This is a genomic window from Vibrio sp. QJM3NY_15, from assembly GCF_057785995.1.
Map to the genome: position 1 here is coordinate 1,326,125 of NZ_CM173518.1, position 57,671 is coordinate 1,383,795.

Annotated in this window: 42 protein-coding genes (2 of these 42 running past the window's edge); 21 read left to right on the forward strand and 21 right to left on the reverse strand. The window is 44.2% G+C overall.

Annotated elements, in window-relative coordinates; all coding sequences use genetic code 11:
* The 6 genes from AC3CKG_RS22235 to AC3CKG_RS22260 form a co-directional block, all read left to right on the forward strand.
* A protein-coding gene (locus tag AC3CKG_RS22235; RefSeq protein WP_488529378.1) for a siderophore ABC transporter substrate-binding protein crosses the window boundary here: on the forward strand, positions 1-442 show its 3' portion. The gene continues 491 nt to the left of window position 1, outside the view; only the last 442 of its 933 coding nucleotides appear in the window; its start codon lies off the left edge, out of view; its stop codon occupies positions 440-442.
* Between the two features lie 99 nt (positions 443-541).
* On the forward strand, positions 542-1,495 hold the full coding sequence (locus AC3CKG_RS22240; protein ID WP_102343959.1) for an ABC transporter permease: 954 nt from the start codon (positions 542-544) through the stop codon (positions 1,493-1,495).
* A complete protein-coding gene (locus tag AC3CKG_RS22245; RefSeq protein WP_065111340.1) occupies positions 1,488-2,438 on the forward strand; it encodes an iron chelate uptake ABC transporter family permease subunit in 951 nt (316 codons plus the stop codon). Before AC3CKG_RS22240 ends, AC3CKG_RS22245 begins: the two co-directional genes overlap by 8 nt.
* A gap of 12 nt (positions 2,439-2,450) precedes the next feature.
* Positions 2,451-3,215, forward strand: a complete 765-nt coding sequence (locus AC3CKG_RS22250; protein WP_102513311.1) for an iron ABC transporter ATP-binding protein — start codon at positions 2,451-2,453, stop codon at positions 3,213-3,215.
* 320 nt (positions 3,216-3,535) lie between these two features.
* A complete protein-coding gene (locus AC3CKG_RS22255) occupies positions 3,536-4,561 on the forward strand; it encodes a response regulator (protein ID WP_065111338.1) in 1,026 nt (341 codons plus the stop codon).
* Positions 4,554-9,533: a transporter substrate-binding domain-containing protein gene (locus tag AC3CKG_RS22260; protein ID WP_488529379.1), complete on the forward strand. Its 4,980-nt coding sequence runs from the start codon at positions 4,554-4,556 to the stop codon at positions 9,531-9,533. Before AC3CKG_RS22255 ends, AC3CKG_RS22260 begins: the two co-directional genes overlap by 8 nt.
* A gap of 93 nt (positions 9,534-9,626) precedes the next feature.
* On the opposite strand, the gene AC3CKG_RS22265 is transcribed toward AC3CKG_RS22260, so the two are convergent.
* On the reverse strand, positions 9,627-10,517 hold the full coding sequence (locus AC3CKG_RS22265; RefSeq protein WP_488529380.1) for a LysR family transcriptional regulator: 891 nt from the start codon (positions 10,515-10,517) through the stop codon (positions 9,627-9,629).
* 280 nt (positions 10,518-10,797) lie between these two features.
* Here AC3CKG_RS22265 and AC3CKG_RS22270 point away from each other — a divergent pair, with 280 nt between their 5' ends.
* Positions 10,798-11,973, forward strand: a complete 1,176-nt coding sequence (locus AC3CKG_RS22270) for an MFS transporter (protein ID WP_065111335.1) — start codon at positions 10,798-10,800, stop codon at positions 11,971-11,973.
* Between the two features lie 240 nt (positions 11,974-12,213).
* On the opposite strand, the gene AC3CKG_RS22275 is transcribed toward AC3CKG_RS22270, so the two are convergent.
* Together AC3CKG_RS22275 and AC3CKG_RS22280 are read right to left on the reverse strand one after the other, a co-directional pair.
* Entirely contained in the window at positions 12,214-14,970 is a 2,757-nt protein-coding gene (locus AC3CKG_RS22275; protein ID WP_488529381.1) for an immune inhibitor A domain-containing protein, read from the reverse strand.
* 55 nt (positions 14,971-15,025) lie between these two features.
* On the reverse strand, positions 15,026-15,379 hold the full coding sequence (locus AC3CKG_RS22280) for a hypothetical protein (protein WP_488529382.1): 354 nt from the start codon (positions 15,377-15,379) through the stop codon (positions 15,026-15,028).
* An 821-nt stretch (positions 15,380-16,200) separates the two neighbouring features.
* On the opposite strand from AC3CKG_RS22280, the gene AC3CKG_RS22285 reads away from it, so the two are divergent.
* Positions 16,201-17,763, forward strand: coding sequence for a methyl-accepting chemotaxis protein (locus AC3CKG_RS22285; protein ID WP_488529383.1), 1,563 nt, complete (start codon positions 16,201-16,203; stop codon positions 17,761-17,763).
* Positions 17,764-17,949: 186 nt separating this feature from the next.
* On the opposite strand, the gene tkt is transcribed toward AC3CKG_RS22285, so the two are convergent.
* Positions 17,950-19,941 (reverse strand): transketolase, encoded by a 1,992-nt coding sequence (tkt, locus tag AC3CKG_RS22290; protein ID WP_065111331.1) that lies wholly within the window; start codon positions 19,939-19,941, stop codon positions 17,950-17,952.
* An 86-nt stretch (positions 19,942-20,027) separates the two neighbouring features.
* Positions 20,028-20,978: a transaldolase gene (gene tal / locus AC3CKG_RS22295; RefSeq protein WP_029223051.1), complete on the reverse strand. Its 951-nt coding sequence runs from the start codon at positions 20,976-20,978 to the stop codon at positions 20,028-20,030.
* A gap of 458 nt (positions 20,979-21,436) precedes the next feature.
* Here tal and AC3CKG_RS22300 point away from each other — a divergent pair, with 458 nt between their 5' ends.
* Together AC3CKG_RS22300 and AC3CKG_RS22305 are read left to right on the forward strand one after the other, a co-directional pair.
* Positions 21,437-22,441, forward strand: a complete 1,005-nt coding sequence (locus AC3CKG_RS22300) for a sugar-binding transcriptional regulator (protein ID WP_076666669.1) — start codon at positions 21,437-21,439, stop codon at positions 22,439-22,441.
* Positions 22,442-22,612: 171 nt separating this feature from the next.
* Positions 22,613-23,980 (forward strand): glycoside hydrolase family 18 protein, encoded by a 1,368-nt coding sequence (locus tag AC3CKG_RS22305; protein ID WP_488529384.1) that lies wholly within the window; start codon positions 22,613-22,615, stop codon positions 23,978-23,980.
* A 76-nt stretch (positions 23,981-24,056) separates the two neighbouring features.
* On the opposite strand, the gene AC3CKG_RS22310 is transcribed toward AC3CKG_RS22305, so the two are convergent.
* From AC3CKG_RS22310 to moeA, 7 genes are all read right to left on the reverse strand, one after another.
* The gene (locus AC3CKG_RS22310) at positions 24,057-26,351 is read right to left on the reverse strand and encodes a putative bifunctional diguanylate cyclase/phosphodiesterase (protein WP_488529385.1); all 2,295 of its coding nucleotides are present in this window, start codon (positions 26,349-26,351) and stop codon (positions 24,057-24,059) included.
* Positions 26,352-26,735: 384 nt separating this feature from the next.
* Positions 26,736-27,584: a sulfurtransferase gene (locus tag AC3CKG_RS22315; RefSeq protein WP_488529386.1), complete on the reverse strand. Its 849-nt coding sequence runs from the start codon at positions 27,582-27,584 to the stop codon at positions 26,736-26,738.
* Positions 27,585-27,619: 35 nt separating this feature from the next.
* Entirely contained in the window at positions 27,620-27,934 is a 315-nt protein-coding gene (locus tag AC3CKG_RS22320; protein WP_099165677.1) for a hypothetical protein, read from the reverse strand.
* 184 nt (positions 27,935-28,118) lie between these two features.
* Complete coding sequence (locus AC3CKG_RS22325; RefSeq protein ID WP_488529387.1) at positions 28,119-28,724, reverse strand: hypothetical protein; 606 nt, start codon at positions 28,722-28,724, stop codon at positions 28,119-28,121.
* An 11-nt stretch (positions 28,725-28,735) separates the two neighbouring features.
* Entirely contained in the window at positions 28,736-30,871 is a 2,136-nt protein-coding gene (locus AC3CKG_RS22330) for an LruC domain-containing protein (RefSeq protein ID WP_488529388.1), read from the reverse strand.
* A 256-nt stretch (positions 30,872-31,127) separates the two neighbouring features.
* The gene (gene moeB / locus AC3CKG_RS22335; protein WP_280619547.1) at positions 31,128-31,877 is read right to left on the reverse strand and encodes a molybdopterin-synthase adenylyltransferase MoeB; all 750 of its coding nucleotides are present in this window, start codon (positions 31,875-31,877) and stop codon (positions 31,128-31,130) included.
* A gap of 12 nt (positions 31,878-31,889) precedes the next feature.
* Positions 31,890-33,125, reverse strand: coding sequence for a molybdopterin molybdotransferase MoeA (gene moeA / locus AC3CKG_RS22340; RefSeq protein WP_280619548.1), 1,236 nt, complete (start codon positions 33,123-33,125; stop codon positions 31,890-31,892).
* A gap of 216 nt (positions 33,126-33,341) precedes the next feature.
* On the opposite strand from moeA, the gene folE reads away from it, so the two are divergent.
* Entirely contained in the window at positions 33,342-33,995 is a 654-nt protein-coding gene (gene folE / locus AC3CKG_RS22345) for a GTP cyclohydrolase I FolE (protein ID WP_004731548.1), read from the forward strand.
* A gap of 441 nt (positions 33,996-34,436) precedes the next feature.
* Here the strand turns inward: folE and AC3CKG_RS22350 are convergent, their stop codons facing one another.
* The 4 genes from AC3CKG_RS22350 to AC3CKG_RS22365 form a co-directional block, all read right to left on the reverse strand.
* Positions 34,437-35,018, reverse strand: a complete 582-nt coding sequence (locus AC3CKG_RS22350; RefSeq protein ID WP_488529389.1) for a hypothetical protein — start codon at positions 35,016-35,018, stop codon at positions 34,437-34,439.
* Positions 35,011-35,550 (reverse strand): YaeQ family protein, encoded by a 540-nt coding sequence (locus tag AC3CKG_RS22355; RefSeq protein ID WP_102344171.1) that lies wholly within the window; start codon positions 35,548-35,550, stop codon positions 35,011-35,013. Before AC3CKG_RS22355 ends, AC3CKG_RS22350 begins: the two co-directional genes overlap by 8 nt.
* A gap of 117 nt (positions 35,551-35,667) precedes the next feature.
* On the reverse strand, positions 35,668-35,877 hold the full coding sequence (locus AC3CKG_RS22360) for a cold-shock protein (RefSeq protein WP_010430417.1): 210 nt from the start codon (positions 35,875-35,877) through the stop codon (positions 35,668-35,670).
* A gap of 494 nt (positions 35,878-36,371) precedes the next feature.
* Positions 36,372-37,463 (reverse strand): PQQ-dependent sugar dehydrogenase, encoded by a 1,092-nt coding sequence (locus tag AC3CKG_RS22365; RefSeq protein ID WP_488529390.1) that lies wholly within the window; start codon positions 37,461-37,463, stop codon positions 36,372-36,374.
* 297 nt (positions 37,464-37,760) lie between these two features.
* On the opposite strand from AC3CKG_RS22365, the gene AC3CKG_RS22370 reads away from it, so the two are divergent.
* Positions 37,761-38,960 (forward strand): multidrug effflux MFS transporter, encoded by a 1,200-nt coding sequence (locus AC3CKG_RS22370; protein ID WP_488529391.1) that lies wholly within the window; start codon positions 37,761-37,763, stop codon positions 38,958-38,960.
* Between the two features lie 116 nt (positions 38,961-39,076).
* Here AC3CKG_RS22370 and AC3CKG_RS22375 read toward each other — a convergent pair whose 3' ends face one another.
* Positions 39,077-39,862 (reverse strand): ABC transporter ATP-binding protein, encoded by a 786-nt coding sequence (locus tag AC3CKG_RS22375; RefSeq protein ID WP_488529392.1) that lies wholly within the window; start codon positions 39,860-39,862, stop codon positions 39,077-39,079.
* A 76-nt stretch (positions 39,863-39,938) separates the two neighbouring features.
* Positions 39,939-40,700, reverse strand: a complete 762-nt coding sequence (locus tag AC3CKG_RS22380) for a siderophore ferric iron reductase (RefSeq protein ID WP_488529393.1) — start codon at positions 40,698-40,700, stop codon at positions 39,939-39,941.
* 219 nt (positions 40,701-40,919) lie between these two features.
* On the opposite strand from AC3CKG_RS22380, the gene AC3CKG_RS22385 reads away from it, so the two are divergent.
* The 7 genes from AC3CKG_RS22385 to AC3CKG_RS22415 all read left to right on the forward strand — a co-directional run bounded on the left by AC3CKG_RS22385 (position 40,920) and on the right by AC3CKG_RS22415 (position 50,212).
* Complete coding sequence (locus AC3CKG_RS22385; RefSeq protein ID WP_488529394.1) at positions 40,920-41,828, forward strand: AraC family transcriptional regulator; 909 nt, start codon at positions 40,920-40,922, stop codon at positions 41,826-41,828.
* 205 nt (positions 41,829-42,033) lie between these two features.
* Positions 42,034-44,181 carry a TonB-dependent siderophore receptor gene (locus AC3CKG_RS22390; protein WP_102311828.1) on the forward strand — a complete coding sequence of 716 codons (2,148 nt, stop codon included), beginning with the start codon at positions 42,034-42,036 and terminating at the stop codon, positions 44,179-44,181.
* 90 nt (positions 44,182-44,271) lie between these two features.
* Positions 44,272-45,222, forward strand: a complete 951-nt coding sequence (locus AC3CKG_RS22395; protein WP_488529395.1) for an iron-siderophore ABC transporter substrate-binding protein — start codon at positions 44,272-44,274, stop codon at positions 45,220-45,222.
* A gap of 2 nt (positions 45,223-45,224) precedes the next feature.
* Complete coding sequence (fhuB, locus tag AC3CKG_RS22400; protein WP_488529396.1) at positions 45,225-47,219, forward strand: Fe(3+)-hydroxamate ABC transporter permease FhuB; 1,995 nt, start codon at positions 45,225-45,227, stop codon at positions 47,217-47,219.
* 222 nt (positions 47,220-47,441) lie between these two features.
* On the forward strand, positions 47,442-48,254 hold the full coding sequence (locus AC3CKG_RS22405; protein WP_017109451.1) for a crotonase/enoyl-CoA hydratase family protein: 813 nt from the start codon (positions 47,442-47,444) through the stop codon (positions 48,252-48,254).
* Between the two features lie 93 nt (positions 48,255-48,347).
* Complete coding sequence (locus tag AC3CKG_RS22410; RefSeq protein WP_076666636.1) at positions 48,348-49,523, forward strand: OmpP1/FadL family transporter; 1,176 nt, start codon at positions 48,348-48,350, stop codon at positions 49,521-49,523.
* Positions 49,523-50,212 (forward strand): hypothetical protein, encoded by a 690-nt coding sequence (locus AC3CKG_RS22415; protein WP_017109453.1) that lies wholly within the window; start codon positions 49,523-49,525, stop codon positions 50,210-50,212. Before AC3CKG_RS22410 ends, AC3CKG_RS22415 begins: the two co-directional genes overlap by 1 nt.
* Positions 50,213-50,300: 88 nt before the next feature.
* Here the strand turns inward: AC3CKG_RS22415 and AC3CKG_RS22420 are convergent, their stop codons facing one another.
* From AC3CKG_RS22420 to AC3CKG_RS22430, 3 genes are all read right to left on the reverse strand, one after another.
* Positions 50,301-51,914 (reverse strand): bifunctional aspartate transaminase/aspartate 4-decarboxylase, encoded by a 1,614-nt coding sequence (locus tag AC3CKG_RS22420; protein WP_102291313.1) that lies wholly within the window; start codon positions 51,912-51,914, stop codon positions 50,301-50,303.
* Between the two features lie 172 nt (positions 51,915-52,086).
* Positions 52,087-53,805, reverse strand: a complete 1,719-nt coding sequence (gene aspT, locus AC3CKG_RS22425; protein ID WP_488529397.1) for an aspartate-alanine antiporter — start codon at positions 53,803-53,805, stop codon at positions 52,087-52,089.
* Between the two features lie 109 nt (positions 53,806-53,914).
* Positions 53,915-54,187: a hypothetical protein gene (locus tag AC3CKG_RS22430; RefSeq protein WP_017109456.1), complete on the reverse strand. Its 273-nt coding sequence runs from the start codon at positions 54,185-54,187 to the stop codon at positions 53,915-53,917.
* Between the two features lie 245 nt (positions 54,188-54,432).
* On the opposite strand from AC3CKG_RS22430, the gene AC3CKG_RS22435 reads away from it, so the two are divergent.
* Both AC3CKG_RS22435 and AC3CKG_RS22440 read left to right on the forward strand, forming a co-directional pair.
* Positions 54,433-55,572, forward strand: coding sequence for an efflux RND transporter periplasmic adaptor subunit (locus tag AC3CKG_RS22435; protein ID WP_488529398.1), 1,140 nt, complete (start codon positions 54,433-54,435; stop codon positions 55,570-55,572).
* Positions 55,573-55,581: 9 nt separating this feature from the next.
* Positions 55,582-57,671 carry the 5' portion of an efflux RND transporter permease subunit gene (locus AC3CKG_RS22440; protein ID WP_102544336.1) on the forward strand. Its footprint extends 952 nt past the window's final position, so only the first 2,090 of its 3,042 coding nucleotides appear in the window; its start codon is at positions 55,582-55,584; its stop codon lies off the right edge, out of view.

A 57,671-nucleotide genomic window follows, 5' to 3' on the forward strand; every position in this document is an offset into this window, starting at 1 on the left:
AGAGACTCAAGATTCTATTGCAGCGGTAAACGACAAAGTAACGTCTGGCGAAACCACTGCGATGATGCTGATGAACAACGGTAATAACATTGCGATGTTCAACAAAGGTAGCCGCTTCTCAATCATCTTTGATGACTTCGGATACGTTGAATCAAAGAGTGCGACAGTAGCGCCAATTAAAGGGACACACGGTAACCTAATCTCGTTCGAATACATCGCCGATGCAAAACCTGAAGTACTTTACGTTCTCGACCGTGAAAAAGCGATTGGTAAGTCAGAAGGTCGCGCACAACAGCTGTTTGATAACCCATTAGTTGCGGCGACACCTGCAGCGCAGCAAGGCAACATCGTTTACCTTGATTCAAGTGCTTGGTATTTGGCGGGTGGTGGCGTGACAGCGATTCACAGAATGTTGGGTGATATTGAACGCACGATTCAATAGTCACCAATCATCAGATTTTCGGGCTTATAAGAACGTTCTTATAAGCCCTTTTTCACTTTTCATATGGACTCAAAGAGACCTACCTTTAGTATTATTTCTATGTTGAAACCCATTGCCGCTGCTGTATTTCTTGTTGTGTTATGCGTTACGTCATTGATGATTGGGGTCGCTGAAATCAGTTTTAGTGACTTCTTCAATGGCAACCAACACGCCAATTCCATTTATGTTGTTAGTCGGATACCTCGACTGTTCGCGATCGTGCTAGCTGGGGCGGGTTTAAGTGTTTCTGGCCTTATCATGCAGCAGATTGTTCAGAACAAGTTCGCTGCTCCTTCTACGATGGGCACGATTGATTGCGCCATGTTGGGTTACATCGTCGGTATTCTGGTGCTGGGTAATGCCGCGCAATGGAGCTACTTAGGCTTTATCTTTGCGTTTGCGGTGTTAGGCACTATGTTGTTGGTTCGCTTCTTACAACACCTCAAGTTCAAGAATGCGGTGTTGGTGCCTTTAATTGGCATCATGTATGGCAACGTTGTCTCATCTCTAACAACCTTTATTGCTTACAAATACGATTTAGTACAAACCATGTCGGCATGGACAATGGCGAACTTTGCGAGTGTATTGCAAGGCAGCTATGAAATCCTTTACCTCGCGGTTCCTGCTTGTGTGTTGGCTTATTACTTTGCAAGCCAGTTCAGTGCGGCAAGTATTGGTGAAAGCTTTGCAAAAAACATCGGCCTCAATTATCAAAAGATCGTTTTCATTGGTGTTGCTCTTGTCGCGATCTGTGCCTCTTCGGTGGTGATGATTGTTGGTGTTATCCCATTCCTTGGCCTTATCGTGCCGAATATCGTGTCGCTGATGATGGGCGATAACATGAAGAAGATTCTGCCTTGGACAGCTTACTGGGGCGTGATCTTGGTATTGGCCTGCGACTTGTTAGCTCGAATCGTCATCTTCCCTTACGAGATTCCAATCTCGATGGTAATCAGCATCTTTGGCGGCTTGATTTTTATCTACCTAATCATGAGAGACAAGTCGAATGCGTGATTCAGTAAAAATTGCGATTCTGGCTATCGCGTCTTTGGGGATGGCGGCAGTATTTGTGGGGCAGGGACTTACGTGGGATAACTACGAGTTCTTCTTGTCTTTGCGACTACCAAAATTGCTGTCGATTGTGTTGGCGGCGGTGGCGATTTCTGCATCGTCATTGGTTTTTCAAACCATCACCAATAATCGAATTCTAACCCCTTCAATTTTGGGTTTTGACAGTTTGTACATGCTGGTGCAAACGGTGCTTCTGTTTGTGTTTGGTGGTACTAGCTTTTGGGTAATTGATGCAATCGCGAACTTTTCATTGTCTGTGACTGTGATGATCTTGTTCTCGTTTGCGCTGTTCCATTTTTACTTTAAGAGTAAGCGAAACAACGTATTTACACTGTTGTTGATTGGTATTGTGTGCGGCAGCGTATTCTCAAGCTTGGCTAACTTCCTTGCGATGTTGATTGATCCGAACGAGTTTGCCGTGCTGCAAAATGTGATGTTCGCGAGCTTCAATAACGTGAAAGGTGAACTGGTTTACCTCAGCCTTATTCCACTGGGTTCGAGCTTGCTTGGCCTGTGGTTGTTAGCGCCTAAGCTTGATGTGCTTTGGCTTGGTGTCGATAACGCGACAAGCTTGGGCGTGAATACCAAGCGATTGACTCAGATTACCTTGGTGATTGTGTCAGTGATGGTCGCGGTATCGACGGCTTTGGTTGGCCCTGTGCTGTTCTTTGGTTTAATCACCGTCAGCTTAGCTCGTCAGATATTCAAATCTTATCAACATCGTGTGCTTATCATCGCGAGCAGTTTGTTAGCGGTCGTTCTATTGGTTTCAGGCCAATGGTTTATCGAAAAAGTAATGGCGTTTGAAACCACTGTGAGCGTGATCATTAACTTGGTCGGCGGTTTGTATTTTATGTTCTTGTTGTTACGCACCAGAATTCAGTAAAGGTAGTAAGTAGTGATTAAATTAACAGGTTTGAGTAAGAAGTATGGCAAGACACTTGTGGTGGATGATGCCAGTGCCATGTTCCCGAAAGGGGAAGTGACTTCTATCATTGGCCCAAATGGTGCGGGTAAAAGTACGCTTCTTTCAATGGCAAGCCGCTTAACAGAAAGTGATGCGGGCGAGGTCGTTATTGGCGATAAGTTACTGGCTGAATGGGATACCAAAGAGCTGGCGAAGCACCTTGCCGTCTTAAGACAATCAAACAACATCAATATGCGATTTACAATTCGTGAGCTGGTTTGTTTTGGTCGTTTTCCGCATTCCCAAGGTCGCTTGAAAGACGAAGATCATAAAGTCGTTGATACGGCGTTAGAGCACCTTGGTATTACCGATATTCAAAACAAATACTTAGATGAGCTCAGTGGCGGTCAGCGTCAAATGGCGTTTATCGCGATGGTTGTGGCACAAGATACCGACTATGTGTTCTTAGACGAGCCACTAAACAACCTAGATATTAAACACTCTGTGGAGATCATGCAGACGCTGCGTCGTTTAGCGCATGAGTTTAATAAAGCGGTGGTGATCGTGATTCACGACATCAACTTCGCTTCGTGCTACTCAGATAACATTGTTGCGATGAAAAAAGGCCAGGTGGTTAAGTCGGGCAAGGTTTCGGAAGTGGTTGAAAAATCAGTGATGGAATCGATCTACGAGATCCCATTTGAGATTCGTGAGTTCGATGGCGTTCGAATCTGTATGTATTATTCAGGTCGTTAGGTTACTGGGTCCGCGAGGCGATTTGATTTTCTAATGACTTACGTGAAAAGAGCTCCCAAGTGAGGAGCTCTTTTTGTTTTTGCCAGTTTGTATTTTGTTAATAAAAGGTCTGGCTTCAAAAGTAATTTGTATAATTTCCTTTGTATTATAATGACTTAATCGACGTAATATTGACTGGTCATACTTCGATAAGCGTTGGTTTGATGTCACTCGAAGATCTACTCTTCACTTTCAAAAAACAATTGCTATTTTTTCTGATTAACCTCTAAAAATCGATCTACACTATGGTTATAACTGTTTGATTTTTATACGAGGTATCAATGAGTCGTAAACCCATAGTGTTAGTCGTGGATGACACCCCAAGCAATTTGGATGTGTTGACTGCAATACTTAAAGATACCTATCAAGTCAAAGTAGCAATTAACGGTACCATTGGCATCAAGATAGCCAAGATGGTGCCTCAGCCAGACCTCATTCTCCTCGATATCATGATGCCAGATATTGATGGTTATGAAGTTTGCAGACAGCTCAAAGAACAGCCCAATACCGCGCATATTCCCATTATCTTCGTGACTGCCAAAATTGGACCTGAAGCTGAAGTAAAAGGGCTCTCCTTGGGGGCTGTCGATTACCTAACCAAGCCGATAACCCCTGCAATCGCACTGCAGCGTGTGAAAACGCATATCGCACTTTATGATCAACAACGCGCGTTGTTTAGTCAGGTAAAAGAGAAAACCCAAGAGATCAATCTAGGCAAGCTAGAGACGCTGAACATATTGGGTAGGGCGGCTGAATTCAAAGATAATGAAACGGGTATGCACGTGATGCGTATGAGCCATTATTGTGAAATATTAGCCAAGGCGTTAGGTATGACAGACGAAGACGCTGAAACTCTGCGTGACGCGGCTCCAATGCATGATATTGGCAAGATTGGTATTCCCGATAGCGTGTTACTCAAGCCGGGTAAATTGGACGCCGACGAGTGGACCATTATGCAAAAGCATGTCGAGTATGGTGTTGAAATCCTCGGTAGGCAGAGTGACTCCAAACTGATGCGTATGGCGATTCAGGTGGCGCAATATCATCACGAAAAATGGGATGGCAGCGGTTACCCAAACCAGATCGCGGGTGAAGACATTCCTTTGGTAGGGCGTATTGCCGCGGTTGCTGATGTGTTTGATGCTCTCACAGCAGAGAGACCGTATAAAAAAGCATGGAGTGTTGATGAGGCACTGAGCTTGTTTGAAGAACAAAAAGGCAAACACTTTGACCCAAAAATTGTAGAGTTACTGTTTGAAAACCTATCTCAAATCTTAAGTATTAAAGAGCAATTTAAAGATGAGTGATCGCTTTATGTCGTCGCTAAATCGTTTGGTTGTTTTTTGGGTCATTACACTTTTGGTGTGGCCTCTGCTAATGCGACCTACGAATGCTGCTGAGGTAACAGATACTGAGTTAAATCAGTGGTTGGGAAATCAACCAACGGTAACTTTTGTTGTCTTGGCCAACCATTATCCTTACTCATTCATCGATGATGATGGGCAGGTTTCTGGGATCATCAAAGATTGGACATTGGATCTTGAACAGCGTTTTGGTGTTCATGTTCGGTTTGTCACAGTTAACTCGCGTGTCGAAGCTAAAGCCGCGTTAGTCGACGGGCGAGGCGATGTATTCCCATTCCAACAGTTTGACCCAAGTGAAGGTGGTCGCTTTCTTGCGAGTGATCCCTATATTCCTTATCAGGTCGCAGTGATTGTTCCCATCGACAACAAAATAGATACTAACATCGACCAAACTCAAAAGCGCCGCATCGCGATGGTTAATGAAAATATCGACTTGGAGCGAGCCGGTGTCCAATTGAGCGCTATTGAGCGAGTGGATTTTGATAACGTTATTGATGCAGTACGTGCGTTAGGGGCTGGCGATGTCGAAGGCATAGTCGGTGAGCCTATCACTACCATGGATCTTGCGAAAAAAATTGGCGTGCATGATCTCGCGGTCAATTATGTTTTGGAGCATTGGAAAAGGTTAGAAGCATCAATGGTGATTCGTACCGACGAACCAGAGCTTCTGACGCTAATCAACAAACAGGTTGAAACCTTCGACGTTAATAACAAGAACCAAATTCTATCAAAGTGGCTAGATAGTTCTCCTTATCGAGTGCCACTAAAAGGCGTGTTCGGTTTTGGTAACCCTCCGTATATGTACCCAGACAGCACTGCGGTCGGGCTAGAACACGACATTCTTCAGCGTGCTCTTAATGATATGGGATATAAGTTGGGTGACGTTGTCACTCTTCCCCCTAGCGCAGCTCGCAAAGCCATAGATAATAATAACTCTATTGCCTTTGTTTCTGGCGTTCAGTTTGATGACCCCAATACGCACTTTTTAAGTGATAACGTTCTTAATGTTGAGTTTGTTCCTGTCTCACTGACTCGCCGCAAGCTTAACCTCAAGTCCCAGAAAAACTTGTCACTAGGGGCATTACTCTTTGACGAGACCTCTCCAATCAAAAATTCTGTTGAAATACTGAAGGGTAAGTTGGACATCGAGCGTGTCGAAGATTATGAAGGTCTCGAATCGGCATTCTCACAATTGAGGGCTCAAAACATTGACCTGTTAATGGTTGAACGCAGAGTGCTGGAGTGGTTTATCACCAATACTCGTTTTATTGAAATGGCAGAGCTAACGTTACATGACGAGTATAAGGCTGAGTATCCGATCTATGTTGACTTTAAGAATGAAGAAATCAGAGACAGCTTCAATGCCGCGATTAAAAAGCTAAAACAGGCCGATGATGGTTTAAATCAAATTATCGAGATTCAGGTTCAGAGTGATTTAAGCCAAGTCCTTAAAAAAGCGAATATAATCGCGCAAATATCCGCATATTTTATCGTCAGTGATCGCCTTGAAGATTTGACGGAAGTTTTTGAAATTTTCGACACGGACAGGTCGTTTCAGGTGATCACGGCACAAGCAGATAACAATAATCGCCCGATCAAATCTTGGTATATCGGTAACCTAGTTGATGAATATGGAGAGAAGAAGAACACCTCTCACTTTTCGTCGGTGACCAAGGTAGCGAACTACCGGACCAAAGGTGGAAGCACGAACTCTGGTTCTATGACTTTCTACTTTGATATTAAGTCGTTAGACCGAAATCATGTTTACTTTCCATCCATCGAACAATTTAGTTCATTCGGTGATGCGGCGAAACGCTATATCTCTGATGTTTACCAAATGAATAATCTGACTGGAGAGATCTTAAACCTAAGCCAAAAAGAGAGGCTGTGGATTAAAGACAACCCGGATGTGCGGATAGGTATCGACCCTAACTCGCTGCCTTATGAAGCGGTATCAAATACCGGTGAATACATCGGGATGATTGACGATTACCTAACGCTCATTGAGCAGAAAACAGGGCTAAGTATTAATCATGTGGATGTCGCAAGTTGGTCTGAAACCCGAAGCTTAGTTGATCATCAAGAGGTTGACCTGGTTTCTGCGGCTCAAGAAAACCACTCATTCGGAGAAAGCGTTAGAGCAGCACAAAGCTTGTTTTCGAGCCGCTTGGCGATCGCATCAAGGCGAGATGTCACTAGCTTAGTATTAGAAGAAGCGGTTGGATGGAAAATTGGTATTTTGAAAAATGCCGCAAACACTGATGCGATAGTGGAGAAATACCCAAACGTTGAGTGGGTGCTGGTTGATTCAACAGCTGATGGGCTGAACAGATTAGATGATGGGGTCTTAGACGGCATGATCGACACTGTTGATGTCCTCAATTACCTCATTGATTCATTTGGTCATCGAGAGATTGGAATTGTCGGACGACTTGATTTTTTCCTTTCACCCACTTTACATGTCATCAAATCTGAGCCTTTGCTTTATTCGATTGTGAATAAGGCGATTGAGAGTATTTCTGCTGAAGAACACCAAAAGATATCGGCGAAATGGGCAGCGCCAAAAGCGATAGAAAGAGTCGATTACGAATTGGTTTATACCATTTCAGGCTTTGCTTTGGTGATCGTTCTACTTATCGTTTTCTGGAATCGAAAACTCGCCAAGCAGATAAGTATTGCCAATGATGCGACAGAAGCACTTAAGAAGGCTCAGGATCAGCTCTACAACATGCTCAATAGCTCCCCGATTGCCGCAGCAGTGGTGTTTGAGGAGCAGGTTCGTTATGCCAATGACACTGCAAAACGCCTGTTTGGGGTGGAAGACAAGGAACTTTCTTCAATTGACGTGGCTGCCATTCATGATTCTTTATCTGCTCGTGATGAATTACATAGAGAGCTTAAACTTAATGGAAAGGTCGTCAACAAAGAGCTGGTGTTGAGAAGGTCTGATGGAACACGGTTTGTCGCTCTAGTCAGTTACTATTTGTTTGAGCTAGATGGCGAGATAGCCACGCTGTTCTGGGCGTTCGATATTTCTGAAATGAAGCGTCTTAACGAGCAACTTGAAGAAGAGAAACAGAGAGCCGATCTCGCAAGCCAAGCGAAGTCTGAATTCTTGGCTAACATGAGCCACGAAATTAGAACGCCAATGAATGCGATTATTGGCCTGTCTTATCTCGCTATCGGAGAAATAGCGAATCCGGTTGCGAAAAACTATGTCGAAAAAGTGCATCGCTCTGGGCATTCACTATTAAGCATCATCAACGACATCCTCGATTTTTCTAAGATTGAAGCAGGGCAGTTGTTTATCGATAGTATTCCATTTAATTCGTTAGCGACTTTCCAAGATGTGATTGATCTTATGGAGTCCAAAGCGGCTGAAAAACAACTCAACTTGTCGATGTCGGTTGACCCTGCGTTAGACACTCCTCTGCGCGGCGATCCATTAAGGCTATTCCAAGTAATACTTAACCTTGTTGGTAATGCGATTAAGTTTACGGAAACTGGCACTGTCTCGCTAACTGTAGCCCTTGTTGAATCAGACGATAACAGCCTGACTATGAGGGTGATGGTGGCCGATACTGGCATAGGAATTTCTGATGAGAATCTACACAAGCTCTTTGAAGCATTTAGCCAAGCTGATAGTACAACCACGCGTCGATTCGGTGGTACAGGGTTAGGACTCAATATTAGCCAGAAATTGGTTCGCGCAATGGGTAGCCAAATTAGTGTTGAGAGTGTTTTCGGGCAAGGCAGCGAGTTTTCGTTTGTTCTAACATTGCCAAGATCAAGCATTGAAGAATTGGCAGAGTTTAAAGCCCAAGAGCTGCAACTGGATTACCAGATAGAGTTCAAAGGTCAAAGGGTATTGCTCGTCGAAGATAATGAGCTAAATCAAGATTTAGCTTTGGCATTCTTCACCCGCTCTAATCTGAATGCCGACTTGGCAGAGAATGGAAAAGAGGCACTGGAGTTAGCTCAAAGCAATGAATACGAGATGATCTTTATGGATCTGCAAATGCCGATCATGGATGGTTTCGAAGCTACACGTTTGATTCGTGAGTTTGATAAAGATGTACCAATTATTGCGATGTCGGCCAATGTGTTTGCTGATGCGAAACAGCGAGCGCGAGAGGCTGGAGTCACGGACTTCTTGGATAAGCCAATTATCATCGATAAAGCCACCTCTTTGATTACGAAATACATCGTGCCAGAGGTTTTGGTTGAGGGTAAAGCGTCGTTAGAGTCTCCTTCAGGTAGGATGCAAGATAGCAGCCCTAATAGTTCGACATTAAGCTCTGATGCTCTGATGGTTCTCCCTGTTTTCTCATTACCAAGGTTCGGTCAGCTGACTCATCATGATGTGAAACTGCAAGAGAAGATGCTTGGTAGATTCTGCCAAGGGGCGCCTGACATTATGTCGGAAACTTTCGACAACCTAATGCAAGATGAATGGGTGATGTTAGAGCGGAATCTACATACGTTAAAAAGCATGGCGGCTTCTATTGGCGGGTTGCAACTAGCTGAACAACTCGGTGGTCTAGAAAACAAAGCCCATAACAAGGCGTGTAATGAGCAGGATCTTAAACAAGCTGATCTTGGGTTAATCGAATTGATTAAAGCGGTTGAGAGCAGCTTTGATACGTTGGGTGCTGAAGGTGCTGAAGGTGTTGAAACGGCATGTACTCAAGAAACTGATGTGAGAAGCGCTGATGCATCGAATTCGCCTAATATCACTCAAGAGCAGCGTGCTCAGTTGTATTCGCTGTTGGGTGCTTATGACAACGATGCGACCCAATGCGTGACTGAATTACTGGCACAGTATCCACATTCAGCAGTTCTTAAAGATGTCCAAAGTGCGTTAGATAATTACGACTTTGAACGAGCCAAAGAGGTTCTGAGCGCTTCTGAGTAGCTGTCTTTTGAACATCACTCCAACATTCAAGCCTTTATTCTTACAGTGAAATAACGAACTAGCTAAAGGCTTTAATTCTTTCTGTGTCTCGGATTAATTACTGACGTGTTGTTTGATGAGATCGATAAGGGTGTTGTATCTGTGCGGCAGTTTTCGATTTCTTTTCTGAACCAAATACAGTGTTTCTTCAACCTTCACTTTAGGTGGCACAACGTGCAACTGATCTCTGTCGGGAAAGTTTTCGACAGCTCCTGCGGGTAACACGGTGAACCCAAGCCCTTTTGATACGGGTAATAGAATTTGGTGAAGTTGATTAATGTAGCCAGACTTCGGTATTTCATTGATGTTGATGTTCGCTAAGTCTTTATCTCCGCATAGGTCAAAATACAAAGACAGGTAGTGAGCAGAGTCTGGATGGGCTATGAGACCGATATTGTGCAGTGCTTCAGGGGTAATCTCTAAGTCAGCAAGACTATGATGGACGATTAAGCACAGCGCCTCATTACCAATAACTTGGCTCTGATAGTAGCTGTCATTGGGTGAATGTCTGACGATTCCAATATCGGTGGTGCCTTGGATTAGATCGTTCAATATCTTTTTGTTCGGTGCCGCTTCTAGGTTGATGCTCAGGTCTTGATGTTGCTGCTGCAGTTCAAGAAGCTTGGGATACAGACGCAAAGAGAGTGAACCCGAACAGGATAGATGACATTGCCCAGAATAAGGGTTGTCGAAACTCAGAGATTCGAATAAATCTTCTTGGTCTTTTTCCAGTTTAAGAGCGTAGCGATACATAATCCGACCTTGTTCGGTCAGTTCGAAACTCTTATTTTCTCTCGATAACAAGTCACAGTTACAGGCTTGCTCAAGCTTTTTGATGTGTTGGCTGACGCCAGGCTGTGTCATATACAGCTTTTCTGCAGTTTGGGTGAAATGACCAACTTCAACCAGAGTCTTAAATGTATTGAGCCAAAGTGGATTAATCATACTCACCTTTAAATGTTAACGCCTATGGATAAAAGGCTTATAAGTAACAGAGCCTCTAAATAACAAAGCTTCTGAATAACAAAAAATTATTATTATCTCATGTAATGATAATTTCAACTCTAGAGCGTAAAGCGACGAAGATCAAAGCATCATTGGTGGAATATTGTTCGAGGTATTAAGCGAATGGTCATTTACTTGAGTTCATCACACGTAACAAAGTGTTGCGACTTTGTTGGATTTTTGGTCTAGTGACCAACTGTGCTCATATTTAGGAACGAAGATGAATAGAAATGTTTGGCTGCTCTCACTGTGTCAGGCCTTGTTGATGACGGGCAACATATTACTGATTTCGGTGATTGGCTTGATAGGCAAACAGATTGCACCCAGTGTCAGCATGATTACTTTGCCTGTTGCGCTGCAGTTTTTAGGCTTAATGGCAGCCACTATTCCTGCGTCTTTAATTTCAGGAAAATTAGGACGAAAACGAGGGTTTAGTATCGGTAATGTGGTTGGCATTACCGGAGCAAGCCTTGCAACTTACGCTTTATCTCAGCAACATTTCTATCTGTTTTGCTTCGCCACATTTTTGCTCGGGATAGGTATTGGTTTTGGTACGCTTTATCGCTTCGCGGCAATTGAAGTGTGTGACGAAAATGCCCGCCACCGTGCGATTTCAATATCAATGGCTGGTGGAGTCTTGGCGGCGGTACTCGGGCCTAACTTAGCGATCATGTCTCAACAATGGTCAGCAGATGGCTTGTACATCGGTGCTTTTGCTTCGCTGATCGGCCTAAACATCTTAGCTTTAGCCTTGTTACAAACCATTCAGTTTCCTAAGGTCTCTTTTAATAGTCAGGCTCCCAAAGCCGATCCTTTAAGTGTGATCGTGAAAGCGCCGAACTTTATTGGTGCTGTGTTTGCGGCCATGGTTGCTTACGCCGTAATGAACATTTTGATGACGGCAACACCATTGGCGATGATTGGTTGCGGATTCGATTTTACGAAAGCTGCTGGTGTGATTGAGTGGCACGTATTGGGTATGTTTGTGCCTGCATTCTTTACGGGCTCCCTCATCGAGAAGTTCGGCTCAAGGATGATGATCCTTGCGGGTGGTGTGTTATTTGTGGTGAGTATTGCCATCAATATCCATGGCGTATCAATTTGGCACTTCAGGGCGGCTTTGGTCGTGCTTGGTGTGGGTTGGAACTTTATGTTCATCGCTGCAACAGGTTTATTCAGCCAGTCGTATCAAGCTCAAAACAAAGCCAAGGCACAAGCGTTCAATGAATTTGTTGTGTTTGGTTGTGTGACTGTCACGGCGCTACTGTCTGGTTGGTTGGAGTCAACGGTGGGTTGGCAAAACCTTAATGTTTACGTTTTACCGTTCGTTTTGGCCGTAATTTTGTTGTTTGCATTCAGTGCGCGTAAGTCACGAATTCAAAAGCAGCCTGTGTAATGGTTCATCGAATGGTGGTTCAGCAAATCCGTTACCGGAATTAAAGCGCTATTACCTCGAACTGCTAAAAATAAAAAGCCCTACCAAATTGGTAGGGCTTTTGCTTATGGCTTAAATAATAACGTTTTCTTAAAACTGCTGTCTTGGCTTATATCCTGTGACAACAGTACTTAAGCTGGGTTTATCAGTACGCACATTATTGGCTACGTACTTATTTCAATGACTTGAGGTTGGATCGACTTACAGGTCGACAGTAATAGTCTTAGTCGTAATCCCGCCTTGGTCATCGATTATTTTCAGTGTCACCTCGTGTTTTCCGTATGAAGGGAAGATAGAAGTGAATGTGCGACCTCGTTTCACCTTTCCATTAGGAAGTGTCCACTCGGTATCAACAATACGCCCATCACTGTCTGAACTTGTTGACCACATGGTCACCCAACGGCCCAAGTGAATGTACTTCGCACTTGCTTCTGGTAGAGCGTTTGGAGATTCAACACTCACTACGGAGCTGAATGAATCGGTAGCACCTTTGTCGTCAACAACAGTCAAGCTTACCGTGTATTCACCGGCTTGCTCGTAAGACCAAGTTGGTGCCACTTCGTTGCTTGTTGTGCCGTTGCCAAAGTCCCATAGATAACTGGTGATCTCGCCATCTTGGTCAGAACTGAAGTTACGTGTAGACACGTTCAGGCCAGTGACATTGAGTTCGAAGTTCGCAGTAGGGGCGACGTTGTGTTGGCTTACTTTAGATAAGCGCACCACACCGTATTCGTTGTCATTACTCTGATTCAAAATATCAACGGCTAAGCCAAATTCCGTCAGGATACGTCCTGAATCAGGCGCTTGTGGAGACGTGTAATCTTGGTCGTCAGAGAAGCTAGCATTGCCAACCAAACTGGTATCTTCAAGTACATCATCGTCGCTGTTCACAAGACGCATTGGAGTATGATCTTTGAGTGAAAACGCCGCATCACGAACTTGGTAACGAGTTTGAGCGACTTCGCCGGATTTTTCCCAGGTCATGGCATTCTGGTCGGCATCGACCACACCTAACCAACCTTCACCTGGGTGTTTGCCTACCCAGTTATCAGTCAACGACTCGTCTACGTACCAAATGATTAAACCCGGATCGAATGAGATCAGTTGACCCATGCGTTTGATGTTGGCTAGACCTTCATCAACGTCCATGTGGCTGCGCCATTGTAGTAGGTAGTAGTGTTGCGCTTGGTGGAATCCATTACTCAGCTTGTAGCCATTTAGGGCGAAGGTGGAGTTGTTTTCACCATCGTCTATTGAGGTGATCTCACCATCAACGACCATGCTTAGATTATCCAAATAGAAGCCTTCCATCGCCAAGCCACCATCGGTGATGTACTCAAATGACAGTTCTACTTCTTGGCCTGCCCATTGTGAAACGTCGAACTCAGCGTCAATCCAACCGCCAGATTCGCCGCCAATAGCAGGAACGAGGCCAGTATTGTACGGGTCATCCATTGAGGTGATGTTGCCTGCGATGGCTTGTCCATTCACGAGTACGCGCGCAAAGTCGTAGTCTTTCTCAATTTCATACCAAGTTTTGAACGAAAGCAGTGCAGAATCGCCGGCTGGAATCACCAACTTGCGTGTCATGCTGTTTTTCAGGTCATCGCCTTTTTGAGAGTGGAACGAATACTCACCAGCATACGGTTTTAAACCTTCGATCTGTTTTTTTGGAAGATCCACTTTAATCATGTTCGGACGGCTGTTATCCGTTGTTTGGAACAGCGTATAAACCTGTGGGTTGTCTTCTAGGTCATCAATTGAGATTTGGTCATCGTTAATCCATCGACCGCCAATCGAGTTTTGTAGAAAATGTTTTGCCCAAGAGCTGAATGCTGTGGGTTGTGTACCACCAATCTTACCTGCCCAGCTGCCTGAAGACATGATTGACCAGTAAGATACTGGTTCACCCTTGCCTGTGTATTGCGTGTCGTACTCGTCTGGCAGACCTAAATCATGGCCATACTCGTGAGCACATACACCAGCTGCGGCGTCAATAGGCTGAATGGTGTAATCAAATGCAGCGTATTGGCCACCAAAGCGGTCAGGAAGAGAGCTAGAGGTACCTTCAAGCACATGTGTGCGACCAAGGTTGAATCGGTGAGACCAAATCGCATCAGGGCCTAATACGCCCCCACCGGCTTCTTCGCCAACAGATGCGTGGAACACCATTAGATGATCAATCACGCCATCGGGTTCACGGAAGTTTCCGTCACCGTCGTAATCGTAACGATCTTCAATATCGTAATCGGCTAGGTTGATACTCGGATCTTGAGCCAATTGATTCAGAGCTTCACGAACCAGTTCTTGCGCGTTGAGATCGTTGTCGGTCGTCGGGGAGTTGCCACCGTAGAATGACGCAGGTTTAGAGGCGCGATACCAACCCGCAGCTTGACCTGCAACGCTGTAACTGTCACCTGATTCACTTTGGTAATACTGGCGCATCGAGATTAGATTTTCGCCATTTGGCCCTGTGTAGCCAGAATTTGAAAACAGTAATTCTTGATAATGTTCTGGGTTGTAGCTCTCGTAGAGCATTTGGGTGTGCTCTTTGGTCAGCTTGTTGTCATTCCAGTTCAAATCAGGAAAATCGACCAGTAGAGCGAGTACTTTGTCGGTACGCTTGGTGCCGACTTCTAAAGCAAAGACACTCGCTTTTTTAACACCGGATCCTTTTTCGATGGCTTTGAGTATTTTCGCTCGTTGCTCAAGTGCTTTTTTACCGAATTGAGCGTCGCCTTTAAAACCGGAATTGATCTTATTTTTTAAGTAACGGTCAAGTGCGTCGTGTTTTGCCACATCGGTTGCATCTTGGTCGACTAAGCCTTGTCTAACTAGCATTTCAATAAGTTTGTCTTCATTAACAACGCCTAAATCAATAGGTGTTTTTGCATAACTACTGGCGCTAAATAGAGTAAGCATTGCTGAAGCCAACAATGTTTTTCTCATCATTTTCATTATATTTCCTTTTTATATTTCCATGTCGATATCAGTATCAACTGCCTTCTTCGAATCAGTTGTCCGAGTCTGGCCTAATACACTCTTGTGGTGTCTTATTTAACTGACGTGTGTTTGCTGTATGTTTTGTACTTTCTATCTCTTTTATACTTTCTATTTCTTTTATACTTTCTATTTCTTTTGTATTGGTTGTCTCTTTTCTATTTTTTGAATCAAACTGAGTGCTCTTTACTTTTTTAGCGTTGAGATAGATACGCAAAGCTTTTTGATTGCCTTCATAGGTTAAGCCAGGACAGATAACGCCTCGCTCAATCAATGACTTCAGCAATAGTTCGTCGTTCTCAATAGTGGAAGCCTGTGACAGTGAGGAAAAAATTAGAACCATTAAAGCCATTGTTTTGTGTGACATTCTTATATCAAGCCATCAGTTTTGATTATGTAACAAAATATATTTATAAAATTAACCAATCAAACGAATAATTATTACAAATCATTATTCGTTCCGGTTTCAACATTAACAGTTAATATCAAATAAGGATGGTTATTTATTTTATTGTCAGTTATTTAGTAAGGTTGGGCGCATTAATAGCTGATAGTTTTAATATTTGATATCATTATTGGGTAAATGGTTATTCTGTTTCAGAGCGCTTTATGTAAGGTGTGGGGTTATAATTAATCAAACAAATGTTTTATTGTCGGTGTTAAAAAAATGCATGTAATAATTGAGTGTTTAATAAATAACCATGCTGAAATTATTTTCACTCGAAATATCAATAATTAGGCTATTAAGCGCGATTTAAAGTGCTTCAAGAGAACAGATTTCACAATAGCTCGATCAAATGGAGTTATCAGATAAGAAAAAGAGCCCGTGTTTAGGCTCTTTTAGTTCGTGTACTCGTTAGCTATTTGTTTATGGTTGAGTAGATAATTGCCACGGTTAAGACGTTCAAGCTTACTAAAGACTTTGTTGAGTGAGTGCTGTGCAAAGAATTAAACATTCGTACATTCCATACCTCTGTTTCAATGAGAACCGTGAGATTTGAACTGTAGGTAACTTAGATGACTTATAAATGTTGATTTGAGAAGAAGCGTTGAGCTTTGTGAGGTGTCGAGCGTATTTTTGTATAAACAGCAGGCATTTACACAAAATGTGACGTTCACATTTTGTCATAACTTTAATAATTGTATATATTCCTCGCCTAAAACAATAATTAACAAAAGTTAATATAAATGACTGTCAGCTCATCTTCTCAATCTCGTGAAACGCTTCTAAGCGAAAACGAACAACTCGTGTCCACTACCGACCTTAAAGGCATGATTACTTACAGTAATGATGCTTTTTGTCGCATCGCAGAATACAGCCAACAAGAGTTGCTAGGGCAACACCACAATATCGTCAGGCATAACGATATGCCGAAAGCGGCTTTTGCTGATATGTGGGTTAATCTAAAGCAAGGTAAAGCGTGGCGCGGTATCGTAAAAAATAAAACCCAATCCGGTGGTTACTACTGGGTTGATGCTTACGTTACCCCTATTTACGATGGCGGAAAGGTGAGTGGCTATCAGTCTGTTCGTGTTAAGCCGAAAAGCGAATGGGTACAAGTCGCGGATAAGGCTTACCAAAGTTTATTGAAAGCAGAGAAGTCGGGTCGTCAATGGTCATTACAGATCAGTGACAGTGTTCGTTATGCGGTGTTGTTAGGCTCTTTGGCTGCGCCTCTGATTTCAAACCTCGTTGAAGTAGGGCAAATGTCGCAATGGTTACTAAGCTTATTGCCTGTTTCTGCGTTGGCACTCTTATTCAGACAAGAGCTTGTTGATACTCCTTTACAGCTTAAAAAGTTGCAGTCGAAATTCGATAGTGTGAGTCGTCTCGTCTACTCCGGTAATAGTAAGTTCTCTATCGCCGATTTCCATTTGAAGTTGCTGTCTGCTCGAATCAGAACAGTGTTAGGCCGTATGACGGATTCAGCTAAGCCGTTACAAGATTTAGCCGACAACCTTAACGCGACTTCTTACCAAGTTTCAGATGCTTTAGATCAACAGACGAAGGACATACTTCAAGTTCGTGAAGCAACGGAAGAAGTGGAGGTGACGGCGAATGAAGTGTCATCTCGTACCGAAGAAGCGCATCAAATTGTCGACGTTACTCTGCAAACCTGTGCGGGTGCGAAAGAGAGTATTAATCAAACACACCGTAACCTCGAAAGCTTGGCCTCACAGGCCGAGAAAGCAACGCACACGACTTATCAACTGAGTGACCAAGCGCAAAGTGTCAGCAAGATAATGGAAGAGATCGGTGGCATTGCCGAGCAAACCAATCTATTGGCATTGAACGCAGCGATTGAAGCGGCGAGAGCAGGTGAGCAAGGACGTGGCTTTGCCGTAGTTGCGGATGAAGTGCGTGCGTTATCAGGTCGCACATCTAAAGCGACGATTCAAATCAAAGAAAGCATTGATACCATGTTGGCAACGATTGAAGGTTGGCAGAAAGATATTTTGGCTAACAGAGAACAAACGGATGCGTGTGGTGATGTGGCGAAGGTGAGCTCAGAGCGCTTGTCTGAAGTCGAAACTTTAATGCAATCGATGATCGAGTTAATGCAGTCGGTTGAAAGTTCTGCACATAAACAGCGTCAGCTATCGAGTGATGTAAACCTTCATATGCAGTCTATCGCGTCAACCGCTGAGCAAAATCTAGTGGCGACTCATTCAGTCAAAGATCATTCGAAGGATCTCAAAGAGCAAGTGAATGAATTCTATCAATTGGCGAAGCGTTTCGAAGAAAAATAGCGGTTACATTTTAGCTAAATGAGCAATAAGAGAAAGCCTTGCGAAATTAGCAGGGCTTTTTTGTGAGCTAAAGGAACCGTTAACAATCAATAGATTAACAGTCAACAGATACAAAAAAGCCCCGCATTTTCATGCGGGGCTTTCAGTATGCATCACCCATTTAAGGGCGAGACAATTTAATCAAGATTAAGCTAGAAGCTCTTTTGCTGTGTTTACTACGTTTTCAGTAGTGAAACCGAACATCTTGAATAGCTCGCCTGCTGGTGCAGATTCGCCGAACGTTGTCATGCCGATGATCTTGCCACCGAAACCAACGTACTTGTACCAGAAGTCAGCGATGCCAGCTTCTACTGCGATACGTGCTGTAACGTCAGATGGAAGTACAGACTCGCGGTATTCTGCGTCTTGCTTGTCGAATGCGTCAGTAGCAGGCATAGATACTACGCGTACTTTCTTGCCTTCAGCTGTTAGTTCAGCAGCAGCGCTAACCGCTAGCTCTACTTCAGAACCAGTTGCGATAAGGATAAGCTCTGGTTTGCCTTCGCAATCTTTCAGGATGTAACCACCCTTAGCGATGTTAGCTACTTGCTCAGCGTCACGGTCTTGCTGTGCAAGGTTTTGACGAGAGAAGATAAGCGCAGAAGGACCATCTTTACGTTCGATTGCCAGTTTCCAAGCAACTGCAGATTCAACTTGGTCACATGGACGCCATGTGCTCATGTTTGGAGTTAGACGTAGAGAAGCGATCTGCTCAACCGGTTGGTGAGTAGGACCATCTTCGCCTAGGCCGATAGAATCGTGCGTGTAAACTTGGATGTTCTGAGTTTTCATCAGAGCTGCCATACGCATTGCGTTACGAGCGTATTCCATGAACATTAGGAACGTTGCGCCGTATGGTACGAAACCACCGTGCAGAGCGATACCGTTCATGATAGCCGTCATACCGAATTCACGTACACCGTAGTGGATGTAGTTACCAGAGAAGTCGTTTGCTTCAAGCGACTTAGAACCAGACCACATAGTCAGGTTAGAAGGCGCAAGGTCAGCAGAGCCGCCCATGAATTCAGGTAGCATAGCACCGAACGCTTCTAGTGCGTTTTGAGATGCTTTACGTGATGCGATGTTTGCTGGGTTAGCTTGAAGATCAGCGATGATTGCCGATGCTTTCTCTTCCCATTCAGCAGGAAGATCACCGTTTACGCGGCGTTTGAATTCAGCTGCCAGCTCAGGGTATGCTGCTTCATAAGCTGCAAGTTTCTCGTTCCACGCTGCTTCCTTAGCTGCGCCTGCTTCTTTCGCATCCCACTCTGAGTAAACTTCCGACGGAATTTCAAAAGGACCGTGCTCCCAACCTAGTTGCTTACGAGTTGCTGCGATTTCGTCAGCGCCTAATGGTGCACCGTGACAGTCGTGCGTACCTGCTTTGTTTGGAGAACCAAAGCCGATTACTGTTTTAGTACAGATTAGAGTCGGACGAGGATCTGCTTTAGCTGCTTCGATAGCCGCGTTGATAGCGTCAGCATCGTGACCATCAACTGCTGGGATTACGTGCCAGCCGTAAGCTTCAAAACGCTTAGGTGTATCGTCAGAGAACCAACCTTCAACTTCGCCATCGATAGAGATGCCGTTGTCATCCCAGAAAGCAACCAGCTTACCAAGACCTAGCGTACCCGCTAGAGAACATGCTTCGTGAGAGATACCTTCCATCAGACAGCCATCACCCATGAATGCATAAGTGTAGTGGTCGACGATGTCGTGGCCTTCTTTGTTGAACTGTGCCGCAAGTGCTTTCTCAGCCATCGCCATACCAACAGCGTTGGTGATGCCTTGACCTAGAGGACCTGTAGTCGTCTCGATACCTGGTGCGTAGCCGTACTCTGGGTGACCTGGAGTCTTAGAGTGCAGTTGACGGAAGTTCTTAAGATCTTCAATTGAAAGCTCGTAACCTGCTAGGTGAAGCAGAGAGTAGATCAGCATTGAGCCGTGGCCGTTAGACAGGATAAAACGGTCGCGGTCAGCCCACTCTGGGTTTGATGGGTTATGGTTCAGGTGAGAACGCCAAAGTACTTCAGCGATGTCAGCCATACCCATAGGTGCGCCTGGGTGACCAGAGTTTGCTTGTTGTACGCCGTCCATGCTTAGAGCACGAATTGCGTTAGCTAGATGTTTGCGGTTCATAGAAACTTCCGAATAAAAATTAAGATAAACAAATTGATAAAAGTAGGGGAACTGAACGTTCCCCTATTTGAAATTGGTAAGAGTGATTACAGCTTAGCTGCGATCATGTCTTCTAGTTTGCCTTGGTCAACTGCGAAGTTGCGGATGCCTTCAGCTAGCTTCTCTACAGCCATTGGGTCTTGGTTGTGATCCCATAGGAACTCAGCGTGAGTCATTGCTGCAGGACGCTCTTTAGTGCCGTTAGAGTCGATTAGCTTCTCTACTACTTCGCCTTCAGCCGCTTCTAGGTCAGCTAGAAGTTGAGGAGCGATAGTTAGACGGTCACAGCCAGCAAGTTCAAGGATCTCGCCGATGTTACGGAAGCTTGCGCCCATAACAACAGTCTTGTAGCCGTGCTCTTTGTAGTAGTTGTAGATGTCTGAAACAGAGATTACGCCTGGATCTTCTGAAGCTTCGAAATCGCGACCTTCTTTCGCTTTGTACCAGTCCATGATGCGACCAACGAAAGGAGAGATTAGGAATACGCCAGCTTCAGCACAAGCACGAGCTTGAGCGAAAGAGAATAGAAGCGTTAGGTTACAGTTGATGCCTTCTTTCTCTAGGATTTCAGCAGCACGGATGCCTTCCCAAGTAGAAGCCAGTTTGATAAGGATGCGGTCGTTAGTGATGCCAGCGTCGTTGTACATTTTGATAAGTTGACGAGCTTTAGCAACGCTGCCTTCCATGTCGTAAGAAAGACGAGCATCTACTTCAGTAGAGATGCGGCCAGGTACAACGTTAAGGATTTCTTTACCGATGTTCACGTTAAGCATGTCACAAGTGTCTTGAACTTGTTGTGCTTTGTCGCCACTTTGCGCTTTAGCGTATTCGATAGAAGCATCGATTAGAGGTGCGTACTCAGCAATTTGAGCGGCTTTAAGAATTAGAGATGGGTTAGTTGTTGCATCTTCAGGAGTGTACTTGCTGATAGCTTCGATATCGCCAGTGTCAGCTACAACAGTTGTTAGTTTACGAAGTTGCTCTAATTTATTGCTCATTTTGATCATCCTATGTATCGCAGAACACCCCTTTAATGGAGAGGTGTGGGCATTTGCAAGCGAACTAATGAAGTTCCTCATGGTTGTACCAGTGAGTCAAACTTACATTAATTTAAATTTTTCTCCGAACGAACATTTGCACAGAACATTTGATCGCTCGATGAGTAAATGATGTAGCCATATTTATCCGATCTAGCCCCAAAGTCAACGGTAAATAGTGCTGTATGGTGACTTCAGTCAAATATATTTCGCTCTAGTAATCATGGGGTATGCAAGCAAACGTTTAACGAACAAAGTGAGGTGAATTAATCAACAGCAAAACTATGGTTATGATGCTGAGCAAATGTTCCTTGTTGTTACATATGCTCAGGGTGTAAGCTTGTGTATCACTTACTGAGCTCTCCTATATTAGGAAGTACAGCAGGTAAAATAATTGTTAAATATTGGTTGAGTGGTATATGAGTAACAATATCCAAGATGTTTCCGAAGAAAACACTGATCTCCTAACCGAAGTCGCCGTTGCCTACTATCAAGATGGTGCGACTCAAGAAGAGATCTCCAAAAAGTTCTCTATCTCTCGTGCAAAGGTTGGTCGAATGCTCAAACAAGCCCGCGATGAAGGGATTGTTGAGATTACCGTGAAATACCACCCTGTCTTCAGTGCCAAAATTGAACAGCGTCTCATCGAAAGGTTTGGTGTGAAGCGTGCATTAGTCGCTCTTGATCAGCCAAATGAAGATAAGCAGCGTTTACAGGTTGCGGGCTTGGTGTCGAACTATCTAACGAGTACCTTAAAAAACGGCATGGTAGTGACGGTCGGCCAAGGTCGAAACGTATCGTCGGTAGCTCACCATACTGGTGTGATCACGCCACGTGACTGTAAATTCGTATGTGGTATCGGCGGTATTCACCCAAGAGGCGGCATGTTTAACGCAGACCATATATGTAGACAGCTAGCTAAGAAGTACGGCGGTTCATCAGAAACCTTATACGCGCCAGCTTATGCAGAGAACAAAGCACAAAAAACCGCATTCATGGAGAACAGTACTGTTAAGCAGACACTCGATCTAGCCCGCAAGGCAGATGTCGCATTAGTGGGTATCGGTGATATGAGTGAAAACAGCTATATGGTCGACCTAGGTTGGTTTACGGCGGGAGAGGTCGTTCAATCTCGTTTACTACAAGGCGTGGTCGGTGACTTTGCGGGTTATGACTTTTTTGATGTCCACGGCAAAGCCGCAAACACGGTGATGAGTGACCGAGTCATCGGCTTAGGTTTGGAAGAGTTCCGTCCTATCGCAGAGGTAATTGCTATCGCTGCCGAGAACAGTAAGCCATTAGCTCTGTTAGGTGCACTAAGAACAGGTGTGGTTGACGTGATTGCGACTAGTGTAAGTAATGCTTTGACGGTACTTAACTTGGATGAGCAACTTAGCGTGAATAAACCAAACGGCAGTGAATAGTAAGACATCCATACTTCGTTGAATTCACTATTTGAGCAATCATGGAAATTCCCTTAATGAAACCAGTGTAATAAAGGGGTTAACTATTAGATATGACTCGAATAGTGAATTTGTTCAGCGGTTGAAAGAATTATCACTCTTTAATGTTAAGCCACACTAAAGGAGATAATTATGAAACTGTCATTTATCACACAAGCTATTTCTGGCAACAGTGACCAATCAAGTTCTATCTTTAAATCTAATTCTATTATTGCGCTTAGCTTAATAGCCGCGGCTTGTATGCTCACACCTACGGCACATGCCGATGATAAAGTCGTCGCAGGGTATTTTGCGGATTGGCAATATCTGAATAAAGACAACCCTTATACTGTTGACGACATACCTGCAGATAAGCTATCACATATTATTTACGCCTTCTTGAGTATGTGTGGTCCTCATAGCGGTGCTGGTGAGCCAGTCCAAAAACAAATTAAGCAGCAATGTGCAGACAAAGAACCATATACCGCGATTATTGTGGATAAAGAAGCTGCGTTAGAAGTCGATTTTGGAGACGTGGATGTTGATGTTGTCTATAAAGGCCACTTTGCTCAGTTAGCTCAGCTTAAAGCCGACAATAAAGACATTACAATATTGCCATCATTTGGTGGATGGACAATGTCTGAACCTTTCCATGCGATGGCAAAAGATCCTAAAGCCATTGCACACTTTTCAAAAACTGCTGTTGAGTTGATCCAAAAATATGACTTTTTTGATGGTATTGATCTTGATTGGGAATACCCAGGAGGCGGCGGCTTAACTACTTCGCCTTGGAACCCAGAGACTAAACTAACCGATGAGCACAAAGCACTAGAGCGTGAAGCATTTACACTTTTGGTAAAAACAATTAGAAGTGATTTGGATGCTCTATCAAAGACGACTCAAAGAGATTACGAGCTTTCAACAGCTGTCGGTGTTGGTGCTAAATCTGCACAAATTGACTGGAATGCAGCCAGCCCATATTTGACGAACATGTTTGCGATGACGTATGACTTCCTTGGTGGGTGGGGAACTCAGACTGGTCACACAACAAACCTGCATGCTACAGAGCGTAGTTGGTGGGGAATGGGAGCTGATGTCTTCATTAATCAAATGATTGAGCAAGGTATTCCTAGCGAGAAGCTCGTGATCGGGGCAGCTTTTTATGGTCGAGGCTGGCAAGGGACAAAAGACTTTGTTGGTGAGCTGCCTAAAGGTGATCTGGTTTCTGAACAAGGGGCGCAGTTCGGTACTGGTGAAAACGGTTACTTCATGTTCTGGGACCTTATGAAGAACTACAGCAGCAAACAAGGTTATGAGTACAAGTACGATGAACAAGCTCAAGCACCTTATTTGTGGAACCCAGATAAAAAAGTATTCATATCTTTTGAAGATAAACGCTCTATCAAAGCAAAGGCAGAGTGGGCGAAGAAATCTGACCTAGGTGGTATCTTTACTTGGGAATTATCAGGAGACCCTTCCGGGCAATTGATAGATGTCATGCACAATGAAATGAATAACTAGCTCATCAAAAAACACCTAGCAAGTATGTTAGGTGTTTATTTATCCATTTGCCTTACTAGTCTATTTACTTACGGTCTTAAACAGAGCACTCAGCGTACTCGGTCATCTGCTGATTTAGGTGAATAGCCAGCTCTTCGTAAGGTATAGGGCGAGAGAAGTAGTAGCCTTGCATCAAATCACAGCCACATGCCTTTAGAATCGCGAAATGCTCGTTCGATTCCACGCCTTCTGCTAGTACTACCATGCCGAAGTTTTTACCTATCGCGATAATGTTTTGCACCATAGTGAGTGACTGTTGGTCCACAGCGATGTTTTCAATGAAACTCTTGTCAATTTTAAGCTCGTCGATAGGAAGTGCTTTCAACATGCTCAATGATGAGTAGCCTGTACCGAAGTCATCTAAAGATATTTTGATATTCTTTTCGTGTAAGGCTTCGAAAATAGGCTTCACTATGTCTACGTCTTCAATGAACAAGCTTTCGGTAATCTCAAGCGTTAAGCAACTTGGAGAGAACTGATACTTCTCAAGCGTTGCGAATAAGTGTTCTGAGAACGACTTATGTGAAAACTGACGTACGGATATATTGATCGAAAGACCGATTTTTTGTTCTGTCGTTCGGTGTAAATGGGCGATTTGCATAATGCTGGACTCGATAATAAAGGTACCGAGTTTTTGCATCAAACCAGTGCTCTCCGCGACTGGTATAAACACATCGGGTGGAACAAACCCTAGCTCGTCATCAATCCAACGAACCAGTGCTTCGACGCCATGAGTACTCTCGTCAGTGCGAACCAAAGGCTGAAAAGCCATGAATAGTGTTTGTTTCTCAATAGCAATTCGTAGCCGCTGTTCTACTTTCATTTTGTAGAGGTGAGCGTCTTGCATGGCTGTGGTGAAAATGCTGTACGAGTTTTGCTGCTGCTTCGCTTTGTACATGGAAATGTCGGCAGAGCGGAGCAGGCTGTCGAGATCTTTTCCGTGTTCAGGGAAACGCGCAATACCGATGCTACAACCCAACAAGAACTGAGAATTTTCGACCTCATAAGGTTGGGAAAGAACTTCGATAAGGCGTTCCGCCAGTCGTTTAATCTCGGTCTCACTCGTCATCGGCGTTAAAAACAAAAACTCATCACTAGACTCGCGCACTAATAAGCTGAGTCGAGAGCGGAATCGCATCAAACGCAATGCGATCTGTTTGAGCACCTTGTCACCGAAGTCGTGCCCGTGGGTATCATTGACACATTTAAAGTTATCGATATCGATAAACAACAGCGAGAATTGCTCTGACTCATCCTCAATCCATTTACCAATGTTTCGGCGCATGTATAAGCGGTTTGGTAGAGAGGTTAATGGATCATGGTTAGCCTGATAAATGAGTTGGCTACGAGTGCGCTGTTCATTCTTGGCAATCGACTTAACCAAAAAGTAGAAACCAAATTGAAGAAAAATAAAGGCAACGAAAAGAATGCTGAACTCTTGTATAAATATGCTATCGACGTGAGTTAGATCCGTACGTCCAATCACCCATAATTTGTAGTTTGGGATGTATTTTGCGCTCATTAAAGAGTGGTATTGTTCATCGTCGACGACAAAAGAGTAGGTTTCTTGCCTATTCATCGCCTCTTGCACGCTGATTCCGAAGTGGTCGGTAAAGATCCGTGCAATACGTTGTAGGGCATCTTTGCCTACTGGAGAGGAATACGCACTCTCAGATTCGATATCACTCGAATAAAACTGGCGATAACTGTCTGTTCTGATCAGGCTTAGTGTATTGAAACTTCCGGCGTGAGCATTATTTTCAAATACGATCGTGGCGTCTAACCGTAGCCCTGCGGTCATTACTGCATCGATTTTCTTACCATCGATCGAAATGGATTTTCTCAGCGGGATAACCAAGCTATTCAACGATTCTTGAAAATAGGTACGGCCAAGCACCATGCTACTGCTTGATAGGGCGTCTAAAAAGGAGTCTTTCGTTGGTGCGTATTGCAGCAAGTTCCTTTGATTCGCAAGTTGGAGATTTGAGCTGATCGAGAGGTAGTCACCGTCGGTGTTCAACAAGCCAAACGCTGCAATCGCGGGGTGAGTATCTAGCAGTTTATCCAGTATTGGTCGAATTTGAATGGAGGCAGTACGAGTGAAGTCAGACTGCTGGGCGAGTTGGTGCCCAACCACTTCAAGCAGTGCTTCTTGACTGGTCAAGAGTGAGCTTACAGAGCTAGAAAAAAGCTCGACTTGGATATGTTGTTGCTGGGTGAAGTCATCTCTGTTGGCTTGCCATTTAGTTACGCCCAACGCGGCGAAAAGTATCAGGGTCAGTAGTACGATCAACGCGTACAGCGACCAGATATTTTTCTTAAATAGAGCCATGAGATGCCTTTTGTTGGTTACTACTTTTAACAGAGTGCAAGTGACAAACTATTGGGTCGTCAGCGTGATTCGTGCAACGAAAGATACAAACATCAATGATGACAGTATCAATGATTAAATAGTGTAACGACTACGAGCAGAGATTCTTGAGGGAAATATTATTATTCACCGCATTGATAACGATTTACCCAAGATTAATCACGGTTTATGGTCAGTAAATCGCTATAGATTAAAAAGCAACCGAGTAAATCCAGATTTGTTTTCAAACGACGTAGCATTACCGCAAAGCAAAGAGCTTACTGTGTGAGACGTTAAGTCATCACTACGAGTAAGCTCTTTATGCATGCGCAGTATATTCTAACAGTGGCAGTAAGCGAAGTTGAATTACTTTTTAGTCGCAGCGATGGGTAATTTCTCGCTAGCACCCCATTCAGTCCATGAGCCATCATAAACGCCCATTTCACCTGAACATCCGGCCAGTTTAGCGGCCAATAAAATGATGCAAGCCGTCACACCAGAGCCACAGCTAAAGAACATGGGTTGAGAGGGGGTTAAGTTTAGGGTCGAGAAAATGTCAATTAACTCTTCTTGAGGTTTCAATTTACCTGCATTTAAGACTTGTGCAAACGGTAGGCAAATCGAATTCGGTATATGGCCACTGCGCAAGCCTTCACGAGGTTCAGGAACTTCTGAATCGAAACGAGCTTGTGAACGTGCATCCAGAATGTTTGCACTTTTTTCATCGGAGTAGTTTTGGATTTGCTGAGCATTTACAAAGTGGTTGTCTTGGATTTGACCTTCAAAATTGCCCGCTTTTACTTCGGTTCGATAGTCAGTCTCTGTCGCGTAACCGGCTTTTATCCAAGCAGGTAAGCCGCCATCTAAGATGTATACATTGTTGTGTCCCATCGCCATAAACATCCACCAAGCACGAGGCGAAGCAAAGGTTCCAGAGTTATCGTAAACCACAACCGTACTGTCTTGATTGATACCAATTTCGCGAGCGCGAGTGTTGAAGTGTTTTTCGGAAGGAAACATGTGAGGAAGCAAGGTGTGCTTGTTGCAAAAATCCTTGTCGTAATCAAAACGAATCGCATTAGGTATCATTTGTCCTTTGATCTTTTCTGACTCACTTGGGATCTGAAATTCGATACTGGCATCTAGGATTACAATGTTGTTTTCTTCTAGCAAACGTTGTTGAAGTTGTTCTGGTGAAATGAGTGGCTGAGTCATTCTTCTTATATCCATTCTTGTTGTTATATCGACGACTAAGGCGCTGTTCTACAGTGGATGAACTGATAGCTGCTTTGTCCGGTTATTTGATTGTTTAATGTATCAAGCGCGACCACAGAATCAAGAGGGCAGTCTGTTGTTGGTGGAATGGAAACGCGAAATATTTCGTTGTTTTGAGTTTCAACCGTGAGGTAGCGCCTATGTCCGTCTAGGGATTGAGTGAGCGTGTTAGAAATCACTTTGGCTTGAACACGTTGCCCTGTCTCTGAGGTTAAAGGGAAGTAGGTGAGGGCTAACAGTACACCGACACCACACATTAAGATAAATAGACCTATTTTTAACTGTTTCATGAGAGTAAGTCTTTGAAGGTTATCTTGAAAAGATAAGTCAGATTGGCAGTAAAGTGAATGTGATCAATCAGAAAGTTTGAGTGACTCCCTATCCCTGCGAGATCAAAAAGTGAGCATTGCTGCTCACTTTTTATTGATACCGAATCAGTTTTTCATCTGTTGACGACCAAACTGTCTCAGCCGATTACCAAACTATCTGAGAATCACTACTTGATACCACTTGTTGTAATGGCGGCTGACCGTCATAAAACCAAATTTCGACCAACAGTGATTCGTGATTGACTGGAGCCGTAAAGTTAGACGCGAATACCCCATTATTTAACGAGCCTGCAATCACTTTACTCGAATAGTCCGGTTTAAAGGTCGAGTCATCCCTTGTGCTGAAACGGCTATAAACCGTGACAAAGGAGCGAGCCGTTGAAATGCTGCTAATGTCGATGTCGAGATCAAACTGCTCAATAGAGCTGTAATCAAAGCCGTCGGGTACGACTACATCGGCCATCGTATAGATTGGTGTCGCTGCTGCACTTGTCGCTGGAGATGTCGTTCCTGTTACTGGAGTTGAAGGCGCTGCTGGCGTCGACGGTGTTGCTGGAGATGGTGTCGATGCACTGCCGCCGCCACCACCTCCTCCACACCCAACCAATATCAGTGGAGTGACAGCGAGAATAACAGTCAACGATTTCTTCATGTTCCAAGTTCTGTGTGCAGGCATACCATCTTCCTTACCTAGGTTGCGACTCGAATCAACGTAATGAGTTTCTCGATAGTGTTTATTGTGAATAGTCATAACGTCTCTCCTTAAGGTTCGTAGCGTTGATTGTCTGCTGGTGATTGGTGCCATGTCTGGTTCGTGTCACCACCGGACTCTGCGTATTGTTTGAACTCAGGGTAAGCGGTAACAATATCCACATACTCTAGCGGCCATTCCCATTCATCGGTTGACGTAATGATCAGTGCCCAAGGGTGGTTCTCTGCTGTTTTGAAATATTTACCTGTTGATGGATTACTGTCATCGACACCTAATCCAGCCTCAAAGAGATTCGCAGTATCAAAGGCTTCTGTTGGTGCTTGGTCTGGCAAGTGAACTTCCCAACTGCGCCCTGGGTGCAGAGGTAGATTTTCACCGTGATAGTAACCCGCTGTTGCAAAGATGAACGGGTCGTAAGGCATGTCTGTCCATGTGTCGGTACTGATACCTGAGTCAGACAAGCTGATACCGATTTGGAAAGAGAATTGCTCGCTTTCTTTACATGAGTTACTGGTTCGGTAAAAAGTACATGACGTGTTTATTTTCGAAGTTAAGTCCTCGGCGGCAACAAATATCGCCTCACTACGTCCTTCCTCCATGTCTAAGTCAGTAAATACACCATTGTGTTTCATGTAAGAATTACCGCTGTCTACCGAGTTTGGAGCAAGGTTTGGTAAACGAACGGCGAAACCATTTCTATAGGTTGCACCAACAGCAGCTAGGCGACCGTCGATGGTGGATTTAACCACTTTTCCGTCTTTTAGGATTTCTGTGATGCGATACATAATCACGGCATCATTCATGTCGTAGTCGGCTTTATAAGGCCAGTTATCTTCATACGCCAAGGTTGCGTAACCAGAAGCACTTGGGAAGTAACGGGCTGTAGCGCCGTCGTTAAGAACATCAACTTGAATATCAACTACCTCACCAGATGTAGAACCACCAAAGTAGCTCAGGTTGGTTTGTTGGCTGAATCTGAAGCGAGCCCAAGTAGTCCCCGTTAGTGCGTTGATATCGACATTTAGGAACAGATCGTTTTCACCAGCATCCAGTTGGTAGTCGGTAAATACTTGTTCGTTAGCACCATCGAAGCTGCCATCTTGGTTCCAGTCTATCCACGCCGAAAGGTAACCGGTTGTTGAAGCTTCAATCACCACTTTTGAATCAAGTCCGGCTTCAAGTGCGGTAACAAAACCGATACCACCGTTTGCCCATTCATCATCCACCCCGACAGTTTCATCTGATTGAGGTGTGACATAACCATCTAAATCCGCATCTGGAGGCGTTGTACCTAACCATGTGATGCCATCAAGTTCATGTCGAGGGCCATTGCTCGCCAGTAAGGTTAGGTAGCTGTCTGGAGCATCACCGAAGTCGATGTTTGAGTCTTCATCAACAACAGGTGCATTAGCACAACGAGCACCATCGTTTTGTCCAGAAGCTGGACCATTCGAAACAAATTCAACGGCTGGAACAATACCTGCCGCGATATTGGCAGCGTTGTCTGGAGACAGATTGATACGGTAAATTTTACCGTCTTGGTTTCGAGATACGTAGTAGTAGCCGTTGACATCAAAATAGCCAGCGCCGAACGTACCTAACTCGCCGGTGTCTCCGATGTAGGTTTCGGCACCAGTTGTAGGGTTGAAGCTGTATAAGCCACCAGAGTTATTATCGATACCATATAAAGAGCCATCACTTGGATGAAAGGCGAAATCAGTCAATTTTACGGTTGCTGGGCTGCCTACAATTTTGTTAACGGTAACAGTCGCATTTGGATCAGTATCTAAAGGCGATAGGTCAACGGTGAACAGTCCTTTACCTGTGCGGTATAGGTAGTAAACATGGTCGTAGACATCGCCTACATAAAAGGTGTGATCGGTTGGTAAGCCACTTGTGTTGATGACTTCTGCTTGGAAGTCTTGGCCAAGACGCACTAAGCGTTTGTTTGTGGTGTCATAGCCATAAATATATCTGTCTTGAAAATCGAAACCGACACTATTGATGTTGGCATTCATGCCTGTATCGTCTTCTAACAGGGTGGTTGAGCCCGTCACTAGGTTAACGCCCCAAACTTGCACTGGGGTGGATTGAAAGAGGTATGCCTTACTCGGGCAGGTATCGAATGGCGCTGCGTTGGCGACCAATGGCGCACTTAATAGCAAACTTAACGTTGTAATTCTCATATCTACATCCTTGTGATGGAAGGTGTAGATACTTTTACAAGTTACGTGCCAATTTTAACTCGTTGATTTTTAACTTTTATATTTTATTTTTTTGGGTTTTTTATTGTATTCTCAAAATGAGAACTCAAATGAAACTAATCTCTCATAGAGTATTTCAAATTGATAAAGCGCTTTGAGGAACTGACGTTGAGATCTAAAAAAGCCCTGACTTTTAGTCAAGGCTTAGGTTGTCGATTAGAGGGGGATAGGATTTAGTCTATCCACACACCGAGCAATTAGGCATCTTCATCAAATTCATCTCACGCCAGCTGTGCGACATGGCATCGAGAATCAAAAGCTTACCTTGCTTTGGTTGCCCGAATTTAGCAATCACCTTAATCGCTTCTAGAGCTTGCGCCGCGCCTACCATGCCAATAACAGGTGCCATTACACCCGCTTCAACACAACTTAGGGCCGCATTTCCGAATAGAGCACTCAAGCACTGATAACACGGCGCGTCGGCGTCTTGATAAGTGAATACGCTAATCTGACCTTCCATGCGAATCGCAGCACCAGAGACTAATGGTGTTTTCGATGCGTAACATAAGCGGTTCAATTGATTGCGCGTTTCAACATTGTCACTGGCATCAAGAACTAACGAGTGCGCTTCAATTAACTTTGCAAGCGCTTGATCATCAAGCCTGTGGTCGACGGTTTCAATCGTCAGATGAGGGTTCAATACCTGCAGCGACTCAGCTGCCGAATCCACCTTCTTCTTGCCAATATCAGCATCGGTGTGAAGAACTTGTCGTTGTAAGTTTGAAAGCTCGACAATATCATCGTCGATCAGTGTTAGCTTACCAATGCCCGCAGTCGCAAGGTATTGAGCAGAGGCACAACCTAAGCCTCCAATCCCTAATACTAAGATTGAGCTCTTCTTTAGCGCTTCTTGGCCTTCAAAATCAAACTGCTTAAGGATGATTTGGCGGTTGTAGCGAAGCATTTCTACGTCAGACAGTATTTCCATCAGTAAGCCTCGTTAGTAAAGCGTTGAGTTAAACAGTTGGATCTGAACCGTTTCACCGACTTCAACACGGCCGCGTTCGCGCTCTAGTACCACAAAGCAGTTTGCTAAACTCATTGAGCGGAAAGCGCCAGAGCTTTGGTTACCTGTTGTTTCTACGACAAACTGACCGTTTTCAATCGAGTAGATGCCACGTTGGTAATCAGTACGACCTGGGCCTTTTTTGAATGCAGACTTGGTGATAGCAGGAATAGATTCTGGTGCTGTCCACGCGGTATGACCCGCAAGCTTAGCCAGCATAGGTTGAACCAGTACGTACATCGTCATCATCGCTGATACTGGGTTACCCGGTAGGCCACAGAACCACGCGTTATCCAACTCACCAAATGCGAACGGTTTACCGGGTTTGATTGCAAGTTTCCAAAAACCGATTTGCCCCAGTTCTTCAAGAATGTCTTTAGTGTAATCCGCTTCGCCAACACTTACGCCGCCAGAAGTCACAACCACGTCTGCTATTTGCTGTGCTTTCTCGAACGTCTCTTTAAGCGTTGCAGGGCAATCTGGGATGATACCTAGGTCGATAGCTTCACAACCAAACGCTTCAATCAGCGGTTTAATGCCGTAGCGGTTGCTGTCGTAGATCTGACCGTCTTCAAGAGGCTGGCCTAATGGTTTTAGTTCATCGCCAGTAGAGAAGAACGCGACTTTAGGCTTGTGGAGTACTGTAACGTGGCTCACACCCAGCGAAGCAATCATTGGAATGTCACGAGGTGTTAAACGTTCACCGCGGCTAAGAACGAGATCACCTTGTTTGATGTCATCACCGGTAGGACGAATGTTATTGTTCAGCTTGATGTCGTCTTGTTGAATCTCAATACCAGCGTCAGTTTCGACCGTATTTTCTTGCATGATAACGGCGTCACAACCTTCAGGGATCTTTGCGCCAGTCATAATGCGAATACAGGTATTGCTTGGCCATTCACCTTCGAACGGTTGGCCTGCAAAAGATTTGCCTGCCAATGGTAGTACTTTACCGTTCTCTAGGTCTGCTAAGCGCAGTGCATAGCCATCCATTGCTGAGTTATCAAAAGGAGGTACGAAAATAGGGGAAAGAATATCTTCAGCAAGGACATAACCTAATGCTTCAGCAAGAGGCAGAGATAAAGTCGTTTGGATTGGTTTGATTGGTGATAGCAGCTTATCTAGTGCTTCTTCAATTGGCATTAAGCCGGGAGCGTCGCAACAGCCCATAATTGAAATCCTTTGGTCGTTATTATTTTGATTTGGTGGTTGGCAGCAGTGATTCAATAATGATCGAATTAATACTATTTACCAACGAAATTGCAGCCACTTTAGCATAGTTTAACCCCCGTAAATAATGACCTCCCTTAAAATATGGGTGTATTTATTCAAAATTACGAGTATCCTTGTTTGCCATCCAGAAGGGGCAATAAAAGAGGAAGTTCAATGTCAGGTCTTAGCGAATCAGCGAAGTTGGTTAAAGATGCGCTAGCAAGCCGCGGATTAGAGACACCAATGCGTCCTAATCAGGTTAGCCGAGAAGAGAAAAAGGAACGAATCGAACACCATATGCGTGAGATTCTAACTCTCCTTGAACTTGATCTTGCAGATGACAGTCTGGAAGAAACACCACAACGCATTGCGAAAATGTATGTGGATGAGATTTTCTCTGGTTTGGATTACGCCAATTTTCCTAAAATCACCGTGATCGAAAACAAGATGGGTGTTCGTGAGATGGTACGAGTAAAAGACATTACCGTAACCAGCACATGCGAGCACCATTTAGTAACCATTGATGGTAAAACCGCAGTGGCTTACATTCCGCAAGGTAAAATAATTGGTCTTTCGAAGATCAACCGAATCGTTCGTTTCTTTGCTCAACGTCCTCAAGTTCAAGAACGCATGACGCAGCAAATTCTTGTTGCATTACAAACGCTATTAGAAACCGATGACGTTGCTGTAACTATGGATGCTGTTCACTACTGCGTGAAATCGCGTGGTGTTATGGATGCTACTAGTGAAACGACAACAACAGCACTGGGTGGTATTTTTAGATCAAACCCAGCAACGCGCCACGAATTCTTACACGGCCTGCGTTAATTCGCTGCAATATTGGAAGAACGCAATTTAGCCTCTGTAAATTGAAGTTCGTTGAAAATATTCTAAGCCTCGCTTTCTGCGGGGCTTTTTTGTGCTTGTAATGAAGTTAACTGAAATGGCTGCGAATGTCGTCATTCCCTAGCGTGAAGAATGAGCGAGTAGGGAATCTATTTGTCTGTGTGCTTTCTGACTTGGTATGAGATTCCCGACTCAGTCGTTCCTCCTTCTCGGGGATGACGGCGTGTGAGGGTTCAGTGTGTATTCTATCGACAGCCTTTTAGAGGCAAACGCTGCTGATCTTGCAGAATGAGAGACTCGTTAACTTTCGTCATTCCCTAAAGTGAGGAACGAGCGTAATAGGGAATCTCTGGCGGCTAAGCAGAATAAGTACGCTCTATAAAAATATAGAGCGTACTTAGAGTCAGTCGTTGGTGGGAGTGCTTAAGTTAGATTAAACAAACGCTTAAAACGATGAACAAAGCCTGATGGTTTGTTCTCGGCTTGATAGAGGTTCAAGCCATCATAAAAGCTGCCCATGAACTCGACTCGAATCTCGTCATCAGTACTTCTCAAAAGGCGAGACAGTAATGTTGCGGTCGCAGCAGCATGATCATTGGCTAGGCTGTAATCCATTCCTAGTCGTCCTTGAATGAACAACCATAAATGCGTCACTAACTTCAATTGCTGAGCATTGGAGTTCTGAAATTTGTCGCCGTGTTCACTGCCTACCGTACTATCGAAAACGCTTTGCATCGCCTCGCTGGCTTCTTTATTACTTTCAAAGCGGTAGCTCACATCGATATGCACTTTTGTTAACAGCCCAAGTAAGGTTTGTCGCTCTGAGTTGTCAGGCTTATTCTCACTCGCGTGTTTGAAAAGAGCATGGTTTTCGTCAGTAAATGACTTTAGCTCTTTTTCATAGCCAGTCGTCAGTGCTTTCACTGAATCGAGACCAGCGAGCTGCAAACAAGTTTCGAGCTTAGTTTGGCGCTGAGATTCAGTCTGAGTTTGGATCTCAGTCATTACTCTGTAGCTCTTCCCAAGTGACTTCTGCAGATTGTGTGTCGCTGTTAACGAAAGCAGAGTTACCCGATAGCATTACAGAAAGATCCATAGTGCGCTGTGTCATTTCAGAGAGCTGTTCGATACCAGCATTATCCAGACGGACAATTTGAGCTTTCAGATAACCGAACTTGCCTTTGTTTTGTTCCCACCACACGTTCGACTTGGTGTTGAAACTGAATACGCGTACAGACTTAGATAAGCGAGTCGCTTTTTTCACGCGCTCTGGATCAGGTTCGCCCACATCAATCCATTCTAGGATTTGGTCATCTAACGACTTCTGCCATAAATCGGGTTCTTCAATGCTAGACAACCCTTTAGTGAACTCAAGTTCAGGTGATGCATTGATACAGAAAGCCATGATTCGAGCCATCATACGCTGTTCTGTTTCAGAAGGGTGTTGTGCAACCGTTAGATTAAAAGAGTCGTAATAGTCACGATTCATATCGGTTAGAGAGATACGAAACTTGTAGATTGTCGGTTTAAGAGCCATTGAGGGGGTGTCTTAGGTAGAAATAGTGAGGGGGAATATTACCTTAAATCTCTGAATAGCGGGTAAAAAAATAGCCAGCAGAGGCTGGCTATTTTTAGAAAGCTTTAAAATACTAAATTAAAGTACTTTGATGCTGTCAGCTTGTGGGCCTTTTTGACCTTGAGATACTACGAACTCAACTTTTTGGCCTTCAGCAAGAGTTTTGAAACCGTCGCCTGTGATTGCAGAGAAGTGTGCGAATACGTCTGGACCGTTTTCTTGTTGAATGAAGCCGAAGCCTTTAGTTTCGTTGAACCATTTTACTGTACCAGTAACTGTGTTAGACATGATGATATCCTAAAATTTAATTTTTATAGTGAGCCAATTGTGGCACTGATAGCGTGGAAAAGTTTATTGCTATTGCGTACAACACAACGGGGTTACTAGTAATCCAACGAAATGTTTATATACAAAGAACTTTCTTTCTAGCCGAGATGAAGTCTAAATCAAATCAGGGGATAGTCAATCGAATCCATAACGAAAGGTTGCAGAAACTTGGGGGCAGTCAAACTTTGCATTCCTTAAATATCATGGAGTTACAGTAGTATGGTGATTTGTTGTCGTTTTTGTGAAAAACGTGGGTGAAATTGATGACAAATTTGGAGTAACTACACTGGTTTTATACGTGTAACCACTAAGTCGAGGCCTTTGAAATAACCACCACCAACGCTAGGTTTCCAAACCGTGAGTTCGGCAGACGTTTCGCTAGATTGGAGTCCTACTAAATGGTAAATCAACTGATGCAACCATACCTTACAATTGCGGTGTGATTGCGTACCGTGTTATTTCTTCAGGCGATATAGATTGCCATTGTCAGTGCTGAAGAAAATGTCGCCATCGGGTGAGGTTTCGATGTCTCTTATTCTTTCACCTAAGTCCTCTAGAATACGTTCTTCTTTGATTGCCTCACCTTGTTCGTTGACCGTCACAATATTGATGTGGGTAAGTTTAAGTGCGCCTGCCAACAGCTTGCCTTGCAATTCAGGGTATTTGTCACCTTGGTAGACGATTAAACTGCCCGGAGCGATTGAAGGAACATAGACTTTCTTAGGCGCTTCAATACCATCTTTGGTTTCCGATTCGCCAACGCTGATAGGGCCCCAATACTCTTTACCGTGTGAGGTCACTGGCCACCCATAGTTTGCACCTGCTTTTATTAGGTTAATTTCATCACCACCGCGAGGACCGTGTTCAATCGACCAAAGCTTTTGAGTCGGGGATTCGTAATAAAGACCTTGTGGATTGCGATGGCCAAAGCTCCAAATCTCATTGAGAACCTTGTCGTTATCGGTGAATGGGTTGTCACTAGGTGTACTTCCATCGCTATTCAATCGTAATATTGAGCCAGCGTGAGTCATGGTGTCTTGGCCGTTGTCTCTGTCACCACGATCACCGATTGAAAAATACAGATGGTTATCATCAAAGGTTATGCGGCTGCCAAAGTGACGGCCTGTATCCGTTCTAGATTTAGACACAAACACATCTTGCCAGTTAGACACTTCACCGTTTGAGTAACTGGCAGAAGCGAGGGTTGTTACGCCTTCACCATCGACCTCTTTACTGTAAGTGACATAGAATTTCCCAAGTTCAAAAGGGGAAAGCGCGATATCTAATAGACCACCTTGGCCTTTCGCCCAAACATTGGGAAGCCTGAACAGTGTGCTTTGCTCACCTGTCTTTAAATCAACGTGTTTAATCACGCCTGCTTTTTCTGTGAGAAGCATAGAACCGTCATCGACATAAGCGAGCCCCCATGGAATCTCGAGGCCGTCAGTGATCTTCTCTGCCTGCCATGCAAATACTGAAGTTGAAGCCATTGGACCTGAAACGATGAGTGCCAAAGCACAGGAAAGAATACGATGATGAGTGTTCATTGAAGTCCCTTGATTGTCATGACGTTGTATTAGTTTAGCCTGTGGCTGGTAAGTGGATAGTTAAGATAAATGAAAAGTGACTATTCACATATTTAGTTGAGCGAGTATTGTATGATTATACAAGCTCACGTATGTTTACCCTGCCATCCTCTATTCGATTTTTCGGAGCACAATGAATACTAACCCTGCAACCTTTTCGTTATTTTCTCTGTCTTTACGTTGTCAGGTAGATATTCAAGCTATCTATTCTCAAACCACTCGATCTCAGAACAGCGGTTCTATTGGATACTTTACATCATGAGTCGTCGATTTGACTTTAAATCGATCCTACTTGCGTGTTTGGTCATCAGTATCGGCCAACTCAGTATGGGGTTGGTGTTTCCTTCTTTACCTTGGATCGCGAAAGACTTCGATGTCTCGCTAGAGCAAGCTCAGCTCTTAGTGAGTGTCTATTTGTTAGGTTTTGGTCCATCTCAGTTTATTTATGGTCCAGTTTCAGACGCGCTAGGACGTAAAAAAGTACTGCTAACCGGTTTGTTGATTGCCATGCTTGGGCTGTTGATGATCATCTTCTTTAGCCATTCATTTACTAGCATGGTAATGGGGCGTTTTCTTCAAGGTTTAGGGACTGGCTGTTGCGCTGTACTTGCTCGCGCTTCAACACGAGATAGATTCAGCGGAGCAGACTTGCCTTTAGCGATGTCCTACATTGCGATGGTCGCGTCTATTACACCTTTGATTGCGCCCGTAATCGGCGGCTTTATTAACTTCCATTTTGGCTGGAGCATGGTGTTCATATCGCTACTTGGCTATGTCTCATTAGCTTGGGTGGTGCTGGCATTCAAGTTTAAGGAAACCGTCACTCAGATCTCCGCTATTCCTTCGCTAAAGAAAATGATATCGCAATACAAAGAGTTGTTAACCTCTCGCTATTTTATGAGCTTTGCGAGTATTGGCTGGCTTAACTTTAGCTTGATGATCACCACAGTGTCAGTGATGCCGTTTATCATGCAAAATCAGATTGGTATGACGTCAGACGAATACGCAATGTGGGCGGTCATTCCCGCATTAGGGATGCTTGGTGGTACAAGTCTGTGTAACCGTATTCGTCCTATGTTGGGTAACAAGAAAACTCTCTTATGCACGCCTGTATTGCACGTTGCTGCAGCCTTGTGGCTTTTCTTCTGTCCACTTGAACCTTTGTACCTAATGATTGGCCAGTTCTTGATGATCCTTGGTAATGGTATTGCGCTACCTTGTGCTCAGGCGTTAGTGATGTTGCCTTATAAGAAGAACGCAGGCGCGGCGGCTGCGATGTCTGGCGGAGGTCAAATGGTTGTGTCCTCAATGGTGAGTATGGGGTTGGTTCAGTTAGGGCTAGGGGAAGCATGGCACCTATCGATCGTGATCATGGTGTTCACACTGATTACACTGTTTAATATTTTACGAGGTTTTAGTAGCCAAGAAGCGAGAGAGTCTCAGCTTAATTGCGAGTAGATATTCTAATAAGGCCATTGAAGTTCTACGACTTCAATGGCTTTTTTTTGTTGGATGTTGGATGTTGGATGTTGGATGTTGGATGTTGGGTATGGGACTTGGAATGAAAGCCTGAGCTATTCGCAGACCACTGCAACTTTCTCACTTGCGGCTGTGCTTGCTGGAACTGGATGATCGATCAGTCGGATAGGTGACTCGTACAAAGCGGATAGCGCTTGTTCGTCGAGCAACTTGTCGGCACTGCCTTCAAATGCGATCTTCCCTTTTTTTAGCGCAACAATGTGTGTCGCGTAACGCAACGCTAGGTTCAAATCGTGCAAGATAACGATCACCCCAACATTTTCCTTTTTGTTGAGCTCAGATAGCAGACCCATAAGTTGAAACTGGTGATGAACATCGAGTGCCGATGTTGGTTCGTCGAGAATCAATACTGGTGACTGTTGTGCCAGCAACATAGAGACCCACGCGCGTTGACGTTCACCACCTGATAAATCATCCGCTAATGCCTGTGAAAACTCGGCGACACCAGTTCTTTCCATTGCCTGTTGAATGATCGACTTATCCTCAGAGTTCCAACGGCCTAATGCGCCTCTCCAAGGAAAACGCCCTAAGCGAACCAACTCTTCTACGGTTAAACCTGCAGAAGCGGGAAGCTTTTGCGGTAAATAGGCAATTTTTTTTGCTAAGTCTTTGCTTTTGAGTGAAGAAAGAGAAGACCCCTCGAACTCAACGATGCCGTGATCCGGTGACATTTGTCCTGATAGCAAGTTAACGAGCGTGGATTTGCCAGAACCGTTATGACCAAGAACTACGGTCAGTTCATCGGTCGGAATAGTGAGATCGTCAACTGAGAGAATGGTTCGGTTGTCTCGAACGATGTTGATGTTTGAAAGCTGGAACATGTCGGTCCTGTATCGAGACCAATAGCGATGCTTAATGAAAGCAAATTTGTCGTACTGGTCTTTAAAATAGTGGTTGTTATTTGGCCGTTTTTTTGTTGTCAGGGTGCCTAGGACAATCGTCGCAATACTTTCTTGAATCGCACTTATAAACGAGGCAGCAACTGACTCTGATCAGTTTTAGCATTCCTGAATGGATATCGACCTTAAGGCTGTCTAAATGACTTTCAGGCAATTGGCATGCTTCTAACCAAAGCTTAGCTTGCCCAGTGATATAATCATTAGTCAGGCTTGGCTCGTGCTGCTGAAGTTTTATCAAACTGCCTAACAATAGATCGGCCAATAAATGATTGGTAAATCCTGGGCGAATACGTGTCCATTCACTTATCTGACTGCGATAAAATTCAGTCAATGTAAGAATGGCTTCTCCAGCCTGTGGGATAAGCTCTTCAGGCGAACCATGCTGATGATCACCATTAAAAAAGCGATAGCCAGTAATGAACTCTTTGTATCTAAACTGACCGATGTTCTTGATATCGGGTAGCGAATGAAGCCCATAGATAGAAATGAAAGTCACATAGATAGGCTGCCAGCACACGAGATCCCACGTACGCGTTAACCAATACGCTTTGCCTGCTTCAGGGTGGCTTTGCGCAAGCCCATCGTAAACTCGTTTGAGTTCTTTATGGCTATTCTCATTTGTTACCGCAATGCTTTTGCTATTAAGTGCCCCAAAGCTTCCGCTTAAATACGGGGTAACTTCTTTTGAGTAAGCGAAGATTTTCTGATGTAGAGACGGGGCTTTCCGACGAGTGATAATATTGTGCAGTTGGGGAAGCATCTTAAATCAATAAATGAGAATCAGTTGCGTTATCATAACGGACATAATCGAGGATAACCATACAAAATGGAGCATCTACTCGGTGCTTTTGACGTTTTTGAGATTTATAAAGTGTGGGCAGGCTGTACATTTTTAAGTGATAAAAGCCTTTTTAAATGATAAAACTATTGGTGAACCTAATCTTTTGCTACTGACTATAGAGAATATGAAAGCTTGAATATGAACACACCAGCATTTGATCGTATCAGCCGCGTTCTGGCTTATATCCATGCGAACTTAAGCTCGACATTATCGCTAGAAGATATTGCGAAACAAAGCTGTTGGTCTCGCTGGCAACTGCAAAGAGTGTTTCAAGCTGAAACCGGGCTTACTGTGGCTAACTATGTGAGAGAGCTAAAGCTGAGTCAGGCTGCCGAAGAGCTACTTGATGGAAGAGAGCGTGTCATTGATGTTGCACTCGGGCTGGGATTCAACTCAGAAATCAGTTTTAGTCGTTCCTTTAAGCAGATGTTTGGGGCAAGCCCAAGCCAATATAGAAAAGCGGGCAAAAGAGTTGGGCTAAGAAAGCCGATACAAGTATCTGAAACCGTGAGTACAGAAGAGAAAGGCGCTCTGAGTTTTGTTGAGGTTCGCATTGACGAAAAAGAGTCGTTTCTTGTTAAAGGCATGACATCAGAAATCAGCGGCTTGTTTTCACTAACACAAGATTTTGCAGAGAAAGTCCCTCAACTTTGGTCTCGCTTGGAACAGGAAGTTACGATTCCAAATGATAATGTGCTTCAGTTTATTGGCGTCGTTGATCTTACTCAGTCTTGTTTCGATGGCACCAACATCCACTATTGGGCTGGTGTTGAGCTTCACGACGGAATTTCCATCCCGCAATTACCAAGCATTATCTCTGATAAATTGAAGGTGCTGACCATCCCTAAGCAAACTTATGCTGTGGTTAAGCATTGTGGGCCGATTGAAAACTTGCGACATACCTTGAGCTGGTTTGTGCTTAACTGGCTGCCGAGTTCTGGTTATCGTGGTGTCGATGGCTTTGAACTCGAAGTGTACCCATTTGGCTATCAAGCCCATGCATCAGATGCTGAAATGGAGTACTGGGTTCCTATTATTAAATCGTAATCATATCCCCACGAAACCTCTTTCTGTAAACCTCCCACTGAATAAGGTCAATTGTGTTTTTAATCAGCAATTGGCCGATTTTCATTAAAATTAGGCCAAGTTCTTTTTTAATTTGCACCAAATTGTTAATTATCCCATCTCTAGATACATACAATGCAAATGAGATTTATTATTATTTATATTAAGCATTGGTACCGAGGGAATCATGACCACTCACACTCGTTTTAAGTATTCATCATTGGCAGTAGCGTTGCTCACTGCATTTTCAGCGCAAGCGTTGGCGGAAGAAACCGTTACAGCGGCAGACTCGAATATCGAGACTGTTACTATTATGGGTAAAGCCTATCGTAATACAGCGACTAAGTCGGCACTTGAACCAGAAGAGACGCCTCAAGGTATTACGGTTATTGATGAAGAACAGTTAGAGCAACGAGGTGTGAAGTCCCTCAACCAAGCGCTTAGATACGCGCCGGGTGTTGTTACCGAGCAGAAGGGCGCATCCGTAACAATGTACGATACGTTCTCTATTCGTGGCTTTAGCAATAACCAAAGTTACTACGATGGTTTGGTGCTTCCGTTCCTAACTGGTTGGAACCTGCAACCTCAGATAGACCCTATAGCGATTCAGCAAGTAGAGGTGTTTAAAGGCCCTACGTCTGTGTTGTATGGATCGATGCCACCGGGTGGTATGGTCAATATGATCGCGAAGGCACCACAAGAAGACGGGTCTACAAAAGTTGGTGTATCTACAGGTTCACGAAATCTAATGGAAGCCTCAATTGATACTTCAGGTCAGCTTGGCGACAGTGATTTTTCATATCGTTTAGTTGCTCTCGCTCGTAAACAAGACAGCCAAGTCGATAACGCAGAAGAAGAGCGTTATGTGATTGCTCCATCGTTAGATTGGCAGGTCTCTGATAGAACACTTATTAACTTCAATCTTTACTATCAGAATGATCCGTCGATGGGTACTAACTCTGCAATGCCGCTTGAAGTGCTGAAGGCAAGTGATCCATCTGTGTCCATGGGCGACAAGAACTGGAGTACCTTTGAACGTGAAGTCTTGATGTTAGGCTATAAGATCAATCATCAAATCAACGATAATTGGACTTTCCTTCAGAACGCTCGTTATACCGATGCGTCTCTGTATCAGGAGAATACTTACCACACCGCGACTAATTTCAATCCTGCCACAGGCAGTTTAATCCGAAATGCTTACAGTACAGATGAGGATTCACAGAGCTTTGTTATCGATAACCAAGTTTCAGGCCGCGTCGAAATTAGTGGCTTAGAGCACAATTTACTATTCGGTGTCGACTACCTAAAGCTAACAGGTGATTCTCTGTACAAAGAATTCACTGCGAATGCGGGCTTCTATGGGTTTGATGCTTACAATCCGAACAATGACCTTTTAGATAAAAGCCAGCTTCAAGAGAACTACCGAGAATCTCACGACATTACGACCGAGCAGCTAGGATTATATTTCCAAGACCAAGTTCGCTACGACGCACTGGTTCTGCTGGCTGGTGGTCGTTACGACATGTTCAAGGCAAGCGATGATAAAAATAGCTCTTATCCAACTTATGATGGAAAAGAAGAAGCCGATCATAACCAGTTCTCTTATCGTGTAGGTGCCTTGTATGAGTTAGATAATGGTATTTCTCCGTTTGTAAGCTACGCGACGAGCTTTGAGCCGGCGGCAGGTACTGATATTAATGGTAACTCTTTAAAACCTCAGCTAGGTGAACAGGTCGAGTTGGGTATCAAATACCTGTCTCCAGATATGTCGCAACAAGTTACGGCTTCTTACTTCCATATAACTAAGAAAGACTCAATTGCAGCAGATCCATCAGATCCGACATATCGCTCTAAGATTCAGTTAGGTGAAGTACGTTCTCAAGGTGTGGAAGTCGAAGGCCGATGGTTTGTAACGGAAGATTGGGATGTGAACGCGAGCTATACATACGTCGATATGGAAGTAACGGAAGATGCAAACCCTGATCTTGAAGGAACGACACCAATATACGTACCGACACACGCTGCGAATTTGTGGAGTAATTACTATGTGTACGGTGGTGCTTTAGCAGGTACGCGTTGGAGTGCTGGCGCTCGTTACATGGGTGAGATGGAAATGGATGCGACAAATACTCAAGGCAAAGTACCGTCTTATACGGTTGTCGATTTATCCCTGGGTTACGACTTAGGTGAGGCGAGCGACACACTATCTGGTGCAACGGCTAACTTGATGGTTAACAACCTGTTTAATGAAGAGTACTACACCTGTTACGACCAATCGAACTGTTGGTTCGGTGCTGAGCAGTCTGTAGAGCTAAGCGTGAACTATGAGTTCTAACTAAGTTAGTGTATCCAATTTAAAGCAGCCTAGTTAAGGCTGCTTTTGTCGTTTGAAGAAATATAGAATTTAGATTGAGTAGGCAAAGATATGAGCTTAAAACCAATAGCTTCCCATTTTTCTAAAGCAAAGAACTTGAATACAAAACTCGCGTTATCCATCTTAGCGAGTACGTTATCGTTTAATGTAATGGCGGATTATCAAGTCGAAGATAGCGAGGGTGTTAAAACCCTTGAAACCCAACCGATTAGAGTCGCGGCGCTGAACTGGGATATTGCTGAACAAGTGATTGAACTCGGCGTTACACCAGTCGCAGTGCCCGATATTGCAGGTTATACCGATTGGGTTGTTCAACCTGCCATTCCAGAAGGTGTGGCGGATATTGGCACTCGAACTGAGCCTAATTTTTCTGCTTTGAAGAAGCTAAACCCTGATGTGATTCTTATCGCTTCTCCTCAGAAAGATCTTCAGGAGCGACTTTCTGAAATTGCGCCCGTACTTTACTACCAAACGTACAGTGAACAACACAGCAATGCAGCGGCTGCTATCGAGAACTTCAAAAAGATAGGTCAATTGCTTGGCAAAGAAGAGCAAGCGAACAATAAACTGGCTGCGATGGATGAACGTATCGCTGTTCTAAAAGCTGAACTAGATAAAGCGTATCCGGGCGACAAGCCGAAAGTCACCTCTTTCCGTTTTGCGAGTACAACTTCTGTGTTTATCTACGGCGATAACTCGATTCCGCAATATGCTCTTGAACAGTTAGGTTTTGAAAATGCGATGGATCTTCCTGCGAGTCAGTGGGGCATCAGTCAAAAGCGTATGACCGAGCTTAAGAACGTCAAGGGTGGCATTGCGCTTTACTTTGAACCTTTCCCATATCCAGACAAGTTAGACCGTTCTCCGGTTTGGAAGAGCATGCCTTTCGTTCGTAATGGTCAATCTAGCCCAGTAGCGGCAAGTTGGAGTTACGGCGGTGCCATGTCGATTTTGTATAACGCTGAAGCTATGGCGCAATCGCTGCTGACGCTAGCGGAGTAGTAATGAAATCCAGTAGTTTTATGATGGGGGTTGCGTTGTTTTGTGCTGCCCTTGTTCATTTATGGTTAGGGCAGTCGGAATTTGGCCCTATTGGTGAGTTGCTTCAACAAGTCTCACAGATCAGTGACAGCGCGACATTCAACTCAATGGTCGATGAATCATTCGAGCTGATGGCGTTAATTTATGTCAACTTACCTCGTTTGGTGATGGCGATTTTGGTTGGTGGAACACTTGGCACCATCGGTAGCTTGTTTCAACAACTGACGCAGAATCGCATGATGTCGCCGCTAACCTTAGGTACATCGTCAGGTGCATGGCTTGGTCTGGTTATTCTGAATGTGATCGCGCCGATGTTGGTCGCTCAGTATTCAGTTTGGTTTGCTCTAGTTGGTGCGCTGCTTGCGATGGGGCTGATTGTTTCGATTGTTGGAATCAAAAACATGAGCGGCTTGCCAATTGTATTGGCGGGTATGGCGGTCAACTTGTTGCTAGGGGCATTTGCGACGGCGATTATTCTGCTCAACGATCAGTACGCACAAAATCTGTTTGTGTGGGGAGCGGGTGACCTCGGGCAAAATGGCTGGGAACAAGTACTTTGGCTGATGCCTAAGCTGCTGCCGATTTTTGTCATATTCTTATTGGCGCCAAGAGTCCTGACTTTGCTCTCGATCGGGACTGAAGGGGCTGCGGCGCGTGGCCTTAATATCGGTGCGACCTTCTTTGTGTTGATGGCGGTGGGAGTCTGGTTGGCTTCAGTATCTATTACCTCGGTAGGCGTGATCAGCTTTATCGGCTTGATTGCCCCTAATATCGCAAGGCATCTAGGTTTTCTAAAGGCCAAACCTGAACTCATCGCAAGCTGTGTATTAGGTGCGCTATTACTCTGTGTCACCGACAGCTTGGCGATCTTCTTGGCGCAATGGTCTTTGGATATGATTCCAACAGGGACGGCAACTGCGGTGATTGGTGCTCCTGCGTTGATCATTATTGCGAGAAAGCAAATGTCTGCTCAAGATCAGTTGTTTTTCTCAATGCCTAAAGGTCCGAAGTCTATTTCATCTTTGGCTTACTTCTTGTTGGGCTCGATGATCTTCGGGTTGTTGGCGTTGAGTACATTGTCACAGCCTTCTTCTGATATGGGCTACTTTGTTATCCCAGACGCATTTGAATGGTCTATTCGTTGGCCGAGAATGTTAACGGCGATATTCGCTGGTGGCGGTTTGGCGGTGGCTGGGGTGATTTTACAAAGATTGGTCTATAACCCGCTCGCAAGCCCTGACATTCTTGGTGTGTCGGCGGGTGCGGTTCTAGCTTTGATTTTCAGCAGCTTGTTTATGGGATATTCGATTCACTCATTGAGCCCTTGGATTGCTTTCTTAGGTAGTGCGATTGCACTGTGTTTATTGCTACTCCTTGGCAAGAAGCATCAGTTTGCACCTTCGATCTTGATTCTCACAGGTATTTCATTAACCGCAGTTTTGGAAGCTTTGGTGCAATTCTCTTTAACGCGAGTGGGTGAGGGGAAATACACATTATTGGCTTGGTTAGCCGGCTCTACTTACCGTGTGGAGCCTGAGTCAGCCACTATAATGGCTGTCGTGGTAACGGCTTGTATTGGTGTTGCTCTGTTACTGAGCCGTTGGGTGACCTTAATTGCTACTGGACGTCAGTTCGCGAGTGCCAGAGGGCTGAATATCAATATCGCCTATGTGGCACTGTTGTGTATTGTTGCGATCTTATGTTCGGTCGTGACAACCACCATGGGGCCTGTCGCGTTTGTCGGCTTGTTAGGTCCGCATATCGCTGCAATGGTGGGGGCTCGTTTGGTTCGAGAGCAGATCATCTTGTCGTTTTTGATTGGTGCAGCATTGATGCTATTTGCCGATTGGCTAGGGCAAGTGGTGGTGTTCCCAGCGCAGCTTGCAGCAGGGACGTTAGTTTCCATTATTGGTGGCAGTTACTTCATATTCTTGCTGTTAAAGTCTCGAAGGTCGTAGAGACAGTGTTACCTATTTAATGAAATGTTAAGCAGAATATTAAGGCAGTGGTAGAACGATCTACCACTGCTTTTTTGCTTTCGGCGTTGGAAGTGAGTGGAGTGCCGAGATCGTGTAGACGATAAAATGAACAACACAGCTCTCGCTTCTTAATGTGCAAGTTTGGCATATGTTAATAAAATGTATAACCTAAAGGTCTGACCACTTAATTGAGTAGCCCACATGACCGATCTCTCTCGCATTACTTGCTCCATTGATGAAAACCAAATCGCGACCGTGGCATTAAATCGCCCTGACAAACTGAACGCCATTGATATGGCGATGTTTCAGGGCGTCAATGACATGATTAGGAACCTAAAAAAGAACACCGAAATTCGCGCGGTGATAGTGAAAGGTAATGGGGCTGATTTTTGTTCAGGGCTCGATATTAAGTCTCTGTTGACCAGTAAATCTGGCGCGATGAAGCTTTTGTTTAAATGGTTACCGACACTGCCAAACGCTGCTCAACATTTCTCTCTTGGTTGGCGAGATATTCCGTGTCCCGTTATTTTTGCGATTCACGGACGCTGTTGGGGAGGTGGGCTTCAACTCGTCAGCGGTGGTGATTTTAGAATTGCTAGCCCAGACGCAAATTTCTCTATTTTAGAAGCGAAGTGGGGGTTGATTCCAGACATGGGAGGCGCCATCGCATTTCGTGAACTGATGCGTAAGGATCATACGTTAGAAATGGCAATGACGGCCAAGGTGATCGACAGTGAAACAGCAAAAGATTATGGGCTGGTAACCAAGATTTCCGAAGACCCTTACGCTGAAGCTTATGCGTTAGCGCTTGAGTGTGCGAATCGGTCGCCAGATGTTGTCGCTGCTAATAAGAAACTCTACAACAAGACTTGGTGGTCAAGCCCTGGCATGGCCGTGTTTTATGAGACCTGGTATCAGATAAAGGTGGGGTTAGGCAAGAATAGAGCAATCGCTGCTCAACGTGAAATCAACCGCGACAAACCACGTCCATACGTCGCGAGAAAGTTCAAATAGCGTTTGTACAGGAATAACGGATATTCCATTTGCTTATGGGGCTTTGCGGTAACCTTAGAGCAATTTAATGTCTAAGGCTAAATGAGCAATCTGATGAACAAAACTTTTACTTACTCGCTAGCTGCCACCGCAATTTTTACAAGTTTAAATGCTTTCGCAAGTGGTCTATTTTTACAAGAAGCTGTCGTCGCCAATGCTGGTACTACCGGCGCCGGGGACGGTGTTTATACTCGCTCTGCTGCTGCAATGTGGACGAACCCTGCCACCATGTCTCATATGGGCGAAAGCAAAACGACCATCAATACCATGGCGTTTGATCTTGAGATGCAATATCAAGACAACCAAGATTCTAGCGGTGATGGTAAAGGGCACTCAGTGCTTCCTTCATTTGGTGCGTTTCATGCACATCAAGTAACAGACAAACTGCACCTTGGCATTGCGCTTGGCGCTGTCGGTGGCTCAAGCCTAGATTACGGTAGTGAATGGGCGGGTGCTGCACTTCTAGAAGATATTACTCTAACTGCAATGCAAGTGAACCCATCACTCAGTTATAAGCTGAATGACCAGTGGTCAGTAGGCGCAGGTGTTCAATTCAGTTGGGCTGCGTTTCAACAAACAACGTCGGCATTCACGGCAAAACAAGACACTGATTGGGCCTACGGCTATAACCTAGGTGTAATGTACACACCAACAGACAAGCTCAAATTAGGCGCAAGTTACCGCTCGAAACTAGAGCATGAGTTTAACAATGAGTTAAAAGGCTCCTTACCTGGTAGTAATCGTTCTTTATCTACAGATATTGCGTTACCTGAGATTGTCGATGTCAGTGCTAGCTACGCTTTGAACCAACAGCTTGACCTATTGACGAGCATTCAGTTCCACCGTTGGAGCGCGTGGGACGAGACAGTATTAGACTTTGGTGCATCAGTTGGTGGTAACCCTGTAGGCGGAATTCCAATTAAGCGTGATTGGGATGATGTGTGGAAGTTTGCTTTGGGTGCTGACTACCAACTTAACTCAGACTGGCGTCTAAAAGCGGGCTTCTCTTACGAAACATCGCCACAGGACGACCCGTCAATGCAGTGGGTTGACCTCCCTGTAGGCGAACAGTATCGCTATTCGGTAGGCGCTTCAACGTATTGGGATGATATTTTAATTGATGTGTTCTACGAATACGCGGATTTGGGTTCGGTTGAAATGGATCGTTTAATGGTTGATGGCTCTTTCGATGGCCGTATCCACTTCGTTGGCGTTAGCGCGACTTTCTAATGACAAAACATAATCTATTCATTGTTGCTGCGGTAACACTAGGTTCAACTGGTGCTTTTGCTGAAGAAAAGCATCCAGATGACCCGACTAAAATCGTGACCAAAGCCGGCGTTGCTTATAACGAAGAGCTTAAGTTCTCAGGCTCTATCGGGCTTGATGAAGCTCGAATGATCAATGCTCGTGTCAACGCGGACGGCGAAGAGTGGCGAGTGGGTGGTTCATGGTTATTACCGTTGGGTATCGTCAATTTCAACTTTAGCCGCTCTGAATACGACAACGATGCTTATAAGAATAACTACAGTATCGGGACATTTGTTCCGTTGAGTTATTTTGATATTGAGCCGTTCGGATGGCAAATCTTCCCGATGGCTGGCTACAGCTATAACGATGGTGAAGTGGCGGTGTTCGATGATGATAACGTTGGCTCTGACTATGTATTGATGCCGAGTTCAACACACGGTGGCTACATTGGTGCGTTTGGTTTAAAAACGATTACGGATGAATGGTCTATCATGGGCTTCGGTGGCGGTTCAATGGGGTCTGATGATTACTCCGGCTATTGGGCTGGCGTCGGCGCAAGCTACAAATTGAGTGATGCTCAATCATTCAACTTCTTCACTATTTTTGCTGAGGACGATTTCGGTGAAAATAACAGTGTCGGTGCATCGTATACTTACGAATTTAACTAGCTAAATTTAAGGCCCCATGTTCGTAATATTTGAACATGAGGCCTTTATTAATTTTTGTGTTAGTTGCTTTTCAGCGACTGCTCTTTTATTACTTAGCTGCTTGAGAACACAGTGCTTCGTAACGTGCAACGTAGCTTTGCATTACCGTATTCATCGCATCTGTGATGTTTGAGTATTGCGCTTCTTCGAGGTTCGCAAGAGAGACTCGTAGCGACCAAGTTGGTGCATCAAAACCTGCCCCTGGCATTACAATTACACCATGCTCTTCTGCAAGACGAACCAAGAAGTCTAGCGGTTCGTAGGTTTCTTCTAACCAAGAGAAGAAGCCCTCGCTGTGAATTGTTTGAGCGATTTCTTTCAGGTCAATCTCTACATAATAAAACGCACCTGTTTTATCGCCTTCAGCAATGGTTGGCGTTGCTAGGTTTTTCTGCATCAAAGTATTGTATCGACGACGTACAATCTGCTTAGCCAAGCGCTTGTATTCTTCACCACCTTGCATCAATGACAACAACGAGAACATCGCCATTTGGATTTGCTGAGGTGTTGAAAGGCCAGCAGTATGGTTCAGTGCAACAGCACGGCTGTCTGCCACCAAACGGTCAATAAATTTAATCTTACTCGGTTCAAGGGAAATGCCTTGGTATCGTGCTGTTAATGTGTCTCTGGTTTGCTCCGGGAGGTCTGCAATCATACGGTCGAAGTTATTGTCTTCGTGAACGCCAATTACGCCTAAACGCCAACCTGTTGCACCAAAATACTTAGAGTACGAGTACACAAGAATTGTGTTCTTCGGAGCAAGCATCGCTAATGAAGTGAAGTTATCTGCAAAGGTGCCATAAACATCATCAGTCAGTAAGATGAGCTCAGGACGACGGTTAGCAATTTCTGCGATCTTGAAGAGTGTCTCGTCACTTAGTCTTACCGATGCTGGGTTACTAGGGTTCACCAAGAAGAACGCTTTCACGCTTGGATCGTTTAATTTCTCTAATTCAGAATCAGGGATCTGCCACGCTGATTCTTCTGTTGCCATGATTTCCACTTTGTTTAGTGAATAATCTTCAAGCTCTGGCATCTCGATGTAAGGCGTGAAAATTGGTGCGCCAATCGCAATCGTGTCGCCTTTGTTTAATAAGCGGTTGCTCTTCAATGTATTGAAGATGTAGACCATTGCTGCGGTACCACCTTCAACTGCAAACAAGTCAAATTTGCCAGCAGGTAGCGGTTGAGAGCCTGCCATTTCTTGCTCGATGTATTTACGAGCAATAAGTTCTGAATACTTGAGCATACGATCAGGCACTGGGTAATTGTTACCTAGAATACCTTCAACCCATTCATCAATAAGTGCATCACCGTCTACTTGGTACTGCTCGGTGATGAATTGGAAAGCTTCGATCAAGAACTGAACACCTTCTTGATCTTCATGTTTTTCACAAAACTGAAGAAAGCGCAGGCTAATATCTTGTTGAATTCCCATACCACCAAAGCCTTCATACCCGGAGAAGTTCGATTTTGACTCTTCAAGTGCAAACATACCTAATTGGAAGAAGGCTTCACGTGGTGCTGTTGCAACCCAGTTTGGGTTACCACGACCAGCATTGATCATCGATTTTTCATGTGTGTTTTGCGCAAGGTCGATCAGTGTGTTTTTGATTTCAAATGGGCTTAGTGTTTCTAGGCGTTTTTCATCTGTGCGTTTCATAGTAATTTCTCTTCTCGTTAATTTAAAAATTAAATTTGTTAATATCCAATTATTTTGAATATATAAGTTAGGTAACTTCTCTGAGTCGTTAGCCTGATAGGCTAGCGACTGTATTAAGTCATTGATTAATAATCTGAATGTTCAATTGTCTGATTCAGCGTTCAGGTTTTGATTACGATATTTTGGTAATTAGGTTGATAATGATCGGACCCCATAAGGTGAGGAAGATATTGGCAACCGCATAAGTCATCGTGAAACTTGGCACTGGTGTGCTGTTTTGTGTTTTTTCTAGTAGCGATGCGAATGCAGGGTTTGCACTGCGGCTACCGGCTACAACCGCTAGGGCTTCAACTGGGTTTTTGATTTTCAACACGTAGTAGTTGAATAGGAACGTTAGGATCTGAGGAATCAGGGTCACTAACACGCCAAGTAACAGCAGCGTTACGCCATTTTGTTTGATGGCTGTTAGCGCAGGAGCACCTGCATTGATACCAACCACCGCAACAAATACCGCTAGGCCAAATGTCTGCATGAAATTAGCAGCGCCGTGGTTAATACTGCCTAAGCGTGGAGTGCGCATTCTTAGATAACCCACAAGCAGACCGGAAACCAGACAACCTAAACCTGAACCCAGAGCGATATGAGAGCCACCAATGGTGAAGCCGATTTCGCCGATGAGGTAACCCAGAACCATACCGAACGACATGGTTACGAAGTCAGTTACACTCCCGAGTGGGCTGTTGTAACCGATTTTTTTGACTACTTTAGCCAGGTCTTCTTTTTGACCGACAAGGGTAATCTCGTCACCTAAGTGCAACTCTGTTTCAGGCAGTGTTGAGATGTCGTGTCCCATACGTGACAGTTGAGCGATATAAACGCCGCGGCGAATACGTGCATTGGTTTCGTCGTGAAGCCTACGCAGAGTAATACCGGCCAATTTCTTATTGGTGAGTACGACTTTTTGTTGTGTATGAACTACGTTGTTTTCTTCGCTGAATTCCCCCAGTTCAACACCAAGTGACGTCACTTTGGGAAAGGCTTGAGTTAACCCCGTTAGATAAACTTTGTCGCCTGCCGCTAAGATAGGGTTGCTTGCAATATCTAAAGTGGAATCGGTATTTTCGTTGATGCGATAGATCGCTTCGATGGTGAGATCAGCATTGAAGGCTTCTTCTAGTTCAACCACACTTTTGCCAATAAACATTGAGTTCGCAGTTACTTGGTAAGCGCGTGAAGATACTCGGTTTAAAGCAGTAAACTCACCTTCGTTTAATTGCTTGCTGCCAGAGCCCATCTGTTCAGCGAGTTTTTTCGCTTCTTTGGTGATGTTCCAGCCCATAACCATAGGGATAATAGACATCATCAAAATTGGGCCCAGTGAGCCGAAGATGTAAGTGATTGAGTAACCAACAGCCACGTTTGTTTTAAGCGTTGAGGTTACATCTGGAGCCAGGTTTAGTTGGTCAATCGCGTTACCCGCAGTACCAATGATCGCCGATTGTGTTAAGCCACCAGCCGCCAGACCAGCTGCTAAGCCTTTGTCTAGCCCTGCCCATTTAGCGAGAAGAACGACCGTGATTAATCCGATAAACGTCATCACAAAGGATGCGAATAAACGGGTTAACGATGAAAGGCGGAATGATGAGAAAAACTGCGGACCGCCGTTGTAACCCACCATAAAAATAAATAAAGCAAAGAAGATACTTTTCACTTCATTAGAAATTGCGATTCCACCAATTTGTCCAAGTGCAACGGCTACCAGAAGTGAACCAGCAATACCGCCAAGTTCAAATTTACCTATTTTGATTTTGCCAATTAGGTAACCAAGACCTAATGAGAGAAAAAGAGCTATGAATGGATAGTCTCTTAATTGTTCAATTATAAATGACATAGTAAACCCTTGATGGAACATCATGTTAATAACTCGACGTTCCAATTTTTAGATATGTTTTATTTAAAGTGGCGTTTCATTATTAACGCCACTTAGACAATCATAGTGCTTAAGAACTTTGCTTTTTATGGTGTAAGCGTGATGATTTCTTATGTGCGTGCGTTTTATCTTTATGGTGCTTATTGTGGTGACCATCTGGATGATGATTAACTAAATGTTTGTGACCTTCAGGTTCTCCGCCATGAGGGTGACCAGAATGAGATGGTTGATGCTCTCTATATTCTAAATGGTCTTTATTATGTTTATGGTCGACATCTTCTCCATATACACGTTTCATTTTTTCTTTAATCGCTACTTTTGTATGGTGTGCTTGATTAGACATATTTATCTCGGTTAGTTGTTTAAGGAACGAGGAGGATTATATCTGTTTGTGGCTAAGATAAATCACGTGGTAATAAAATAGACATAAAGAATGAAAATGATTTTTACTTGATTATTTTGTATTAAGTTATTGTATTTGTTTGTTTTATTTTTATTTTATATAGGCTGAATACGATGTTATGGGAGTTTTATTTATTGGAGGTGGCGAACGTTAGAATGGCCGGACTTTAAACACGAGGTGAACACATGAGTAAATATAAAGGCGTTATCGTCGGGTCAGCTCTATTTATATTGTTATCTTTTGTCTTTGGCTTTCATTATGTGAAAGGCGAAGTTATCAAAGAAAAACTAGCAAGTTTTAAATTACCAGCGACTTCAGTAACAACACAAAAAGTAAATAAAGAAGTGTGGAATGAAAGTTTACAGGTGATTGGTAATATCCATGCTAACCAATCAATCAATGTTTCGAGTCAAATGTCAGGGCAAGTAAAAGAAGTGCTTTTTAATTCGGGTCAGTATGTAAATAAAGGTGATGTGTTGATACAGCTTGATGATGCTCTATTGAAATCTAATTATAAAAGCCAGTTGTCGAAATTGGAATTAGCAAGAGTTGAATTAGTGAGAAACAAAAAGCTATTAAGAAATAACAGCGTATCTCAAAATTCGGTTGATAAGCTTACTGCTCAATTTAATTCGGAATCTGCAAAGCTTGACTACATTGCTACTCAGATTGAATACATGAAAGTAAAAGCACCATTTTCTGGCAATGTGGGAATTAGAAAAATTGATGTGGGTGATTTTATTAATTCAAGCACCGAGATTGTAGACCTAGAAGATAGCTCTAAACAGTTTGTCGATTTCTCTATTTCGGAGCTTTACCTTCATGACGTTCAAGTAGGGCAGACGTTACAGTTTGAATCTGATGCCGCTAATGATGAAGAGTTTCATGCAACGATTTCAGCGATTGAACCGAGTTCAGACGCGAGTACACATAACATCGAACTGCGCGCGGTAACGACAGAACCAGTGCCGTTGGAATCGGGCATGTACGTCGATGCGACATTAACGACATCAGAATCAAACACCGTGATCAGTGTGCCTTCAGTGGCGATCAGCTACACATTGTCTGGCGATACAGTATTTGTTTTGGACCTAGCAACTAAGGCTGTAAGTCAGCACTCAAGTGATACACCTTTCTATGAGTATAAGGTGGTGCAACGCACCGTTGAGGTTGGCCCAAAACAAGACGGGTATGTAGGGATCCTTTCTGGATTAACAGAAGGGGATGTAGTGGTGACGTCGAATCAGCACCAACTCAAAAATGGCGGTTTGGTGCTGGTTAATAATCAACGACCACTCGTTACCGATACCAAGAAAAGTAACTAGGATACTCCCATGACATTTACTGATGTATTTATCAAACGCCCCGTTTTGGCGACGGTATTGAGCCTTGTGTTGTTGGTCTTGGGTTTAAAAGCCTTTACCTCTCTACAAGTTCGCCAGTACCCAGAAATTGAAACCGGCGTTATTACGATCACAACAAGCTACCCAGGTGCCAGTGCATCCAGTGTACAAGGTTATGTAACGCAGCCGCTTCAGGCCGAGATCGCTCAAACAGCAGGCATTGATTACATGACATCGGATAGTGCCTTGGGTAAGTCCGTGATTACCGTGTATTTGAAGCTGGGTTATCCGTCGGACGGTGCGTTGACTGAAATTCTGTCTCTGGTACAGCAAGTGAAGTACAAGCTTCCTTCTGGTGTTCTAGACCCGAGTATCCTTAAGTCGACATCGCAATCACCGATCTTATATGTCTCATTCTCGAGTGACACGTTGAAAACTGAACAGGTGTCAGATTACGTAAGCCGAGTTGTGAAACCGACCTTTTCAACGGTAGAAGGGGTGTCGAAAGTTGATATTTTAGGTCAAGAAGACTTTGCGATGCGTATTTGGCTGAAACCTCAAAAGCTTGCTTCGTATGGTTTAACAGCGACTGACGTACAAAACGCTTTGCGTTCAAACAACATTGTGAGTGCGGCGGGTAAATTGCAGAGCCCTTATATCGAAGTTGATATTAACGCCCACACAGACTCTAGCTCCGTTGCTGACTTTAAAAACATGTCGTTGAAAACACACGATGGCCAATTGGTGCATTTAAAAGACGTGGCGACCGTCGAGTTAGGGGCGACAAATTATGATTCAGATGTTTTGTTTAACGGTGTCACAACGGTTGCAACCGCGATCAGTAACACGGCGACGTCTAACCCATTAACGGTAGTGCAGGGGATCTATGAATTACTGCCACAGATAAAAGCAAGTTTACCTGACGGTATCAAAGCCAATGTTATTTATGACTCGACCAAGTTCATCGAGACATCGATTGATGAAGTAGCAAAAACGCTGATGGAAGCGGCTCTGATTGTTGTGATTGTTATCTTTGCGTTCTTAGGTTCGATGCGAGCAATGTTAATTCCACTCGTAACGATTCCGCTGTCACTGATAGGGTCAATGTTCTTCATGTTAAGCATGGGTTTCAGCATTAACTTGCTGACGCTATTGGCGATGGTATTAGCAATTTCTTTGGTGGTTGATGATGCAATTGTAGTGGTGGAGAACACATTCCGTCACCTAGAGGATGGCACGAGCCCAGTTAAAGCAGCCATGGACAGCGCACGTGAGATCGCGGGGTCGATTATTGCGATGACCATTACATTGGCGGCGGTATACGCACCAATCGGTTTCATGGGTGGCTTAACCGGCAAGCTGTTTACAGAGTTTGCGTTTACCTTGGCGGGTTCGGTTCTGATCTCTGGGTTTATTGCTTTAACACTGACACCAATGATGTGTTCAAAAATCCTAAACAAGTCTGTTTTAGATGGAAAACTGGTTAAGAAAATCGATGCAGTTATTGCAGGTGTAACCGAGCAATACCGTAAGGTTCTAGAGCATGTACTGAATAACCGAGTGTACATTTGGCCAGTTGTTGGCACGTTATTGGTAAGCCTAGTGTTCATGTTTATGAATACCGCATCCGAGCTTGCTCCTGAAGAAGATCAGGGCGTAATGATTGTAATGGGGCAAGGGCCAGCACAAGCGAACACGGACTATATACGTCACTTTACTCCAGCATTGACTGAAGCGATTTCAGATAATGATGAAGTACAAATGACCATGTTGGATAACGGCTATATGCACAACAACGCTTTCTTTGGCCTAGGTGTATTGAAAGATTGGGATTCACGCGAAGCAACGGCGAAAGAGGTGATGCAACGCTTCGAGAAACAGAGTTCTGTATTACCAGGCTTGCAGGTGTATACCTTCTCTCCACCGGATCTACCAGGAACGCCACAGGGCTTGCCATTCCAGATGGTACTGAAGACACCAACGGGTTCGTATCAAGATCTTTACCAGTACGCAGAGAAATTGAAAGAGTACGCACAGAAGAGCGGTAAGTTTATCTATGTTCAAAATGACCTTAACTTCAA

Coding starts and splice junctions, on each gene's coding strand:
- AC3CKG_RS22240 (WP_102343959.1), top strand. CDS start 542: ATGTTGAAACCCATTGCCGCTGCTGTATTTCTTGTTGTGTTATGCGTT.
- AC3CKG_RS22245 (WP_065111340.1), top strand. CDS start 1,488: ATGCGTGATTCAGTAAAAATTGCGATTCTGGCTATCGCGTCTTTGGGG.
- AC3CKG_RS22255 (WP_065111338.1), top strand. CDS start 3,536: ATGAGTCGTAAACCCATAGTGTTAGTCGTGGATGACACCCCAAGCAAT.
- AC3CKG_RS22260 (WP_488529379.1), top strand. CDS start 4,554: ATGAGTGATCGCTTTATGTCGTCGCTAAATCGTTTGGTTGTTTTTTGG.
- AC3CKG_RS22265 (WP_488529380.1), bottom strand. CDS start 10,517: ATGATTAATCCACTTTGGCTCAATACATTTAAGACTCTGGTTGAAGTT.
- AC3CKG_RS22270 (WP_065111335.1), top strand. CDS start 10,798: ATGAATAGAAATGTTTGGCTGCTCTCACTGTGTCAGGCCTTGTTGATG.
- AC3CKG_RS22275 (WP_488529381.1), bottom strand. CDS start 14,970: ATGAAAATGATGAGAAAAACATTGTTGGCTTCAGCAATGCTTACTCTA.
- AC3CKG_RS22280 (WP_488529382.1), bottom strand. CDS start 15,379: ATGTCACACAAAACAATGGCTTTAATGGTTCTAATTTTTTCCTCACTG.
- AC3CKG_RS22285 (WP_488529383.1), top strand. CDS start 16,201: ATGACTGTCAGCTCATCTTCTCAATCTCGTGAAACGCTTCTAAGCGAA.
- tkt (WP_065111331.1), bottom strand. CDS start 19,941: ATGAACCGCAAACATCTAGCTAACGCAATTCGTGCTCTAAGCATGGAC.
- tal (WP_029223051.1), bottom strand. CDS start 20,978: ATGAGCAATAAATTAGAGCAACTTCGTAAACTAACAACTGTTGTAGCT.
- AC3CKG_RS22300 (WP_076666669.1), top strand. CDS start 21,437: ATGAGTAACAATATCCAAGATGTTTCCGAAGAAAACACTGATCTCCTA.
- AC3CKG_RS22305 (WP_488529384.1), top strand. CDS start 22,613: ATGAAACTGTCATTTATCACACAAGCTATTTCTGGCAACAGTGACCAA.
- AC3CKG_RS22310 (WP_488529385.1), bottom strand. CDS start 26,351: ATGGCTCTATTTAAGAAAAATATCTGGTCGCTGTACGCGTTGATCGTA.
- AC3CKG_RS22315 (WP_488529386.1), bottom strand. CDS start 27,584: ATGACTCAGCCACTCATTTCACCAGAACAACTTCAACAACGTTTGCTA.
- AC3CKG_RS22320 (WP_099165677.1), bottom strand. CDS start 27,934: ATGAAACAGTTAAAAATAGGTCTATTTATCTTAATGTGTGGTGTCGGT.
- AC3CKG_RS22325 (WP_488529387.1), bottom strand. CDS start 28,724: ATGACTATTCACAATAAACACTATCGAGAAACTCATTACGTTGATTCG.
- AC3CKG_RS22330 (WP_488529388.1), bottom strand. CDS start 30,871: ATGAGAATTACAACGTTAAGTTTGCTATTAAGTGCGCCATTGGTCGCC.
- moeB (WP_280619547.1), bottom strand. CDS start 31,877: ATGGAAATACTGTCTGACGTAGAAATGCTTCGCTACAACCGCCAAATC.
- moeA (WP_280619548.1), bottom strand. CDS start 33,125: ATGGGCTGTTGCGACGCTCCCGGCTTAATGCCAATTGAAGAAGCACTA.
- folE (WP_004731548.1), top strand. CDS start 33,342: ATGTCAGGTCTTAGCGAATCAGCGAAGTTGGTTAAAGATGCGCTAGCA.
- AC3CKG_RS22350 (WP_488529389.1), bottom strand. CDS start 35,018: ATGACTGAGATCCAAACTCAGACTGAATCTCAGCGCCAAACTAAGCTC.
- AC3CKG_RS22355 (WP_102344171.1), bottom strand. CDS start 35,550: ATGGCTCTTAAACCGACAATCTACAAGTTTCGTATCTCTCTAACCGAT.
- AC3CKG_RS22360 (WP_010430417.1), bottom strand. CDS start 35,877: ATGTCTAACACAGTTACTGGTACAGTAAAATGGTTCAACGAAACTAAA.
- AC3CKG_RS22365 (WP_488529390.1), bottom strand. CDS start 37,463: ATGAACACTCATCATCGTATTCTTTCCTGTGCTTTGGCACTCATCGTT.
- AC3CKG_RS22370 (WP_488529391.1), top strand. CDS start 37,761: ATGAGTCGTCGATTTGACTTTAAATCGATCCTACTTGCGTGTTTGGTC.
- AC3CKG_RS22375 (WP_488529392.1), bottom strand. CDS start 39,862: ATGTTCCAGCTTTCAAACATCAACATCGTTCGAGACAACCGAACCATT.
- AC3CKG_RS22380 (WP_488529393.1), bottom strand. CDS start 40,700: ATGCTTCCCCAACTGCACAATATTATCACTCGTCGGAAAGCCCCGTCT.
- AC3CKG_RS22385 (WP_488529394.1), top strand. CDS start 40,920: ATGAACACACCAGCATTTGATCGTATCAGCCGCGTTCTGGCTTATATC.
- AC3CKG_RS22390 (WP_102311828.1), top strand. CDS start 42,034: ATGACCACTCACACTCGTTTTAAGTATTCATCATTGGCAGTAGCGTTG.
- AC3CKG_RS22395 (WP_488529395.1), top strand. CDS start 44,272: ATGAGCTTAAAACCAATAGCTTCCCATTTTTCTAAAGCAAAGAACTTG.
- fhuB (WP_488529396.1), top strand. CDS start 45,225: ATGAAATCCAGTAGTTTTATGATGGGGGTTGCGTTGTTTTGTGCTGCC.
- AC3CKG_RS22405 (WP_017109451.1), top strand. CDS start 47,442: ATGACCGATCTCTCTCGCATTACTTGCTCCATTGATGAAAACCAAATC.
- AC3CKG_RS22410 (WP_076666636.1), top strand. CDS start 48,348: ATGAACAAAACTTTTACTTACTCGCTAGCTGCCACCGCAATTTTTACA.
- AC3CKG_RS22415 (WP_017109453.1), top strand. CDS start 49,523: ATGACAAAACATAATCTATTCATTGTTGCTGCGGTAACACTAGGTTCA.
- AC3CKG_RS22420 (WP_102291313.1), bottom strand. CDS start 51,914: ATGAAACGCACAGATGAAAAACGCCTAGAAACACTAAGCCCATTTGAA.
- aspT (WP_488529397.1), bottom strand. CDS start 53,805: ATGTCATTTATAATTGAACAATTAAGAGACTATCCATTCATAGCTCTT.
- AC3CKG_RS22430 (WP_017109456.1), bottom strand. CDS start 54,187: ATGTCTAATCAAGCACACCATACAAAAGTAGCGATTAAAGAAAAAATG.
- AC3CKG_RS22435 (WP_488529398.1), top strand. CDS start 54,433: ATGAGTAAATATAAAGGCGTTATCGTCGGGTCAGCTCTATTTATATTG.